Here is a 57,671-nt window from a genome sequence, read left to right on the forward strand (position 1 = left end):
GCCATAATCATGGTAGTGGGTTATGTATATTTGTTTAGAATTAATATAAATAACCATTCAGCTATGAGGCATCATCCAGTTAAAATAGGAATTATTTCATTCTTTATAGTTTTATTTTTTATGCCAATAGGGCATGCTTTAATGGTACTTACCGATGTATTGTTACAAGAGCAAAAGTTATCTGGAGCATTCTTTATTGGATTTTTGGGTTGTTTGTTACTTTTTATAAGCATTAATAGAGAGTTAAAATCTGCAACAGCTACGTTGTTAGGATTGCTGGCAGGAGTGTTGGTGTGGACTGGTTGGATAGAGTTTTCGTTCGTTTGGATTGCTGAAAAATTAAGTACACCTGCCTTAGTACAAAATGGCGTAGTGGTTACAAAACCAGAATATTTGCTAATGCCTTCTTCTTTAGGTTTACTAGGAGCCTTTAGCTTGTTTTATTTATTTACATCCAGTAAGTGTCAGTTTTTTAATTGGTTTCAGAAGCGTTTACATATCAAAAAACATATTAAACAGAAAGAAAAGGGAAAACCAGTAGCAGTAATTACCTTCATAGAAACCATTATGATTCTTTGGGTGTTTTATATGGTATTGTTATTTGTTTATGATGATGGAATTTTTGGTGATCAGCATCCGGTTACATATCTGGTAGCATTTGGTTCGCTGGTGTGGTCTGGGTATTTGCTGCCGAAGTTACTTCGTATTCAAAAGTTTGATTATGCGATTCGATATGCTATTCCTACTGTGATTATTTTCTGGAACTTTGTAGAAATTCTAGGACGTTGGAATTTGTTTAAGGAAGTTTGGATTCATCCTTTGGAGTATTGGAAAGAGTTACTAGGTATTGCAATTGTATTGCTGGGTTTTGTTGCGTATTATCTTCGGAAAACGCAATTTACTAAACGTGATAAATTATTGATATAGTTATTTTTAAGATAGGATGCACATTGAAGAGACCTAAAAATTATCAAGAGGTAGTGCAATGAGTATTCAATTAAAAAGCCGTTAGATAGCATTATCTAACGGCTTTTTATTTATTAAAGGAATCTCTCTTCTCTTAGAAAGACAAGCTATATCCTAAGTTAAATGTTGTACCTGGTGAACGGAACGAGAAGTTTTGGTTTTCTGCTCTGTAAGATTCGTATTCACTTTCTCTATCATCACCTAAGATGTTTTCAATCTTTAAAGTGATTTTTGATTTTTGCTCTTTATCAAGTGTTTTAGAGAAGTTAAAGTTTAAGCTATTAAAAGGAACAGAGTAAACATCAGGAATTAAACCTGCACTACCTACAACTTCCAAAGTTTTTCCTTGAACATTGTAGAAAACACCTGTTACAAGACCAAGATCGCTATTGTTATAGTTTAATCCTGTATTGATCAAGTATGGAGATTGCCCTTGTAAGCTTCTGTTTCTATCTACACTTTCTCCATCTTTTAAGAAAGATGTTCTAGCACTGTATTCCTGATCTGCCATTTTAAGTTTAGAGTCCATCACAGAAACGTTTACGTTTAAGCTTAAGTTCTCCAATCCTTTTGTAATGAAACCAAGATTTTTACGAGCTTCTAATTCTATACCTACAACACTAGCAGACTCAGAGTTACGAGGTGTAATTTGGTCTGGAACTGTTTGATCGTAAGCAACAATTTCGATAGGGTTTTTAAAATCTTTATAGAAACCACTAATAGCAAACATTTGAGCGTTGTTTCCAAAAAATTCGTATCGTAAATCGAAGTTATTCATGTAAGAAGGATCTAAATCTAAGTTACCTAAGAACATTAAACCAGTTAAAAGATCTCTAATCTGTACAGACGATTTTTCTTTAAAACTTGGTCTTGCTGTAGTTCTGTAGTAAGATGCTCTTACGTTTGACTTGTCATTTACACTATAAATTAAGTTAGCAGAAGGGAAAAGATCTAGTACATCAATTACTTTTTCGTTATTGAAGTAAGTATCATTTGTTCCTGTTCCTGTAAAGAAGGTAGTGTAATATTCAGCTCTTAAACCAATAACTGCTTTTAGCGATTCTGAAAAGCTAAATTCATCAGAAATATAAGCTGCTGCTGTATTTTGATTTGCTTCAAAATCATTTACATCTTGGTAGCTAGCTCTAAAATAAGATCCTGATTGATTTTCTGGAGTCCAAATGTTTTCATCTGCTAAAATAGCATCTGGGTTACCATTAAAAATTTCAGTATTAAAGTTCGCTGTGAAGTTGGTATAGAAAGTACTAATTAAGTAATCTCTCTTCTTATAACTATACAATCCACCAAATTTAAGATTTGATTTTCTATCAAATAAAGTATGGCTTTTAGTAAAATCTAATTTACCTATTAAATCTGTCTCTGTTAAATCTCTCCAGATTCTGGCTGGGTAACCTGCATCAGAACTAATTTGGTAAGTTCCGTCTCCGTTATCAATAAATGTTGTTTGTCTTGCATCTTTATCTTGTACGCTTGTAAAAGTTGGAGAAATATTCCATTCTGTTGTGAAAGATGTATCCTCCGAAACATGCTTACCAGAAAGTAACAAGTTTGTAATAGATCTTTGGTTGTATTCCAAATAGTTTTTAATGGCATCAACTCGGTTAGAAACGTTGGTTGTTTGGGTATAAACTGCTGCGTTATCTTCTCCGTTTTGAATATGTAAAACGTTGAATTTGTATTTTGATTTTTCAGTTTTATACGACAATCCTGCTAAACCAGATAAAAGCACTGTGTTTTGAGCAGAAGCACCAGTTCTTAAACGATCTGATCGTAAATCATACAAATCAGATTCTGACCATTTTAGATAGATTCCGTTTTCGAAATTATCATAAAAAGTAGTTTTGTTTTTGTAATCGATAGAAGCAATTAATCCTAATTTATTTTCACCAACATTAAATTGGTTACCATAGCTATATCCTATTCCAAAATTTGGTAAAGAGGTTGTTTTTTTAGCTGCCAAGTTAGAGTTGAAAGCACGTGTTAAAATAACAACATCCTGAGGATTGTTATAGCTTGTAGGTCTTGGTAAGTTTGTATTTGGTGTTAGACTGATAGGAATATCTCTTGTTCCGTCATCAAAACCTAAAAAGTCTGTTGCACCTCCATCATAACTCAAATAATCACTATTTAAATGCATATCTGGGTTATACCCTAAAGACATTGAAATAGATTGATGCTTTTGAGAAGGGAAGTCTTTTGTGATAATGTTTACAACACCACCTGTAAAATCTGCAGGTAGATCTGCAGAGGCAGATTTTGTAACAATAATGTTTTCTAAAATACTCGTTGGAAAAATATCCATCTGAACGGTATTCTTGTCTGGGTCTAAACCAGGAATATCCATTCCATTTAAGATAGATTTTGTATAACGGTCACCTAAACCTCTTACATATACATATTTTCCTCCTTGAACAGAAACTCCGGGAACTGTTTTAATAGCAGATGCAATACTTGATGCACCAGTTTTTTTAATACCTTCCAAAGAAAGTCCGTCCATTAAGGTTACAGATTTTTTCTGAATATTTAATACAGAAGCCTCTGTGTTTTTACGAACACTTGTTGTAATCACTACTTCATCTAACATAGCAGATGCAGGATTAAGTGTTACGTTGATTTCGGTAGCTTTATTAGCTTCCACAACTACACCGGTAATTTCTTTTGTTTCATAACCTACAAAAGAGAACACCAAAGTATAGGTTCCAGGTTCTACATCTAAAGAATACACACCATCAAAATCCGATGTGGCTCCGTTAGCATCTCCTTTGATAACAACATTTGCATAAGGCAAAATATCGTTGAACTCACCATCCATAATTTTACCTGTTACTTTTCCTAGTTGGGCCGACATGAACTGAGGAAGAGCGATGATAGCTAATAAAAATAAATACTTCTTAAACATAAAGCAGTTGTAATGAAATTTGTTATTTTATAAAGTAATATCCAAAGACCGTAAACAGTCTTTGGATATTTGTGTATTATAGGTTTATACTTTTAATACGTGTTATATTTAGAATGCACCTTGAGCGCTAGCGTAGGTCCATCCAAAAACTGATGTAGAAGCTCCTACAGTTGCGTTTGAAGCAGCGTCAATAGCAGTTACATTAGCTCCGAAGTAATCAACAGCTTCTGTAGATAATTCTACTGATGCTTCGTCATCGTTGTAAGCAGATAATAAATCTGCTGCAGTTTCGTATCCATCAGGAAGAACAACCTCTACATTAGCGAAAGTGATGTTTCCATTTTCGAATTCTGAAACAGCATCATTACCGTTGAAACGAACTCCACGACCAAAGTCATATACCAAAACATTTGATAATGCTACCATGTTACCATCTCTGAAATCAGCGATTCTACTTGATGTGTTACCAGCATATCCAATTAGTGTAAGGTTTTCCATAGTATGCATCATTCCAGAGTAATCTGTAGTTCCTTCAGGACCATCTAATTCTAAACCAGTTCCTGAGTTTTCTCCCATGATTACAACTCCGTTAGATAAAGTTCCAGACCATCCTTGATCAGTATCAAAACCATCATCTCCTTGAGAGTAAACAATAGCGTTGCTAACGTTTACTGTACCACCAAACCATTCGATACCGTCATCTTGGTTTGCAACGATTTCAATGTTAGAAATAGTAGTTCCAGAACCAACTCCACCAAGTGTTAATCCGTTGATTTCATTATCTTCACCAATAGTTACACCACCGTGTCTGATAGAGATGTAGTTAAGAATTCCAGAGTTGTCACCTGGTTCTGTTCCACCGTATTGACCGTAAGATTCTGTTGCAGCAATACCTTCAATTTGTGCAGTTTCTGAATCACCAGAAGCAGAGATAGGAGCTTTTCCTAAGATGATAACTCCACCCCATAATCCGTTATTAGCAGTTGTTAAGTTAGTTCCCCATTGTTCACCTACTGCAATATTATCATCAACAGACGTGAAAATAATTGGGTTACTAGAAGTACCTTCAGCCATTAATTTACCACCTTGGTCAACAACCAATGCAGAAGCGTCAGCTTCAAGACCATCTTCACCTTTAATAATTGTACCTGGCTCAATTGTTAATGTGATACCATCGGCAACAATTACTTTACCATCCATAATATAAATATGATCAGCAGTCCAAGTAGTATTTTCTGTTAATTCTCCACTAACAGTTATTTCTACTTCTGTTGAAGTTCCGTCGTCATCTGAAAAAGTAAGTTCATCATCGTCACCACAGCCAACGAATAATGTTGCTAGAAGAGATAGAAATACTAAATTTCTGAATTTTAAATTTTTCATCATTGAATTAATTAAATTGTGTTTTTGTTTTGAGTTAATTATTCAATTCCTCCTATTTGAAGAAATCCCTGCAAAGAAACATGATAAGGGTAAGGAGGTAGTTAATCGATTTTTATCAAAATATTAAATTAACACTAAGCGTTTTTCAGAATTCATTGGAATCAATAACATTAATTTAACATTGTCGTTTTTCGGCATGATTCCCATGGCAAGACTATTATTTTGTTACTTTGCAGCAAATTGAAGCATATGCACTGGGAACAATTACTTTCACTAAAAAAATACGGCGACGCTCATAAAAGATTAAGACTAGAACAAGATGAAACTAGGCTAGGGTTTGAAGTAGATTATGATCGAATTATTTTTTCTTCAGCATTTAGAAGTTTACAAGATAAAACCCAAGTGGTTCCTTTAAGCAAGACAGATTTTGTTCATACAAGACTTACACATAGCTTAGAAGTTTCTGTTGTGGGTAGAAGTTTAGGACGCGTTGTAGGGAAAGCTATTTTAGAAAAACACCCTTATTTGAAAGAGATTCATGGGTATCAAGCAAATGATTTTGGAGCTATAGTAGCTGCCGCTTGTTTGGCTCATGATATTGGAAACCCTCCATTTGGTCATAGCGGAGAAAAAGCTATAGGTGAATTTTTTAGTAAAGGACCGGGATCTATATATAAGGAAGAATTAACGGATAAAGAATTTCAAGATTTAATAGATTTTGAAGGGAATGCAAATGGATTCTCGGTGCTTACAAATTCTATGCATAAAGTAGGAGGAGAACTTAGAATATCCTATGCAACTTTAGGAGCATTTATGAAATACCCTAAAGAATCGCTTCCTAAAAAACCTTCTAAACAAATAGAAGATAAGAAGTATGGTTTCTTTCAGCATGATAAGTTTTTGTTTGAAGATGTAGCAAAAGACCTTGGGCTTATCAAAAAAGAGGGAAATCAAATTGCATATTTTCGTCATCCATTAGCTTTTTTAGTGGAGGCGGCAGATGATATTTGCTACACGATTATAGATTTTGAAGACGGAATTAATAAAGGTCTTATTGACGAAGATTACGCTTTGGAATATTTGAGCGCGATTATCCGTGAAACGGTGAACAGAGATAAATATTCTAAACTAACCTCAAAAGAAGAACGCATAAGCTATTTGCGAGCATTGGCTATTGGAAAATTAATTCAGGATGCTGTAGATGTTTTTCTAAAAAATGAAGAAGCCATTTTACAAGGTAACTTTCATTATGCATTAACAGAGAAAGGAAAGTTCACTGCACAGATGAATGACATTATAAAACTGAGCATTCAAAAAATATATAATAGCACAGAAGTTATTGAAAAAGAAATCATGGGGTATCAAGTATTGCAAACACTTTTAGAAAAGTTTACCACAGCATATACCAATGATATAAAAGGAGAAGCTTCTAATTACGATAAACTGGTACTGAGCTTACTTCCAGAAAAATTCCGAAGAGAGAAAGACACTACTTATGATCGTCTTTTATTTATCTGCCAATATGTTTCGTTGCTCACAGATGGTAGGGCAATGGAAATTTTCAATATTCTAAAAGGAAATCAATCTTAAATAGAAAAACCCTCTAACAATTTGCTAGAGGGTTTTTCCATTATTGTATCTTAAACTGAACGATAAAATTAAGGATTCGTTGCCATAGTTCCGTTAGAAACCCAATTGTTTACACTTACAATTGCGTTATCATCATAAGTAACTTCACTTAGCTTATCATTATTCCAAAAAAGCCAAGTACCTACTTTTTTACCATCTTCATACGTTGCCACTGCTGTGCGATTTCCTTTGTTGTCATAAGCAACCCATTCTCCGTGCAACTTACCATCTTTAAAATAGCCTTGTTGAGTAACTACTCCTTCTGCATTTTTATATGTTGCCTTTACTAGGTCACCTGATTTCTCTAAAATAGGTTTTTCTTGTTGAGCAAATCCGCTTAACGTAAAAACCATAGCCAAAGTAAATAATATTCTTTTCATAACTTCTATCTTAAAAGTTTCACTTCCTTTACATTTCTGTAACAAATATAAGTAATTTTTACATTCAAATTACATTCACGTAACATTAAATTAACATTGAGATCGATTTTGGTAACATTTGTCAGTAAATTACCGCTAATTATCAAGGGTTCAAAAGGTTAAAAATCAATGCACTTTTTATTTACTTACATCAACTAACTTCTTACATTTGCACTTTCAAAACAGAATTCAAGAAAATGTATAGAAGTCATACTTGTGGTGAATTGCGTTCGTCACATATAAATCAAGAAGTTACACTTGCCGGCTGGGTTCAAAAAGTGCGTGATAAAGGTTTTATGATCTGGGTAGATGTTAGAGATCGTTATGGTATTACTCAGTTAATTTTTGATGAAGAAAGAACACCTGCTGATGTTTTTGAAAAAGCAAAAAGCCTAGGACGCGAATTTGTAATTCAAGTAAAAGGCGATGTTATTGAGCGTGAATCTAAGAATGCCAACATTGCTACTGGTGATATAGAAATTCTTGTAAAAGACTTAACTATACTAAATGGTGCAAAATTACCACCATTTACTATAGAAGATGAAACAGACGGGGGTGAAGACCTTCGTATGAAATATAGATATTTAGATATTCGTCGTAATCCTGTTAAAAATAGTTTGCTGTTTCGTCACAGTGTAGCTATGCAGGTGCGTAACTATCTATCTCAAGAGGGTTTCATAGAAGTAGAAACACCTTATTTAATTAAATCTACTCCAGAAGGAGCTCGTGATTTTGTAGTGCCTTCTCGCATGAATGAAGGACAATTTTACGCTTTGCCACAATCGCCACAAACTTTTAAGCAGTTATTAATGGTAGGCGGTATGGATAAATATTTCCAAATAGTGAAATGTTTCCGTGACGAAGATTTACGTGCAGACCGTCAACCAGAGTTCACGCAAATAGACTGTGAACTTGCGTTTGTAGAACAAGAAGACATTCTAAATATTTTTGAAGGATTAACTAGAAATCTTTTAAAAGAAATTAGAGGAGTAGAAATAGAAAAATTCCCAAGAATGACGTTTGCCGATGCTATGCGTAAGTATGGTAACGACAAACCGGATATTCGTTTTGGGATGGAGTTTGGTGAACTGAATGAAGTTGCTCAACACAAAGATTTCAAGGTATTTAACGATGCTGAACTCGTAGTAGGTATTGCAGTTCCTGGAGCGGCTTCTTACACTAGAAAAGAGATTGATAAATTAATCGATTGGGTAAAGCGTCCACAAGTTGGAGCGCTTGGAATGGTGTATGTAAAGTGTAATGAAGATGGAAGCTTCAAATCTTCCGTAGATAAATTCTACGATGAGGCAGATTTAGCAAAATGGGCAGAAGCAACAGGCGCAAAAGCAGGTGATTTAATCTGTATTTTATCTGGAAACACCAATAAAGTAAGAGCTCAATTGAGTGCCTTACGTATGGAAATGGCAACACGTTTAGGGTTACGTAAATCAGATGAGTTTGCTCCACTTTGGGTTGTAGATTTTCCACTATTGGAATGGGACGAGGAAACTGAACGTTACCATGCAATGCACCACCCATTTACATCACCAAAACCAGAGGATTTTGATAAATTAGAAACCGCTCCGGGAGAAGTAAGAGCCAATGCTTACGATTTGGTATTGAACGGAAACGAAATTGGTGGTGGTTCTATCAGAATACATGACAAAGAATTACAAAGTCGTATGTTCTCTTTATTAGGATTTACTCCTGAAGAAGCAGAAGCACAGTTTGGATTCTTAATGAATGCTTTTCAATACGGTGCACCGCCACACGGTGGTCTTGCTTTTGGTTTTGACCGTTTGGTAGCTATTTTAGGAGGACAAGAAACCATTCGTGATTTCATTGCATTCCCTAAAAATAATTCTGGTAGAGATGTGATGATCGATGCTCCTGCGAACATTGATGACGAACAGTTGAAAGAATTACACATTAAGCTGAATTTATAAAAGTGAACCCAATCCCGCATGCAGCGGGATTTTTTTACCATTTTTCGTATGCCACTTACTCAAAAAAAATCGGTATTGACAAGATTCTTGCTATGGAAAACAAAACACATAGCGCCACAGAATTTTGTATATATCCTGAGTGTTTTGGTCGGTTTAATTGCCGGATTGGGTGCTGTAATTCTTAAGAATACAACACACTTTATTCAACATTTAATGGAAGGAAAAGTAGTGGGTGAATACCATCATGCATTCTACTTTTTGTTTCCTATTATTGGTTTAAGTATCACGTTTCTTATTAAGAAATATGTGATACGCCGTGATTTTGGCCATGGTATTCCAACAACGTTAAGAGCTATCGCCAAGAAGAAAGGAATTATGAAGCGCTATTCTATGTTTAGTGCATTGTTAACCGCCCCTTTCACTGTTGGTTTTGGTGGTTCTGTAGGTTTGGAAGGACCAACGGTTTCCACGGCAGCAGCTATTAGTTCTAATATTTCAAGATTGTTTCATACCAATCAATCCACTAGAACTTTATTGATAAGTTGTGCTTCCACAGGTGCTATTGCTTGTATTTTCAAAGCTCCTATTGCTGCTATCATTTTTGCTATTGAAGTTTTCAGTTTAGACCTTACCTTGTCTTCTTTACTTCCTTTGCTATTATCATCTATTTCGGGAGTTTTACTTTCTTATTTCTTTTATGGAGCCGATACTATTTTACCTTTTGAATTGGTAGGGAGATTTGCTTTGTACCAAGTTCCATTCTTTATTGTATTCGGAATTTTAACCGCATTGACATCTATCTATTTTACAAAGGTATATGCATTTTTTCATGACTTTTTTGATAGTATTCAATCTCCCATTAAACGATTATTACTTGGTGGCCTCGGCCTTGGGGTTATTGTATTCTTTGTGCCTCCGCTCTACGGGGAAGGCTTTGATGTGATCAATAATATGGTTACCGGAAATTATATGGATACAGTTTCTAACAACTTCCTGCATTTAGAAATTTCAAATGAGTGGGTTGTTGTTGGGTTACTTTTTGGATTGGTACTTTTCAAAATCATAGCCAGTGCACTTACTTTTGGTGCCGGTGGTATTGGAGGTATTTTTTCACCAAGTTTGTATATGGGGTCTGTTTTAGGATTTGGTTTTGCTAGATTGGTAAATACATTTCATGTGATAAGATATGAGCTTTCCGAAAGTAATTTTGCACTTATTGGAATGGCTGGGGTTTTAGGAGGCGTTTTGCAAGCTCCTTTAACAGCTATCTTCTTAATTGCAGAATTAACAGGAGGATACAAACTTTTCATTCCATTGATGATTACGGTGGCTATTTGCTTTGCAATAACCAAATACTTTTTACCATATTCTGTGTATAGCATGGAGTTGGCAAGGAAAGGAGATTTGATCACACATGATAAAGATCAGGCAGTTTTAACGCTAATGAACATGGAAAGTTTGATAGAAACTAAATTTGTTCCTGTAAATCCTGAAATGAATTTGGGAGAAATAGTTCACAAAGCGGTGGTAAAATCAAACCGAAATATTTTCCCTGTTATAGACAAGAGCGATAATTCACTTCAAGGAGTTATTCTGCTCGATGACATTCGTCCGGTAATGTTTAATCAAGATTTGTATGAAGAAATGACGGCTGCTGATGTAATGCAAAATGCACCGGCGGTAATTGATTTAGACGAAGACCGAATGTCTGATGTAATGCAGAAGTTCCAAGACAGTAGTGCATGGAATCTACCGGTAATCAGTGAAAATAAATATGTTGGGTTCATTTCAAAATCCAAGCTTTTAACGGCGTATCGACGTAAATTGATCACGTTTACCCAACAATAAATTGGATTTCATCTTATGAAAAAAGTAATTGTAATACTATTTATACTCATTCTTGGAGCCATCATTTATGGTTTTTATACTAAAAACTATATTGATGTTGCTCAGGGAGAACGCATTATTGGAATTAGTATTTTAGCAACTTCATTTATTCTTATGCCACTGTTTATTTACCATAGATGGAAAGGTAAGGATATTAGAAATTACATGCTTACCAAGGAAAATCTGGATAAGATGAATCAAAAAGATGATCAGAAAAAATCTAAAAAACACTGATTATCAATAATTTTTCAAAAAAATAATCCTAAGTATACGTACAGTCTCATTATTAAACTGTACTTTTAGACCTTTAAATTTTTTATTACATTTTTATAATGACAGGTACAGTTAAATTTTTCAATGAATCAAAGGGATTCGGATTCATTACTAACGACGAAACAGGTAAAGACATTTTTGTTCACGTAACAGCTTTAAATGGAGTTATCTTAACAGACGGAACCAAAGTAGAATATTCAGAAGAAGAAGGAAGAAAAGGATTAGTTGCAACTAACGTACAAGTTATCGGCTAATTTTTCAACGATATATATTTTATTTTGAATAAAGCGCGACCCTTGGGTTGCGCTTTATTATTTTAATTCAAGTTTCGTTTTTCAATAAAAAAACGTTTCATAAGTGAGGCAGCTTCTTCATGAAGTACTCCACCTTTTATTTCAGTTTTTGGATGCATTTGTGTACCCATAACGCCACATCCTCTTTGGGTATCGGTAGCGCCATAAATCACTTTACTTATTTGACTCCAATACAATGCACCAGCGCACATTTGGCATGGCTCTAGCGTAACATAAAGTGTGCAATTTTTCAAATACTTACCACCTAAAAAATTAGCAGCAGCAGTAATTGCTTGCATTTCGGCATGTGCAGTAACATCGTTCAATGTTTCCGTTAGATTGTGTGCTCTTGCTATTATTCGATTATCTACTACAATGACTGCTCCTACAGGAATTTCGCCTTTTTCAAAAGCAATTTCAGCTTCCTGTAATGCTTTCTTCATAAAATAACTATCGTCAAAAATGTTTTCCATTTTACAAAAGTAATTGAAAAAGATTTGGCAGGATGTTTGATACCCTAACTTTAATCTAACTAATTGCTTATGAAATCTTTCAGCGGAATAGCTATTCCAAATCCTTGTCACGAAAACTGGGAAGAAATGTCTAAAGTTGATAAAGGTAAATTTTGTAGCAAGTGTGCTAAAACGGTTATAGATTTTACCAAAATGCCCCAGCAAGAAATTTCAAACTACTTATCTAACAAAAGAGGTGAGAAAATATGTGGGAGGTTTACAAATGATCAACTAGATCAAATAACTATCGAAATCCCTACAGAAGTTTTTTATAAAACATATAGCTTCAGAAAAAGTTTTATGCTGCTTTTACTCATTGTAATGGGAGGTACATTCTTTAGTTGCGAAACAGTTACCAACAACAACTCAATGTTAGGAAAGGTAATTGTAACCGATACTATCACCAAAACAGATTCCACAACGGTAAACCCTATTCAAATTGACACTACTTCTACAGTAAAAATAGGAGAATCTATTATAAACGATTCGGTAAAATGTACTACCGAATCAGCAAAGAAAACTTTAGAAATTCCAGAAATAGTTACAACAGGTGAAGTTGTTGAGGTTGCTTTGATGGGAGATGTTGAATATGTAGACCCAACTCTAACTGAATTCAATATTACATCTGTTGATAAAGTACCAGAATTTATGGATACGAATACCTCTCAAAACGCGAATACAACTGCAACAAAACTGTTTATAGAAAATATACAGCAAGTTTACGATAAGCACTTAAATAAAGAACTATTACAACGCATCTTTAAAGATTCTAATACTACTCATCAACGGGTGTATGCCGAGTTTATAGTAGATACTTTAGGTTACATAAGCCTAAAACAAGTGAGAACAAACAATCCTCTTTTACAGGATTATACCAACAAGTTTTGTGAATTCTTACCACGAGTTGTTCCTGGTGAGCATAATCACAAAAAAGTAGCAGTAAATTTTGCATGTCCTTTTATATTAACAAGGGAAAAATTATAAATAATTGTAATTTTGCCGCCTGAATGGCCTCCGACTTATTAAAAAATATCACTTATCCTGCAGATTTACGTCAATTGAGTATCTCTGATCTTCCGCAATTGGCAAAAGAATTACGGGAGTTTATCATTGATATTGTAGCCACAAAAGAAGGTCACTTGGGAGCTAGTTTGGGAGTTGTAGAACTTACCATTGCTATTCATTATGTGTTTGATACACCAACCGATCAACTTGTTTGGGATGTAGGTCATCAAGCTTATGGTCACAAGATATTAACAGGACGAAAGGAAATATTTCATACCAACAGACAGTTTGGAGGAATCAGTGGTTTTCCAAAACGCTCTGAAAGCGTGTACGATACTTTTGGGACTGGGCATTCCTCTACCAGTATTTCTGCTGCTTTGGGGATGGCTATCGCCTCTCAACTCAAAGGAGAAACCAACAAGCATCATATTGCAGTTATTGGAGATGCCTCTATTGCTAGTGGCATGGCCTTTGAAGGTCTCAATCATGGTGGGGTAACTGATAGTAATTTATTGGTGATTCTCAATGATAATGCAATAGGAATAGACCCTAGTGTTGGTGCTTTAAAAGAATATTTAACTAACGTAAAAGTTAACAAGCGTTTAGCGCATAACAATATTATCAAAGCCTTAAACTTTGATTACACAGGCCCAGTTGATGGTCATGATTTTGAAGCCCTTATTACTGAATTGCGTAGACTGAAAGCTATTAAAGGTCCTAAATTTCTTCATGTGATCACTACAAAAGGAAAAGGATTAAAACAGGCTGAAGAAGATCAAGTTACGTATCATGCTCCAGGAAAGTTTGATAAGCTTACAGGGGAGCGAATCATTAAAAAAGATACAGAACCACAACCACCAAAATACCAAGATGTATTTGGCCATACGCTGGTAACGTTAGCCCAACAAAACCCAAAGATTGTGGGTATTACTCCCGCTATGCCTACAGGAAGCTCTATGAAATATATGATTTCGGCTTTTCCTGAACGAGCTTTTGACGTTGGTATTGCCGAGCAACATGCGGTAACACTAGCAGCGGGTATGGCTACACAAGGAATGATACCTTTCTGTAATATTTATTCCACATTTTTGCAAAGAGCTTACGACCAAGTGATACATGATGTAGCCATCCAAGATCTTCCGGTAATTTTCTGTTTGGATAGAGCCGGACTTGTAGGGGCAGATGGCGCTACGCATCATGGAGTTTATGATCTTGCTTATTTGAATTGTATTCCAAATTTAATTATAGCTGCACCCCGCAATGAGGTAGCGCTACGAAATATGATGTACTCAGCTCAAGAAGGGCTGGAACATCCTATTGCTATACGCTACCCTAGGGGGAAAGGAGTATTAGTTGATTGGGAGCAACCTTTTGAATCTATACCAATTGGTACAGGGGAATGTTTGCAAGAAGGAACCAAAGTGGCTGTCCTTTCATTGGGCACTATTGCTAACAATGTTACGGAAGCTATTTATGAACTGAAGGATTCGTCCAATTTAATAGGGCATTATGATCTTCGTTTCTTAAAACCATTGGATGAGCAGCTTTTGCATACCATTTTCTCTAGTTATAGCCATATTGTTACCGTGGAAGATGGCTGTTTAACCGGAGGGTTTGGACAAACCATCGTTACTTTTGCTAATGACAATGGCTACTCACAAAAAATCATACAATTGGGAGTTCCCGACCAGTTTATTGAACACGGCAGTACAGATTTATTACAAGAAATTTGTAAGATTGACGTTTCATCTATTAAAACCACTATACAAAGCATTATAAATTAACGTTTTTGCTATGAGATTTTACCACATACTACTATTGCTATTGTTATTCTCCAGCATTGGAGTGAAGGCACAAGACTCTATAACCGTAAAACAAGTGCCTATAAAAGAACTTTTATCTTTAGAGTTTGACTATGGAAATAACAATGTAGATGCCGGAAAGGATAAGAAGAAAGAAAAGAAAAAGGAAATTCCAAAACCAACCTGGACCAAAACTAATAATTTAGGATTAAACTTAAGTGAGGTTGCCTTTATGAATTGGCAAGCCGGTGGTGAAAATGCTATTACTACTATTGGTAAGGGGAATTTTGTTAGAAAATATGTAGACCGCTATTTGCAATGGAACAATGAGTTGATTGTTCGTTATGGACTTAACATTCAAGAAGGTCAAAAGATCCGAAAGTCAGATGATGCGTTTCAATTCAACTCTACATTTGGTTACCGAAAAGATTCTATTTCTAATTGGTTTTATTCTGCTAAATTCAACTTTAATACACAAATGACCAACGGTTATAATTACCCTGACCGAGACAACCCTATATCGCGTTTGATGGCTCCAGGATATGTATTTACGGGTATTGGTATGGAGTATTCCAATGATGAGGATCAACTAACTGTATATCTTTCTCCTATGACATACAAAGCAACCTTTGTATTGGATCAAGATTTAGCAAACGATGGTGCATTCGGGGTACAAGGTGCTCGTTATGATGGTGATGGTAATGTGATAGAAGCCGGTGAAAAGTACTTTGGTGAGTTTGGTATTTTAGTAACTAATACCTGGGAAGAAAAGCTGGGTGAAAATATGGTGTTTAATAACCGATTAAGTTTGTATACCGATTATATCAATAGCTTTGGAAACATAGATATTGATTGGGAAATGACATTGGATCTTATTGTAAACAAATTTGTAAAGGCAAATATAGGCGTTCATACAAAGTATGATAACGATGTAAAGTTTAAAGAATCTGAAGATGAATACGGAAATGCCTATACATACGGACCTAAAATGCAGTTGAAACAGATACTGGGTGTAGGTGTTGTCTACGCATTCTAAACTCCAATTGTTATGATTATAAAAGCCGGAAAAATATGTTTTTCCGGCTTTGTTTTTTACTGAAAAAGTTCAGCAAATAAGCGGTATGATTTAATGCGTTCCTGATGATCAAATATGTGGGAAACTGCCATGATCTCATTGACACCAGTTTTTTCTATAAAGTCTTTTGCCTTTTCGCCAACGGTCTCTTTACTTCCTATAAAAGAATACGTAAGCATGCTCTCTGCTGCTTCTTTGTGATATGGACTCCAAATGGCATCCATATTGTCTACTGGCGGAGGCATTTTGCGGAGGTTACCAGTTACGATGCCTAAGAACATTTGCTTTAGCGTAGACGATAAATATTCAGCATGATTATCCGTATCGGCAGTAATGACATTTACACAGGCTATTACGTATGGCTCTTTTAGCTCTGCTGAGGGCTGAAAATTCTTTCTATAAATATCCAACGCTTCTAGGAACTGTTTGGGCGCAAAATGGCTTGCAAATACATACGGCACTCCCATACTAGCTGCTAAATAAGCACTATCTGTACTGGAACCTAAAATATATATGGGAACTTCAGCACCTTCGGCAATGAATGCACGCACTTTTTGCCCTTGATTGTTGCTGGCCATATACCTTTGAATCTTTTCAATCTCATATGGAAAGTGATGTGCAGCCGTCATACGGTCACTACGAATAGCAGCAGCGGTATCAGGATCGGTGCCTGGGGCTCTTCCTAATCCAAGGTCAATCCTTCCGGGGAATAATGCTTCCAGTGTACCTATCTGTTCTGCTACGATCAAAGGAGAATGGTTGGGCAACATAATTCCGCCAGAACCTACCCTGATCTTTTCAGTATGATTGGCAATGTGATTCATCAACAGTGTAGTGGCAGCACTTGCTATATTGGGCATACTGTGATGCTCTGCTAACCAAAATCTGTTATAGCCAAGTGCTTCTGTTTGTTGCGCTAGCTCAACACTGTTTTGGAATGCCTGCGTAACGGAGTTCCCTTCGGCAATAGGAATTAAGTCTAAAACCGAGATGGGAATATCATATAAAGGTGTATTGTTCATATACAATGCTTCTGATTAAGACACCAAAGTTATGAAACGATGTTTTGAGTTTCCTTAAAAGGATGTGAAAGTGCTATTCTCTTTCGTCGAATGGTGGCTGAGAGTTCTATTAGATGTTCATTTTGTATTCGCTTATTGTATATTTATTTTTATTGGAGCTCATGATGTGTGTTCCACAGTTCATGACGCAAAACGAACCAAAAAGTCAAGGCTTATTATTAAAACTAAGGAAATGCTACGGTACTCTCCACCACAGATAAAACACAACTCCATTTGGGTGTTTATATCAGTGGTTAATACATCTTATACCTGCTATTTGTACATGGGAATGTGAGGAGTACTATTCTCTTTCGTTGAATGGTATGATGATTTCTTTTTCGAGATAGTTTTTGAGTCCGTTTAGGAGCATTGCCCAACAAAAGGAGGATCTGCGGAAGTGATGATTACATTCCGGCCAATTGATATGATAAAACTGGAGGAGTGTTCTGTCTTCTACCTCTTGTAAGCGAAAGCCAAATGTGGTGGGATTCCAGTCTTCATCTGCTTTGGTCATCTTTAATTCAAAATGGTAAGGTTTATCAGCAATTGTAACCTCAGCGAACCAATTGTAGTCTTCGGAGAAAAACAGGTTGTAAGTAGCTCCTGTTGTGGGCTCTCCAGTGCACTGAAGTGTCCACCAATTGTTTAGATGTTCCGGTAGGGTAATAGCGTTGTACACTTTTTCTACCGGAACTACTATCATTAGATCGTGATGTATGCTAAAGCTGTTGCTCATAGACTTCTATTTTAGCCACTGTTTTTTCAATGCATAGAATGTGTAGGCTAATAAAAAGATGCCAATTCCAATAATGATGATCGGGAAGATAAGGGAGGTTGGCCCCATGACATCTGCTACTTTCACAACAAAGATGGTATAGTACATTTGGACTAATACCGCCAATAGCGATATTAAGAATACATAATGCGATAATTTTTTTCTTAAGGACATAAGCAGGGCTGCGATAGCACCACTGATGGTTGCTATACCGTAAACAGTAGTAGACCATTCGGGAAATTGTGCTCGAAGGTTGCGTTCGGTTTCGGGCATTTGCGCTAGGAGTTCATCGGTTATCATAAGATCGCCAATGAAGGCCAATACGCCCATAACATTCCAAATAATGGCCAATGCCGAGATGATCCAAAAAGAGATAGGAGGTTTTACGCTGGTTGTTGTCATAAGATTTAGGTGCTTTGGTTTCTTAAATTTAATTAAAAAACTGAAGTAATCTCTCTTACTTTGGAAAAAAATATCATGGCAAAGTATGTTTATTTGTGACTATTCAAATGATATATACTCCCGTATTAAGTTCTTTACCAAGTATATCGAGGAGTGGTTGTAGTTTGTACGTAATTACTATGTAGTATGTATGTAGTTAGTACGTGATTGGGTTACTATAACGTTACTACGAAGTTACTATAGCCTTACTATAAGGTTACTATACGCCGGGTGTTTTTTGAAGCAATTTTTGTAGTTGTTGGGGTGTGGAGTTACTTCTTTAGAAAGGTAGTGATTTTGGGTTAGATACTGGTAATGAGTAATTACTAATTCGTTATTTTGAATGTTAAATTATAAATGTTGAATGGTTTTTTGTTATTGTTTTGGAAGTACTAGCTAGAGGGTTGCACTAGTGGGTGGGGTAACCATGGAGATTTGCTTAAAGAGAAATGTAGGGTAAAAGACTACTTGCTTGTTGGAGTACTTTGTAAAACTATGAGCGAGACGCTGGAACTAGCTAGGAAATAAGTTAGATTTTAGAGGTACGAAGGGAGAAGTGTTATTTTGAATGTTGAATTATATATGGTGAATGGTTTTTTGTTATTGCCTTGGAAGTACGAGCGAGACGCTCGCACTAGCGGGGGCTAATGGGGTCAGCATACTCCTATTCTTCTTTTTGATGTCTAAATTGCCTGTAAACAATCATAAGTACCGTAAGAACAGCTACTATAAAAAAGCTATGTAGCACACTTTTCCATACCCCAAATCCGGATAGTAGTCCCACAATAAAAAACGGTACGAACAATGCAAGAAGTCGATATGTAAGAACTAAATACTTGTTCATATTAGAAATTTTTTTTCAACCAATTCAACGCCTTCTCAAAGTTTTCAGGTTTTTAAATTGAAATAACAAATATTCTTTTCAGTATGCTATAACTCATATTATGAAGGATTTATATTTTCTAAAAGTTCTGTTTTTATGTATTCTGTTTTCTGAAATTACTAAAACTCTTCACTCCTCAGTATTGCTACTGCCTAAAGATTTTTCTATGATATTACCGTTATGATTAATTATTATATAATATCCCCAATCAATAATTCTATCTGTACGTGGATACCCAATTAGATGAATATTTTTACTTCTGAACTCTAAAGAGGGGATATCCTCTTTTCTTTCCATTTCAGTTTTTTCATCAATCATTATTATTTGTGGTTTATTGTCAATTACCTCTGTTGAAAATTTATAATCATAATCAAAAACTATAGGGATGTATTCCCCATCAACATAGACATACCTATTTCCTTGTGCACATCTATTTAAAACGTCGTCGTCTTCATCTAGCTCTAGAAAATACAAAGTGCTAGATACACCGTCAGAATTTGTTAGAAGATACATTACATAATCTACAGTTTTGTTTTTTTCCAAAAAATCGTTTATTACATCTTCGGTTTGAATAGGAAATAAATAAGCAATCTTATTTGGGCCCATTTTTGAACTAGAACAACTCATCATAAAAAATGATGCTAAAAGAATGAATATGTACTTCATTTTATTTTCAATATTCAAAATATACTATTCGGTTTAAAAATATAGTCTATGAAAGTACGAGCGAGATATACACTACTCTTTCACGCGTACTCTATCAGTAGCGCGACCATGAAATTGTTTACCGTATTTATTTTCTATATTTATCTCTGCTGAAATAGTATTCACTTTATGATCTAAAGTAGTCCTGTATGTGAAATTACCTTTACTGTTTGTTAAGGCATCTGGGTTTACTTTTTTACCATTAACAATACTATCAAACTTTATAAAGTATTTTGCATTGCTGCTATAGGCTATCACAGAAAAAGTTTGTTCATAAACGGAACCTTTTTTGTAAGTATTATTCAAGCTTCTAGTATCTTTAAAATAAATGCTGTCAAAAACATATTTGCTGTTAATATCTGCCAATACGTTTCTTAGACTATCATTTTCCTTTTTTAAAAGTACCTTTTCTGTATCAATTTTCTCAGAGCAACTTACAAAAGCCAATGCAATGGCTGCTACAATCAAATGTTTATAGTTCATGCGTATCATTTTATCTGCTCAACTCACTTTTACCATCAAGAATTATTAACATGGTATCCATTTCTTTAAGGGCGTGCTGATACCCAATATCAAAAGCTTTGTCCATCATTTTGGTATCTAGAATACCTACGGAATAGATTTCCGGTGGTAAAAATACATAGTGACATTTTTCAAACTTTTGATAATAGTTAGAATCCATAGTAATGGAAATCACGCGTTGCAATAATTTGAAGGTACTATTGATGTCTTTATTCGTAACATCCGAAACCGGATTTACAAAACTCCCCATAGTTACATCGCAGGTATCGCAAACAGGTTCGTATGGAAAGTTATTTAATAAGCCGCCATCGGAATATAATTGTCCGTTTATGTCTACCGGAGAAAAATAGGGCGGAAGCGCACACGAAGCCAATAGTGGCTTGATAAGATCTCCCGAATCAAAAAACTCCAGTTTCCCGGTGTTGAGGTTGGTGGCAGTAACCGTAATAGGAACTTGAAGTTCTTCAAAAGTGGTTACTTTAAAAAACTTATGAAATAAAGCTACGTACTTTTCGCTATCAATAATACCGGGTTTGTTCATAGCAAAAAGGTTGAGTGCAAACACGGGTGTTTCTTTAAAAAATGCCATCATATCATCGGGGTGATGTCCTGTGGCATACAAAGCCGCAATGAGCGAACCTCCACTAGTGCCGGCCAGGCAATTGGGCTGTCGGCCGTGTTCTAACAATGCTTTGAGTAAGCCGGCATGTGCCAAGGCTCTAATACCACCGCCAGATAATACCATGCCAAAAGTAGGTTGCGGAGTTGTGTTGTCTTGCTTCTTAAATAGCTGTAATAAACCCATGGTTTAAAGATACAATTTGTTGTGGGAAACAAATGTGAAATGATTGTTTAGATAAGTTTTATTTTCAAGACAGGTTTGACATTCTGCCTTCAAGAAGACTTACGATGGTATTCATTTCTTGGAGTGCATGTTGATATCCGGTGCTAAAGGCAAGATCTAGCATTTTTACATCTAGCATGCCTATTTTTTGAATGTTGGGAGCCAAAAATACGTAGTCACACTTTTTAAATTTTTCGTAATAGTTGGCATCCATGCTAATGTGATATACACGTTGTAATAACCTAAATGTAGTGCTAATATCCGCCTTTTCAATTGGTGTCACTGGGTTTACAAAACTTCCCAGAATAATATCACAACTATCTTGTAGAGGTTCTACCGGAAAGTTGTTCATCACACCACCATCAGAATACAGTTCGCCATTCATCTCAACCGGAGAAAAATAGGGTGGTACGGCACTACTGGCTACTAAGGGTTTGATGAGTTCTCCTGAATTAAAATATTCCAAAGTACCGCTGGTAATGTTGGTCGCAGCAATGGTAGTAGGTATGTGTAAAGCTTCGAAAGTATCTTTGGTGAAAAATTTTCTAAAGAGTTGATCGTATTTCTCGCTGTCAATGAGTCCGGGTTTTTTAAGGGCAACCAACGAAAAACTAAACAAAGGCGTTTCCTTGAAGAAGGCCAACATTTCATCGGGATGATAACCACTGGCATATAGGGTCGCTACCAAAGCGCCACCACTAGTTCCTGATAGTTGATCCGGGTAAATGCCCACTTCTAAAAGAGCTTTTATAAAACCTGCGTGGGCCAAAGCACGCACACCTCCGCCGGATAGTACCAATCCTAGTTTTGCTGTATTTGTTGAGGTCAATTTCATGATTTCATAGCATGATTATACACAAATATAATCATTGTTATTGTGTTTTTTATAGTTAGAAGTGATTTGTAACTGCTGCTTGTTTTTTGCGTTAAACTTATGATAAAAAGAAACGCTCCTTGGTAGAACGGTTGTACTAGATTATGGATTGCCGTACATTTATTCTTTCAAAATAAAATAACAAACACATGCATATAGTTATTTACGGCCTCGGTGGCGTGGGCGGTTATTTCGGAGGAAAACTTGCCAAAGCAGGAAATAATGTTACTTTCATTGCCCGTGGCGCTCATCTAAAAGCAGTTCAGGAATACGGACTCCAAGTAAAAAGTATCGATGGTGATTTTACCATACAACCAACCTTAGCTACCGATACTATAAGCGATGTGCCGAAGGCAGATCTTGTAATTCTATCGGTGAAGTCATGGCAAATACCAGAAATAGCGGAACAACTAAAGCCTATTTTGCACTCAGATAGTGCGGTATTACCGCTACAGAATGGAGCCGATAATGTAGAAAAATTAGTAGAAGTATTGCCGGAGCACCAAGTCTTGGGTGGCTTTTGTAAAATATACAGCAAGAAAGAAACCGATGGAGTGATTGATCATTTTGGAGTTTCTCCGGCTGAAGTAGTGTTGGGAGAATTAAATAATAAAAAGACTGAAAGAGTAGCGGCAATCGCTCGGTTATTCAATGAAGCCGGCTGTTTGGGAACTGTGGCAGAAGATATTCAAAAACGCATATGGAGTAAGTTTATCTTTATTACCACAGTGAGTGCCATTGGCGGACTTACAAGAGTGAGTATAGGAGCTATGCGAGATGTGCCTTATTTATATGATGTATTGAAAAATACAGCGTTGGAAATTAAAGCCATAGCCAATGCCAAAGGCATAAACCTTACTGATGATGATATGGGAGCGCTTTTCAATTTTATTGATAAACAACCGTATGAGGCTACTGCTTCTACCCAGAGAGATATTATGGCTGGGCATCCTTCAGAATTGGAAAATTTTAATGGGTACATTGTCAAAGAAGGAAAACGTTTAGGAATTCCAACTCCGGTCAATGAATTTATTTATTACTGCTTAGTTCCTCAGGAAAAAATAGCCAGAACTTCATAACTCATTCAATTTCCGAACCCATGTGTCTGCTTCTGTTGCGGTGCTTACAAAGTTGCAGGGAATGGTAGTAAATTGCTGCACGTATTGTAAATCCTTTAGGTCTGAAAGTTCTTTGGATATCACTACAACCCATCGAGCATTTTCCTCTAAAACTTTCTTGTAGGTAACTAGAATCATGGGGTCAAAAGAGTGAGTGGCCGCTATATCGGTACGTAAAACCCAAATGCCCACGGCTTTTTCTCCATAGTGTTCATATTTTAGTTGTAGCGCTTGTAAAAAACTGGCCTCATCAAAATGCGAGGCGTTATGGAAATTCACCTCTATATATTCTTGGTGCAGCGTAAGGCGAAAACCATCTAAGTTATGAATGATCATTTCAGTGAGTTATTTCGTCAAAAATATATTCTTTTATTCTTTCAATGTGTGAAAGCTTTTATAAAAAAGCTACCCTACCAAAATAAAGTAGGGCAGCTTTCTCCAAACAATGTTGGAGGTTACAAAAAACGATGAATCTTTATAACGTAGCTGATATCTAATACCGGCTTACATTTCTTTTCTTATTGCGGTTTGTGTTAATGTAGTTTTATGTATAGCAACTCTGTAAAAATACAAAAGCATTCAGCGTTTTTTTGTAACCTTTATTACACGAAACCCTGACAAATGTTGGTTCGGGTTTTCTCCCAGTTTCCTCCCAGTCACCTCTTACGAAAATTAATTTTCGTTGGAGCATTGTAAACCTACTTTAGCGGGAAGCTACACGGAGCTATAGTAAATGAGCAAGGGAGTGTAGAAAAATCTATGAACGCAAGCCAACAATCCACCTTGCTAACTAAACAAATATGGTTAACTTTGGCAACGATTTTAGAAACAGCAAAATAGATCACAGATCATGAAATATACTCCAAACGAGATTGAAGCCAAATGGCAACAGTATTGGGCAACAAACCAAACGTTTAAAGCTACTAACCAAAGCGATAAGCCAAAATATTATGTGTTAGACATGTTTCCTTATCCTTCTGGGGCGGGCTTACACGTGGGGCACCCGCTTGGGTACATTGCTTCAGATATTGTAGCGCGTTACAAGCGTCATCAAGGTTTTAATGTGTTGCATCCGCAAGGATATGATTCGTTTGGGTTACCAGCAGAACAGTATGCCATTCAAACTGGGCAACACCCTGCTATTACTACCGAAACCAATATCAAAAGATACCGCCAGCAGTTAGATAAAATTGGTTTTTCTTTTGATTGGAGTAGAGAAGTACGTACCTCAAATCCTGAATATTACAAATGGACACAATGGATTTTCATTCAGTTGTTCAACTCTTGGTATAACAATGAAAGTGATAAGGCGGAAGACATCAGTACGTTGGTAGCTATTTTCGAAAAAGAAGGAAACGCTACTGTAAATGCTGTTTGTGATGATAACATCGCTGTTTTTACTGCGGAAGAATGGAACGGATTTTCTTCGGAAGCACAACAGCAAATCTTGTTGCAATACCGTTTAACCTATTTGGCAGAAACCGAAGTAAACTGGTGTCCGGCTTTAGGAACGGTTTTAGCGAACGATGAGATTGTCAACGGTGTTTCAGAACGTGGTGGACATCCGGTAGTTCGTAAAAAAATGACACAATGGAGCATGCGTATTTCTGCCTATGCAGAGCGTTTGCTTGAAGGTTTGAATAGAATCGACTGGACAGAATCGTTGAAAGAAAGTCAACGTAACTGGATTGGTAAATCGGTAGGAGCGTCTGTGAAGTTCCCCATCCTATCCTTCCCCAAGGGGGAAGAGAAAGCAACGCCGGGTTACATGACTGGTGGTAATAATGCTCATTTATTAATAGAAAAAGCCAAGGAAAATAGAAACAATCCTACTGAAGCTGAAGCAATTTTATGGAATGCGCTTAGAGGAAAACAAGTAGGATACAAGTTTAGACAACAACATTTAATTTCAAATTTTATTGTAGATTTTGTGTGTTTGTCTAAAGGATTGGTCATTGAAGTTGATGGTGGAATTCATGATCAACAACAAGAAAAAGATGCAGAGCGTACAGCTATTTTAAATGAGCTTGGTTATAAAGTAATTCGTTTTAAAAACGAAGAAGTTATAGGAGATTTGGATGGTGTTTTAGAAACAATTGTCAATGTTTTGAAAACACAACCAGAAACTCCCCTTTCCTTTGGAGAGGGGCAGGGGGAGAGGAAATATATCGAGGTTTTCACAACCCGTCCTGATACTATTTTTGGAGTAACGTTTATGACACTTGCTCCAGAGCACGATTTAGTAGCGCAAATTACTACCGACGCACAAAAAGCAGCGGTAGAAGCCTATATAGAAGCCACTGCCAAGCGTAGTGAGCGCGAGCGTATGGCCGATGTAAAAACCATTTCTGGGGTATTTACTGGGGCGTATGCAGAGCATCCGTTTACCAAAGAACCTATTCCAATTTGGATTGGCGATTATGTACTAGCGGGTTATGGAACCGGAGCTGTAATGGCCGTGCCTTGTGGTGACGAGCGTGATTATGCGTTTGCCAATTTCTTCAAAGGAACCGAAGGCATGCCAGAAATCAAAAATATTTTCAATCAAGATATTTCAGAGGAAGCGTTTGCAGCCAAAGAAGGTTTTGAGTTGGTAGCATCTGATTTCTTAAACGGATTGGGCTACAAAGCCGGATTGCAAAAAGCTATTGAGCAATTAGAAGCTATTGGTGCCGGACAAGCAAAAGTAAACTACCGTTTGCGAGATGCAGTGTTTAGTCGTCAACGTTATTGGGGAGAACCGTTCCCGGTGTATTATGTGAACGGAATGCCACAAATGATTGCCGACGAATATTTGCCAATTCGCCTTCCGGAAGTAGAAAAATATTTACCAACCGAAACTGGCGAGCCGCCATTAGGCAACGCTACCGTTTGGGCTTGGGATACTACCAAAAATGAGGTAGTAAGCAATGACTTGATCGATAACGAAACGGTTTTTCCATTAGAGTTAAACACCATGCCGGGTTGGGCAGGAAGTAGCTGGTATTTTAACCGCTATATGGATGCTAACAATACCGAAGCTTTTGCATCGCAAGAGGCGTTGAATTATTGGAGAGAGATTGATTTATACATTGGTGGTAGCGAGCACGCAACAGGCCACTTGTTGTATTCTCGTTTCTGGCAAAAATTCTTGTTCGATAAAGGCGTAGTTCCTGTAGATGAATATGCAAAAAAGTTGATCAACCAAGGAATGATTTTGGGGAATTCTGCTTTTGTGTACAGAACTGAAGATGGTAAGTTAATTTCTAAAGGATTGGTAGGCGATCAAACAGTTTATCCTATCCACGCTGATTTAGCAGTGATCAACGATGTGACCAATGAATTAGATATTGAAGCATTCAAAGCACATCCATTATACACTGAATATAAAGATGCAGAATTCATACTAGAAGATGGAAAATACATTGTAGGCCGTGAGGTTGAAAAAATGTCAAAATCGAAATACAATGTGGTCAATCCTGATATTATTTGTGCAGAATACGGAGCAGATACTTTACGTATGTACGAAATGTTTTTAGGCCCATTAGAGCAAGCAAAACCATGGAATACTGCGGGTATGACAGGAGTTTCTGGTTTCTTGAAAAAACTTTGGCGTTTGTATACCAATGATGAAGGTTTCAATATTACCGATGCAGAGCCAAGCAAAGAAATGTACAAAGTGTTACATCAAACCATTAAAAAAGCAACAGAAGATATCGAGAATTTCTCATTCAATACTTCTGTTTCACAATTCATGATTTGTGTAAACGAGTTAGGAAAACTTAAATGTAACCACCGCGCTATTTTAGAGCCATTGGCAGTATTGGTTTCGCCATACGCTCCGCACATTGCAGAAGAATTGTGGAGTGGTTTAGGTCACGAAGAATCAATTTCGTGTGTAGCCTATCCTAAGTTCGAAGAGAAATACTTGGTAGAAAGCAGTAAAGAATATCCGGTTTCTTTCAACGGTAAAATGCGTTTCAAACTAGAATTGCCATTAGACATGTCTAAAGAAGATATCGAAAAAACAGTAATGGAAGATGAACGTACCCAAAACCAATTACAAGGAAGAACCCCTAAAAAGGTGATCATTGTTCCGGGGAAAATCATCAACATTGTTGGCTAAACAAGGATAACCAACGCTATTTATATGTCAATGCCGCTGTAGCACTTCCGTAGATGGAATGCTGTAGCGGCATTTTTTTGTGGCTAATTCTATTTTGTTAACTTCTGTAGGCTTCCCCTGATTAGAACTGCTTATTTGTCAAAAATATTCATTTAATTCCTTAGAGGGTACCCTCGAAGGAATTAAATTTTGCGTACGGCACTGGTGCCATATTACCTAATGATTTATGAGGTCTTATGTTATTATAATCCTCTAACCATATCATAGTTTGTTCTCTTACTTGATTAATGTCTTCAAAAATATATTTATCCAAGACACCTCTTCGGTAGGAACCATTAAAACGCTCAATAAATGCATTTTGTGTTGGTTTTCCAGGTTGTGTGTATTGGAACTTTATCTGATGCATTTCACTCCATTGCTGTGTAATCTTAGCAATAAACTCAGGACCGTTATCCATTCTTATTTTTAAAGGTTTACTTCTTCGATTAATTAAATGATTTAATACCCATACTATTCGATTGGCAGGAAGTGAAAAATCCACTTCTACATGAAGTGCTTCTCGATTATAATCATCAATAACAGTAAAAGCTCTAAAGCGTTTTTTGTTATCTAATACATCCGTTACAAAATCAATACTCCATGATTGATTTTGTTGTTCTGGAACTTCTAAAGGTTCTTTAATCCTAGCTGGTAAACGCTTCTTTACTTTACGCCGTAGACTTAACCCGAGCTTCTGGTAAATACGAAAAACTCGTTTGTGATTCCAAGTATATCCATCAGCACGTAGACGCTCAAAGGCTTTCCAAAATCCCTCTTCACTATGTGCTGCTACTTTTTCTTTAAGTGCTTGTTCTATAACGGAATCATCTTTCTCTTGTAAGCTATAGTAAAATACACTTTTACTAAGTAATAATACACGGCAAGCCCTGCTGATACCGTAATGTGAAAATTCAGTAGCTATGGCACGCTTCTGGCAAGGCTTTAGAGCTTTTTTTCAATAATCTCTTTAGCTAATTGGTGATCTAGTGCTAAACTGGCATACATCTGTTTTAAACGACGGTTTTCTTCTTCGAGTTCCTTAAGCCGTTTTAGCTCACTAGAATTCATGCCTGCATAGCGTTCACGCCACTTGTAGAAAGCTGCGGTGCTTACTCCGTATTCACGAGAGATCTCTGCCGCACTTTTGCCGTTATCAAACTCTTTTAAAATCTTAGCGATTTGTTCTGGTGAAAATTTACTCTTCTTCATACTGTTTAAAGTTAATAAAATTTATACTTTTAAACAGTCCTATTTTAAGGGAAGCTTACACTTCCAAATGAGATAGAAATTCTTTCGGTATTTCCTTTACGGTTAGAGCCGCCGGAATGTTGTTCTATAAACTGTTTCATTTTCTTTTCTTCAATTTCTTCAAACTTTGCTTGACTCACTTTTTTTCCGCCGGTTGGTGGTTCAATTGTTATGGTTTCTGTATTTAGAGAGATTTCGCTACACACCAACGTAAGGTCGCCCCTGTGCAATTCTAAGACCAATCCGGGTAACCCCTGGTATTCTTCCGGACCGTTGCTTACCGGGATTTCGGGCGTGTACCAAGCAATAACGGTGCGCTCTTCTTCTTTTTCTTCTTTGGGAGTATCGGTGCCAAAGCTGGTAATTTTAGAAGTATAAGTGTGAGTAGCTTTGTAGCAAGTGTATTGTCCTATTTTTTTGGTTTCTGAAGTAAGTTGCCAATCTTGTTTTGGCAAACTGTCTTGCACAGAAAATATCTTGCCCATCATATCGGTTTTGTTTACAAAGGTGCCGGTAGCAATGTTTTTATAATAGGTGTCCACGGCACCGCTACTTGCAATTTGTATTTGTATGCCATTGTTTAGTTGTGGTTGCGGACTGTTGAGGTGTGGCACTTCCTTGTAAATAGATTCCGATTGATTAAAAGTTAATGTAAACTCCTTTTGCATGGCAGCTGCCAATTGTTTTTGAATGGCCTCTTTTTGTTGGTCCGACATGCCTTGGTCTGAACTCATTGTGAATTTCGTTTTGTAATGCTGAAAATACGTAGCTTTTCCTTGTTGCGAAAAACTGCATTGCGAAACCATGATGAAAAGTAAAAATGCAAGATATTTCATAACTGTTCGATTTTTTGATGATTGTTTTAATGTTGAGATTTGATAAATGTTGTTGTGAATTTCTTAAGACCAGCAATAGTTTCGTTGATGTGAGCTGCTGTATTTTCTGATTTTAATTTAAATTCTGAATTGTTTTCTTGAGTGATACCGTTGTGTTTGTCAGTTATATGTTCGTTTACATAAGAAATTATAATGGTGATTTTCTCGTCTGGTTCGCTGTCAGAAAACATTGCTTTAAGGTCGTCCCAATCTATTTCTTCCAAATCTTCAAGGCTGGTTATTTTCATAGAGAATGATGAAGAAACTGTTTTAGAAGTTGTTTCCTGACTAAACACAGTACTACTATATACTAATAAGAAAACTAGGAGTAATTTTTTCATAACTGTTCGATTTTTTGATGATTGCTTTACAAAGATGCACTTCCTTTTTTACTCCAACAGTTAAGTAGTGTTAACGAGTGTTAACCGGCAGGTTTTCAGAATGAAAAGACCTATTTTTGAAACATGAACAATCGCAAATACCAATTCATATTATACGCCATCATTGCAACTATTGTACTTACCTTAGGTGTGCAAGTCTATTGGAATTACAGAAATTATGAAAATAATAAACAGCATTTTCAGAGTGAAGTGATTGCAAGTTTAGACACAGCTCTGGAAAAGTATTACAATCAAAAGTCTAAAGTTAACAGTTTGTCTATTATCAAAGTAGATTCGTTGGATAGTCCAGATGTTTCTAGAGTACTTGATTCGTTTTTTAAAAAGAAAATAAAACCACTGAAGCAGCATAGGGAATTGCATAACTTCTTTATAGATTCCACAAAAAAAGACACAGCAACGTCTGGTTTTAAGTCGCTTCATAAATATAAAAATGCTGGAGATACGTTGGTACAAATGTCTGTAAACTCTTTAACGTTTAATTCTAGTGAAACCAGCCCAGAAGGAATGCAGATATATTCCGGAAAATCTATGTACGATTCCTTAAAAACAGATCTTAATTTTACTTCCATTTTTATTTCGTTTACTATAGATTCCTTGGAATATGGCCAACTAGATAGTTTGATGAAATCAGAATTGCAACGGAAAGATATGGAGATTCCGTACAGCCTTACTTTTAAGAAAAAAGACACCATATTTTCTCAATTTCAACCAGATATTGTTCAACCTAACTTTTTAAAAGGCGAAGCGTCTACAGAGAATTTGTCAGATGGAGAGCAGTTGCTTATTCATTATCCAAACGCTACAGCTATTATTCTTCGGTTTGGGTTGTGGGGTATTTTGGTCTCGGCGATGTTGGCTTTGGTAATCATCAGTTGTTTGGTGTATCTAATGCAGGTGATTCGTAAGCAAAAACAACTGTCGGAGATCAAAGATGATTTTATCAGCAATATTACACACGAGTTCAAAACGCCCATTGCAGCCATTAGTGCGGCTTTAGAAGGTATGCAAAACTTCAATGTGCTCGATGATAAACAGAAAGCAACGCAGTACGTAGCCATGTCGCAGCAACAATTGCAAAAATTGAATGTGATGGTTGAAAAGATTTTAGAAACCTCTACTATGGAAACTTCAGAAATTGCCTTAGCAAGTCAATCGATTTCAATGAATACGTTATTGACGGATTTGGTCGATTTCTATCAATCTCAACATCCGGAAAAGCAATTTGAATTGACAGCTACAGAAAATTGTAGTTTGAAAGGCGATGCGTTTCATTTAGAAAATGCTATTAGTAATGTAGTAGATAATGCCGTGAAATACGGTGGAGATCATATAAAAGTAGACTTACAAAAAGCAGATAACATACTGATTAAGATAACCGATAACGGAGGCAACTTGTCTAAAGAACAGCAACAGAAGATTTTTGAAAAGTTCTACCGCGTTCCCAAAGGAAATGTACACAATGTAAAAGGTTTTGGGATTGGTTTGTACTACACCAAAACCATTGTTGAGAAGCACGGGGGAAGCATTTCGGTGAGTGTGGGAAAAATGAAAACTACTTTTAAAATTGAATTGCCGTATGTCTAAAACTACCACCATATTATTAGCCGAAGACGAAGCCGTATTGGCGCACATTGTAAAAGAAAGTTTGGAAACCCGTGGTTTCAAAGTAATTCATTGTGCCGATGGAGAAGCTGTGATGTCAACTTATCAAGAGCATCATCCAGATTTATTGGTGCTTGATGTAATGATGCCTAAAAAAGATGGTTTTACGGTGGCCAAAGAAATCAGAAACATCAATGCGCAATTGCCTATCATTTTCTTAACGGCCAAGTCACAAACCAAAGATGTGGTAGAAGGTTTTACCGTTGGAGGAAATGATTACCTGAAAAAGCCTTTCAGTATGGAAGAACTCATTGTGCGCATGCAAAATTTGTTACGAAGCACGACTGTAAAAGAAGCTGACTCGGAAGTGATTACTGTTGGGAATTATACATTTGATGTTGCCAAACAACAGTTGCAGTTTCAGCAAGGAGAGAGTGTGGAGTTGACACACAAGGAGTCGCAACTCTTGTTTTATTTGTTGCAGTATAAGAATGAAATTCTGGAGCGTTCCTTTATTCTCAACACACTTTGGGATACTGATGATTTTTTTACGGCCAGAAGTATGGATGTGTACATTACCAAGCTTCGAAAAAAGCTGAGTAAAGACGAAACCATCAAAATTATCAATGTTCGGGGCATTGGTTATAAGTTGTTGGTCTAATCGGTTACAATCATCTTGTTTTTTCGTGATTTGTTAAATGTGTAAAACTTATTCACAATCGTGTTATATTTTGTCAACTTTTCTTGGATTGTATCGCAGGATTTGTAGAATTTTGCATCTTAACAACACAACATTATGAAAATAGGAATTCCAAAGGAAATTAAAAACAACGAGAACCGTGTAGGGATGACGCCTGCCGGTGTTTTTGAACTCATTAAACACAAACATACCGTTTATGTACAGTCAACCGCGGGCGAAGGCAGCGGTTTTTTTGATGCTGATTACGAAGCAGTAGGAGCTACTATTTTACCAACCATTGAGGATGTTTACGATGCAGCAGAAATGATTGTAAAGGTAAAAGAACCTATCGCAGAAGAATATCCGTTGGTAAAACCAAATCAGTTATTATTTACGTATTTCCACTTTGCTTCTAGTGAAGAATTAACCTTGGCTATGCTGAAAAGCGAATCGGTTTGTATTGCGTATGAAACTGTAGAAGACCCAGATGGTAGCTTGCCATTGTTAACTCCAATGTCGGAAGTTGCAGGAAGAATGGCGATTCAACAAGGAGCGAAGTATTTAGAAAAACCAATCAAAGGAAAAGGAATTTTACTAGGGGGCGTTCCGGGAGTTTCTCCAGGAAAAGTATTGATCTTAGGTGCAGGTGTAGTAGGAATCCAAGCCGCTAAAATGGCAGCCGGATTAGGAGCACACGTGACTATCTTAGATGTAAACATGAAGCGTTTGCGTTATGTAAACGATATTATGCCACCACACGTAATAACCGGATTCTCTAATGAATACAACATTCGTAAGCACATTCAAACACACGATCTTATTGTTGGTGGTGTATTGATCAAAGGAGCGAAAGCTCCAAAATTAATCACCAGAGATATGTTGAAAGACATGCATCCAGGAGCTGTGATTGTAGATGTAGCGGTAGATCAAGGTGGTTGTATAGAAACTACGCATGCTACAACTCACGAAGATCCAACGTTCATTATTGACGATGTGGTACATTATTGTGTAGCCAACATGCCAGGAGCGGTTCCTTATACGTCAACGGTTGCATTAACCAACGTTACCTTGCCATATATTTTGAAATTGGCTAACAAAGGATGGGAACAGGCTTGTGAAGAAGATCCGGGCTTAGCAAAAGGGTTGAATATTGTACACGGAAAATGTGTGTATGAAGAAATTAACGAAGCTTTTGGCTGGGAAGTATCTTGCTAAGACTGTCAAAATTTCGGTTTTTTGAAATGGCTCACTTTTTGTAATTCATACATTCGTAACGAAAAAAGAAAAAGAAAATGTTAGGATATTATTTATTGATAGGAATTATCGCTTTGGTAAGTATGGCGGTGAGTTCCAAATTGAAAAGTAAGTTTAAGCACTATTCACAGGTTCATTTACAAAATGGCATGAGTGGTGCCGAGATAGCCGAAAAAATGTTAGCCGATCACGGAATTTATGATGTAAAAGTTATTTCAACTCCGGGAATGTTAACAGACCATTACAATCCAGCAAAGAAAACCGTAAACCTGTCAGAAGCTGTATATAGTCAGCGTAATGCAGCTGCGGCGGCAGTAGCAGCTCACGAATGTGGACATGCCGTGCAGCATGCCAAAGCCTATAGTTGGTTAACCATGCGTTCTAAACTAGTGCCTGTGGTGAGTGCAACATCCGGAATGTCGCAATGGTTGGTATTCGGTGGTTTAATTTTAGGAGCCGGGGTAGGACTCGGTTTTGGATTTTACATTGCCGTAGCAGGATTGATTTTTATGGCGTTGGCAACTATCTTTAGTTTTATAACACTACCTGTAGAGTACGATGCAAGTAACAGAGCCTTGGCTTGGTTAAAGAATAAACACATGCTCAATCAGCAGGAATATGAAGGAGCAGAAGATGCTTTGAAATGGGCAGCAAGAACGTACTTAGTCGCAGCTTTAGGGGCATTAGCTTCTTTGTTATACTGGGCTTTACAAGTTTTTGGCGGAAGAGATTAAGCAAGTTATATAGATATTTTGAAAAGCGATTGTCAGTTGGCAATCGCTTTTTTTATGATAGAAGCTTTTAAGAAGCATTAGTTTGATTATTTTTACTGCATGATTTTAGTAACCGGAGCAACAGGAATGGTTGGTGCACATGTATTGGTGCGCTTGTTAGAAAAGCAACAACAGGTACGTGCTTTGTACCGATCGGAAGCTAAAATTCAGCAATTGGCAAAATCTTCATTATTTAATGGGAAAGAGCATCTTTTTGAAACTATTGAATGGGTAAAAGCAGATATCAGAGATGTTCCTGCGTTGGAATTTGCTTTTATAGATGTAGATGAAGTATATCATTGTGCCGGGTTTATCTCTTTCAATCCTAAAGATTATCGTAATTTAAGAACTATCAATATTGATGGAACAGCTAATGTGGTGAACTTCTGTATTGCAAAACAGGTGAAAAAACTTTGCTATGTAAGTTCTATAGCAACACTTGGTAATCCTGATAAAGATGGGGTAGTTACTGAAAAATGTTTTTGGAACCCTGATGAAGATCATCATGTATACGGAATCACCAAATACGGTGCGGAAATGGAAGTTTGGCGTGCTTCTCAAGAAGGTGTTCCAGTCGTAATTGTTAATCCGGGAGTGATTTTTGGTGCTGATATGAGTAGCAAAAGTATGGATGTCTTCAAACAGGTAAAAAAGGGATTGTCATTCTACACAGAAGGCGGCAGCGGATTTGTATCTGTAGATGATGTAGTTACTATTATGTTGCGTTTAATGGAAAGTACCATAAAAAATGAACGTTTTATTGTAGTTTCTGAAAACCTATCTTATCAAACCTTGGTAACCGAAGTGGCCAAAGCTGTCAACGCAAAGATACCTTCGAAAAAAGCAACCAAATCTTTGTTGAGAACCGTTCAGTTTTTAGATTGGATACGAGGTATTTTTACTGGAGGAAGTAGATCTTTTACAAAGTATACCGTTCAGTCGTTACATACACAAACCAGCTATAGTACCGATAAAATTAAGGAAGCCATAGATTTTGAGTTTGAACCTATGGACAAAGTTATTCAGCGTTACGGTACATCTTTTTGATTTTCTTTCCGAAGTGTGAGTTGTTCTAATCTTAAATTGTAAAAAATAGGTTCTACAATCATGATTAGCATATACCAGTCCATCCCGGAAAATAATTCCGTAGCAAAAACTACCACCCAAATAATAGCCGGCAGATGGAAGGCTATAAAACTGTTTTTCAGTTTATCAAAGCTGAAATTGAGTGAGTTGATCACCGCGTTCAAAATCACAAATAAAATTCCAAAAACCAGCGCAAGGAAAATAATTTGGGGGTTGTCATTAGTCAATGTTCCTTTCAAATAGGAGAGTACCAATACCAGCGCAAATGAAAAAATGAAACTAAATATAAGTTGTATGATAAATAGTTTTTTAATCATTTTTTATTATCATTCACATTAGAGGTAGACTTTAGAATAGGTTTCTTTGGAGTTGAACTTTTTTTACTCTTTTTTGATAAACTATCTGTTTTCGCTTGATTTTTTTGTCGTTCTATATTGATGGAATCCTGGATTCTTTTTTGTTCTTTTTGAAGTTTATCTTTTATTTTATCAAAAATCTTGGCATATTCTTCCGGGTTTTTGGCAGCATAGTAAACGCTACTGTTGGAAAATTGTGCACTATCTATTTGATATTTTTTTAGAAGATATTCCTGCGGATTGATGTTGTTTTTCTGCAACGCATCAATATCAACTCCTTTTATTGCCGTAATAAGACTCAAATCATAAAGCACCTTTTCCATCTTATCAGGTGGAATCAAATCATCGGGTTTTTCTATGATGGTTTGTTTACAGCTTATAAAAACTAAACTGAAAACTAATAAGACGAAAATCTGCTTCATATTATCTGTTAAACGTTAATCGTTTTGCATTTCTTTTTTCTGAAATAATTCCTTTTTCGTAAGCCAAATGCCCGTTTACAAAAGTATGCGTTACGCTAGATGAAAACTGGGTGCCTTCAAAAGGAGACCATTTACAATCGTATTCAATATTTTCTTTGTTTACAATCCAAGGGCTATTCATATCTACCAAAACCAAATCGGCATAATAGCCTTCTCTAATATAACCTCTATCTTTAATATTGAAAAGGATTGCCGGATTATGACACATTTTTTGTGCCAGTTTTTCAATACTGATACGACCTGTTTTTACAGATTCTAGCCAAGCCACCAAAGCATGTTGCACTAGTGGACCTCCAGAAGGTGCACTGGTATACACATTTTGTTTTTCCTCTAGCGTGTGAGGTGCGTGGTCTGTAGCTATTACATCAATACGGTCATCCAATAAAGCTTCCCATAAACCATCTTTATCTTTTTGGGTTTTTACTGCCGGATTCCATTTTATAAAGGTTCCTTTCTTTTCATAATCGGCGTCTGTAAACCAAAGGTGGTGTGTACATACTTCGGCAGTAATTTTCTTTTCGGAAAGCGGAATGTCGTTACGGAAAAGATGTGTTTCTTTTTCGGTAGATACATGGAAAACATGCAATCTGGCTCCGGTTTTCTTAGCAAGTTCTATTGCTTTGCTCGAAGATAAATAGCAAGCTTCTTCACTACGAATGATTGGGTGGTATTTTATAGGAATATCATCACCATAAATACTTTTGTAGTGTTCCATATTTCTGCGAATGGTGCCTTCATCTTCGCAATGTGCTGCGATGACCATTTCTGTATTCGAAAAAATAGATTCAATTACTTTTTCATTATCAACTAGCATATTTCCGGTAGAAGATCCCAGAAAAAGTTTTACTCCGGCACATGAAAGCGGATCTAGCTTTTTCAGTTCCTCCAAGTTGTCGTTGGTTCCTCCAAAGAAAAAAGAGTAGTTGGCGTACGCACTATTGGCAGCGATATTGAACTTGTCTTCCAGCTTTTCTATAGTAGTAGTCTGTGGATTGGTGTTGGGCTGTTCCATAAAAGTGGTGATTCCGCCCGCAACGGCAGCTCTACTTTCGGTGGCAATGTTTCCTTTGTGCGTGAGTCCTGGTTCTCTAAAATGTACCTGATCATCAATGATTCCCGGCATCAAATATTTTCCTTCGGCATCAATGATGACATCAGCGCCGGCATCTTTAATGCTGGAAGCTATTTTTTCAATTCTTTCGTTCACAATTAATACATCGGAAGAAAAAACAGTTCCTTCGTTTACTACTTGTGCATTTTTGATGAGGTATTTCATTTTTGAAAAAGACTTTTAAGTTTCATGGAGACCACTCCGAAAATTGCTTCATATATGATAGATCCACTCATTTTTGAGATTCCCTTTACACGATCTTTAAAGATAACAGGAATTTCCAGTATGGTGAATTTTTTTAAATAGGCTTTGAACTTCATTTCTATTTGAAATGCATAGCCTACAAAGTGAATTTTATCAAGATTGATGGTTTCTAGAACGTGGCGTTTGTAACAAATAAAACCAGCGGTGGAATCATTTACGTCCATGCCCGTGATAAGTTTTACATATTTTGAAGCGCCATAGGAAAGTAAAATACGGTTCAACGGCCAGTTGACCACCGTAATTCCTTTTACATAGCGCGATCCAATGGCTAAATCTGCTCCTTTGTGGTAACAAGCTTCTAAGAGAAACTCTAGATCTTTTGGGTTGTGAGAGAAGTCAGCATCCATTTCAAAAATAAATTCATAATCTCTTGCCAGGGCCCATTTAAAACCGTGAATATATGCAGTACCCAAACCAGATTTTTCGGTTCGTTGTTCTAGAAATATGCGGTTTGGAAATTCGTTTTTTAAATTTAATACAGCTTCAGCCGTGCCGTCTGGCGAATTATCATCTACCACCAAAATGTTGAATAAAGAGGGTTGTGCTAGCACCGCTTGGATGATGGCCTCTATGTTTTCAATTTCGTTGTATGTGGGTATAATTACGAGGCTTTTTGGCATTTGCGTAAAAATTTTAGGCAAAAATATAATTTTCTAAAAACTTGTTTGTTGATAAAGTGAGTTTATCTGTTATTTAACAGAAAACCTTACTTTTGAAACCTAAAAGAATTGCATGAACGCCATAACTCGCATCACTTCAAATTATGATTGGATAACCTTACTATTTTTTGGGGTTATTTGTGTAGTTTGGATTGCAAAATCCTTGTATTACCATAGGTTTATGGAGTTTTTGCAACTACCTTTTAATAACAAGTATTTTTCAGCTATTTTAAAGGAAAAGAATTTAGAGAGTTCGTTTACTTTGTTAATGCTTGTTGTTCAAATTGTAAGCTTTTCACTCTTTCTTTGGGCTTGTTTACAAACTTCCATAGTGCTTCCGGTAAATGAAGTTTCCAGCATTCCTTTTTGGATCATATTACTTGGAGTTTTCTTGTTCATCAGTTGTAAAATTGTTTTACAGGTTTTAATTTCTTCAGTTTTTGATATTCAAAATTATACCAATGAATTTCTGTATAGAAAATTAAGTTACCTCAATTACAGCGCTTTATTAATTTTGGTAGGAGGAGCCTTTAGTATCTACAATAAAAACCTGTCAATTTCGGCGCTTTATATTACTTTTTTTATTGGTTTTTTAGTAAATCTTGTAGGTTGGTTGGGCATCTTAAAAAATTATCAAAAATTCATCCTCAGATACTTATTCTATTTTATTTTGTATCTTTGCGCTTTCGAAATAGCACCCTTGCTAATTGTAGGGGGTTATTTAACAACTAAATAGCGTCATTAAACTAAAAGGTTATACATGAAAGTGAAAACAATTCTGGTTTCGCAACCGGAACCTAAAGTAGAGCACTCCCCGTATTCACAGCTTGTAGAGAAGCAAAAAGTAAAAGTTGATTTCAGACCTTTTATACATGTAGAAGGAGTAGATGCAAAGGACGTTAGACATCAGAAAATAGATCTTTCTAAATTCACTGCGATTATTCTAACGAGTAGAAATGCTGTAGATCATTTTTTTAGAGTAGCGGAAGAAATGCGATTTAAAGTACCAGACAGTATGAAGTACTTTTGTCAATCGGAAGCTGTAGCTTATTATCTTCAAAAGTATGTGGTGTACAGAAAACGTAAAATCTATGTGGGTAAAAGAACATTTGCAGAGTTAGCTCCAAGTATTAAAAAATACAAGGATGAAAAATTCTTATTGCCATCTTCTGATGTTTTAAAAGATGATGTTCCTGCTACATTAGACAAGTTGAAAGTAAACTGGACAAGAGGAGTTTTCTACAAAACCGTAATAAGTGATCTTTCTGATTTGAAAGATGTTTATTATGATATTTTAGTATTCTTTAGCCCGTCTGGCATAGAGTCTCTATTTCATAATTTTTCGGATTTCAAGCAAAACGATACCCGAATTGCAGTATTTGGAAACACGACTCAAAAAGCAGCGGAAGAAGCTGGTTTGAGAATTGATATCAAAGCACCAGCTCCTGATACACCATCGATGACCATGGCTTTGGAAAAATATATTGTTGAAGTAAATAAAACGAAATAACGTTTTAAATAGATAAGAAAAGGTTGCCACTTGGCAACCTTTTCTACATCCTCTATTAACTAAATTCAACTAATAAGGGCCGCCGGCCATTATTTCTTTACTTGCATACGATTCAAATTTTTTAAAGTTGGCTTTAAAAGCCTCAACTAATTGAGTAGCCTTTTTTTGATATGCATTTTTATCTTCCCATGTTTCTTGTGGATCTAAAATATAGGAAGGTACTCCCTCACATTTTTTAGGAACAGAAAGGTGAAAGAAAGGATCTTTCATATAGTCTTCATTCCCTAAATTATTTAAAGAGCCGTTTAATGCAGCGTTGATCATTGCTCTGGTATACGTTAGCTTCATTCGATGACCAGTTCCGTATGGTCCTGCAGTCCATCCAGTGTTCACAAGCCAAACATTTACATTGTTTATCTTTATTTTTTCACTGAGCATCTCTGCATATTCCGTTGGGTGTAGCGGCATAAACGGTGCTCCAAAGCAAGCAGAAAAACTAGGTGTAGGTTCGTTGATTCCTTCCTCGGTTCCAGCAACTTTTGCGGTATAGCCAGATATAAAATGATACGCAGCTTGCTCTGGTGTAAGTTTTGAAATGGGAGGAAGCACACCAAACGCATCAGCTGTTAAAAAGAATATATTCTTTGGATTCTCTCCTATCGAAGGTTTTTGAAAGTTTTTTATAAAATTGATTGGGTAGCTAACTCTTGTATTCTGCGTAATGCTGTCATTAGTAAAATCAACTGAACCATCTTTCTGAAGTATTACATTTTCTAAAAGTGCCCCTTCTTTTATGGCTTCAAATATTTCAGGTTCTTTTTCTTTAGAAAGGTTGAGCACTTTTGCATAACAACCTCCTTCAAAATTGAAAATGGTGTTTTCAGGAGTCCAGCCGTGTTCGTCATCACCTATCAATCTGCGGTTTGGATCTGCAGATAAAGTTGTTTTACCAGTTCCGGAAAGGCCAAAGAAAATAGCGGTATCGTCATCTTTTCCTACGTTTGCACTACAATGCATTGGCATTACATGATGATTTTTTGGAAGTAGAAAGTTAAGTGCAGAAAAAATTCCTTTTTTTATTTCTCCAGTGTATCCAGAACCCCCTATGAGAACTACTTTACGAGTAAAGTTAATAATTGAGAAATTGTGTTGTCTTGTACCGTCTTTTTCCGGACTAGCCATGAATTCTGGTGCATTGATTACCGTCCATTCAGGATCAAATACTTCTAGCTCATTTTCGGTAGGTTCAATAAACATGTTGTACACAAAAAGATTGCTCCAAGGATAATCTGTAATAAATCGAATGCTGGTTTGATACTTTTTTTCAGCACATGCAAAAGCATCTCTTACATACAATTCTTTTTGGGAAAGGTAAGAAACCATTTTACCGTAAAGCTTGTCAAACTGTTTACTGTCAAAAGGAATATTGATATCTCCCCACCAAACGGTATCTTTTGTGATTTCGTCTTTAACAATAAAACGATCTTTAGGAGAACGACCGGTAAATGCACCTGTGTTAATGGCAAGTGTTCCATTGCGGGTAACGACCCCGAGGTCTTTTTTCAAAGTAATTTCCTGTAGTTTTTCAGGAGTTAATTGATAATGTTGTAAACCACCAATGATTCCTAAATACTCCAGAGAAATTTCGTGTTTGGTAATTGCTGACGTTGGCATATACATTTGTTTGTTGTGTTTGTACTAGCAAATGTATAGAAATATTAGAACTACAACGTTTGAAATATGTTTTTAATTGCTATTTTGCTATCTATTTCTTCCAGTAGCTGTATGCCAATGCAGCCCATCCGGCAATTAAAAAGAGTCCGCCAACTGGAGTAATTGGTCCAAGAAATGAAATGTCTACAGAAAATTTACTTTTAAAAGTAAGTAGGTAAATGGAACCTGAAAAGAACAAAATTCCAATTAAAAATAGCACACTTATAATTTTTTGCTGCCTAGGTTTGATTTTTGAAAGACCTAAGAAAAGGAGTGCAAATACATGGTACATTTGATAGCGTATTCCGGTTTCATAAGTTGCCACGGCATCTGCATCTACAATTTTTTTTAAACCATGAGCTCCAAAGGCGCCTAGAATAACGGTAAGCATTCCTAGAAAAGCAGCGGTAGTAAGAATATATTTTTGAGTTTTCATGAAATCATTTTTTATAAATATAACAATTCATTAAATTGAAGTTATATTTAGAACAATTAGTTGCAACAAAGTTACATAAGAAATAAGATACAAACATGAGAAATATTGTGATATTCGGAGCTGGAAAATCAACTGCATACCTTTTAAACTATTTTGTGGTTCATGCGGTTGATCAATTACTTCACATACAGGTTATTGATAGAGATTTTAGATCGATTCCAGAAACCATTAAAGAGAGCAAGCATGTCACACTTATAAAGTTAGATATTTTTCAAATAGAAGATGTCCAAAAATATATTTCCAATTCAGCCATTGTAGTTTCTATGTTACCAGCACGTTTGCATATTCATATTGCAAAACTTTGTGTTACTCACAAAAGACACTTGGTTACGGCTTCTTACATCAGTGATGAAATGATGGCTTTGGATGCTGCTGTTAAAGAAAATGGACTTGTTTTTATGAATGAAATAGGACTCGACCCCGGTTTAGACCATATGAGTGCTATGAGAGAAATCGATTCCATAAGAGACAACGGTGGGAAAATGTTGTTGTTTGAGTCTTTCTGTGGTGGACTTGTAGCTCCGGAATCCGATACTAATTTATGGAATTACAAGTTTACCTGGAATCCAAGAAATGTAGTTTTAGCTGGGCAAGGTGGCGCTGCAAAATTCATTCAAGAAGGTACTTATAAATACATTCCATATCACAAATTATTTAGAAGAACTGAATTTCTTCAAATTAAAGACTATGGGAGTTTTGAAGCGTATGCGAATAGAGATTCTCTAAAATATAGGTCCGTTTATGGGTTAGATGATGTACTTACGTTGTATCGTGGTACTATGAGAAGAGTTGGTTTTTCAAGGGCTTGGAATTTGTTTGTGCAATTGGGATTAACCGATGATTCTTTTCAAATTGAAAACTCCGAAGGTATGAGTTATCGCAATTTTCTTAATTTATTCTTGGCCTATTCACCAACTGATTCTGTAGAATTGAAGTTGCGACACTACCTTAAAATAGATCAAGATGATATTGTATGGCAAAAGCTGGTAGAACTTGGTTTGTTTGATGATTTCAGGAAAATAAAGACACAAAGTGGAACACCCGCGCAAATACTTCAAGAGATATTGGAAGCAAGTTGGAGTTTGGCTTCCCACGATAAAGATATGATTGTGATGTATCACAAATTTGGATATGAAAAAGATGGCGAAAAAGCACAATTGGATACCAGTATGGTGGTGATTGGTGAAAATCAAACATACACAGCTATGGCCAAGACCGTTGGTTTGCCTGTGGCTATTGCTACACTGTTGATTTTGAATAAAAAAATTACCACTCCGGGCGTTCAATTGCCTATTCATAAGGAGGTTTATAGCAAAGTTTTAGAAGAATTAGAAGACCATAATATTTTATTCACAACCCAAAAGACGGCTTACATGGGCTATAACCCCGATAACGTATTTGGATAATAGCAATCAATTTTAATAAAATTTTACCTTTTTGTATAAAATCAGATGTTTTAATGATGATTTTACAAAAATTTAATATATCCATGCGCTTCTCTTTCATTTTTGAATTAAATGTGTACTTTTAGCTCTAAATTTAAATAAATAATGAAGTCTGAAAGTAATATTGTAACTATTGATGGAATTGATAAAGAAATTCTACGCTATCTCATGGAAGATGCTAGAAAACCAATTCTTGAGATAGCCAGAAATATTGGAATTTCTGGAGCTGCAATACATCAGCGACTGCGAAAACTGGAACAAAGCGGGCTACTTGCAGGTTCAAAATTTGTTGTAAATCCAAAAGTTTTAGGATATTCTACCATGGCATTCGTTGGTATTTATCTTGACAAAGCAATGCGAAATCCAGAAGCTGTTAAAGTTTTAGAAGAAATTCCGGAAGTTTTGGAATGCCATTACACTACAGGAAATTGGAGTATTTTGGTGAAAATTCTTTGTAAAGATAATGAGCATTTAATGAATGTTCTAAATCATAAAATACAATCTATTGAAGGGGTTTCACGTACTGAAACCTTCATCTCTCTTGATCAACAAATAGACCGACAAATAGGTATTTAAATTCTTGAAAGAACTAGGCAAATCCATTATATTTGCTGCTTATCAAAAAAGAATACAATGTCTAAAAATTTTGTTGAAGAACTTACCTGGAGGGGCATGATTCACGATGTGATGCCCGGAGCTGAAGAACATTTAATGGAAGGTATGCGTGCTGCTTATGTGGGGATAGATCCTACAGCAGATTCATTACACATTGGTCACTTAGTGGGTGTAATGATGTTGAAGCATTTCCAGGAATGCGGCCATAAACCATATGCGTTGGTAGGTGGTGCAACAGGAATGATCGGAGATCCATCAGGAAAATCAAACGAAAGGAATTTATTAGACGAAGCTACGTTACGTCACAATCAAAATGCTATTAGAGAGCAATTATCGCGCTTTTTAGATTTTGATTCAGATGCTCCAAACGCTGCAAAATTGGTTAATAATTACGATTGGATGAAGAACTTTTCGTTCTTAGAATTCATTCGTGACGTCGGGAAACACATTACCGTAAACTACATGATGGCCAAAGATTCTGTAAAGAAACGTTTGTCTTCAGAGTCTGCAGAAGGTATGAGTTTTACTGAGTTTACTTATCAATTGGTACAAGGGTATGATTTCCTCCATTTATACAGAGATGCAGATTGTACACTACAAATGGGTGGTAGCGATCAGTGGGGAAATATTACTACGGGAACTGAGTTGATTAGAAGAATCGGCGGCGGAAAAGCGTATGCAATGACGTGTCCATTGATTACCAAAGCAGACGGAACCAAGTTTGGAAAAACTGCAGGTGGAAATATTTGGTTAGATGCTGAAAGAACTTCGCCATATAAATTCTACCAATACTGGTTGAATACCTCTGATGAAGATGCTGAAAAATACATTAAGATTTTCACATTCTTGTCTAAGGAAGAAATTGAAGCTTTAATTGCAGAACATAGAGAAGCGCCACATGCAAGAGCACTTCAGAAAAAATTAGCAGAAGAAGTAACCATTATGGTGCATTCTGAAGCGGAATTGGTAAAAGCTCAAAAAGCGTCTGATATTTTATTCGGAAAATCAACTTCTGAAGATTTGAAAGAATTGGATGAAAAAACGTTTTTAGATGTTTTTGAAGGTGTCCCGCAAGCAGAAGTAACCATGGCTGATGTAGAAGAAGGATTGGATATGATTGGCGCTTTGGCGGCTAAAACCAACTTTTTAGATTCTAATGGAGCTGCGCGTCGTGAGTTAAAGCAAAATGCAATTTCGGTAAATAAAGAAAAAGTAAAAGAAGATTTTACCATTACTAAAGAAGATTTGATCAACAACAAATTTGTGTTATTGCAAAAAGGAAAGAAAAACTATTACGTTTTGGTAGTGAAGTAATTTCTGAAGAAATATAATATCAATAATCCCGTCGTTTGGCGGGATTTTTTTATGACTAAAATTTTACAAAACCATCAAATTACAACCGCGAATATCCGAATTATCAAATCGGCCAATCACTTCAAAACTACCGTCTTCATACACTTTTCCTAAGTCTTGCGTAGCGATAAAAGAACACGAATTTACATTGGCTAAATCAATAACATTGATACCTCCAGTTTTTCCTATAGGTTGCAAAGTAAGGGCATCTTCAGTATCTCTCGTTAAAATTTTCATCCAGGGCGATGGCTCAAAAATACCTTTTCCTTTAGAATATCCTTGCGCTAATAATTCGGTCATTCCGTATTCTGAATGAATGTGCTCAACTCCAAAACCTTCGGCGAGAACTTGATGCAATTCGGCACGAATCATTTCTTTTCGTTTACCTTTCATACCGCCAGTTTCCATAACAATGGTGTTTTTAAGGCTGAATTGATGCGCTTCAATCAAATCTAACAACGCAAAAGAAACACCGATCAACAATACTTTTTGTCCGCTTTCATCTAAAGCAATTAATTTATCTTTCAACTCTTCTAAATTGTGAAGGTAAAAACCGCTTTCAGGATTATTGGATTGTTTGATGAGATCATCTACCATGTAAATTAAAGAAGAACCTGTTCGTTCTAAATAAGAAGGTAAAAGCGCTAGAATGGCATAGTCTTCAACATCGCCATAGAAATGTTTGAATCCTTTTCTAAAACTTTCTTCGTATACCGAAATATCGGTGACCATGTGTTTACTGGTAACGCTTCCGGTAGTGCCGCTACTGCTAAAGGTTTCTTCAACAGGAGCAATCCCTGAAAGCACCGCATGACTTTTAAAAAATTGAATGGGTAGAAACGGAATTTTCTCAATAGCATCAACCTTGTCTATATCCGTTTTCAGCAAATCGCAAAACAGTTTGTAGACTTTATTATTTTGATATTGATGCTGAAATATATTTAAAGAAGCTTGGGTAAAATCAGCTTCCGTTTTAATATCAAAAATAAAGTTGGTGTTCATTGCAATTTCTTTGAAAGGCAAAATTACTGAAAATAAAAAAGCTTCCCGTTTCTAGGAAGCTTTTTGTATGTTGAAATCAACTTATTTCTTATTTAATAACTAACTTCTGAGTAGAAGAAACTCCATTTTGAGTCACTTTTGCTAAATAAACACCTCTTTTAAGAGCGCTTACATTTATAGTTTCAGTTGTCATTGTATTCAATACTTGTTTTCCAAGTAAGTTGAAAATTTGAACATTCATTTCACCATCTTGGTTGCTAACAATGTTCAAAGTACCATTTGTTACAGGGTTTGGATACATACTGAAAGAAGCATTTGCAAACTTATCTGTAGACATAGTATTATCATTTTCAAGTCCTGGAGTACCTAGATCTCCATCGCCGTAAGTAGAAGTAGCTTCAGCCCAGTTAGCTCCATCGTCGTTTGAAGTTGCATCGTAAGCATTAGTTGCTAGTTCCATACTTGCACCGTTTGGATCTGGGAATGTATCACCATTATCCCAAGTTACTTGATCAATAACGGTTTCAGTACATTCAATAATAATTCCATCTGTTCCATTACCTAGAGAAATAGCAGAACCGTATTCGTAATCAACTGTTACATTACCATTTGTAGTAACATCAGCATTTGTTCCTAACACAACATAACCGTTTGCTGGAATAGTAAGCGCAGAAATGGTAAATTCTTCGCCTTCACTAGCCTCATCTTTAATTACCCAACCTTGCATGTTGATATCACTTGAGGTAGTATTGTATAATTCAAACCACTCACCTTCATTATCATAAACGGCAGATGGGTTTTGCATAATTTCGGTAATAATAACGTCACCTGCGTTTGCACAAGTTACATCTCCTAAGCAAACAGGGCTTTCTATATATGTTGAAAAGTCACAACTACTATCAGATGAGTCTCCTAAAATAGAAACGGTTAAGTTTGTTCCTTCAGCAATATCTGTAATGATAATAGTACCATCTGCATTGGTTGAAGGATCATCACCACCAACAATACCATCGTTTACAGTAATAGTGTACGTAGAACTTCCACCTCCTGTAAAATCAATGGTAGCAGTATACGTGTCAATTTCTGATGTAGATGCATCACAAGTAGCTGTTTCAGTTCCTAATGAAAGGTCACATGGATTAGCTACGGAAAATGTGATTGTTTGGTTTACTGCAGGTGATATTGCTGTATGGCTATCATCAACAAGCTCCATGTAAACCGTATAAGATTCACCATCAACGGTAGAAATGGTTTCATCGTTAAGATCGTATTTCATTGGTTGCGCAACCCCGTTAACCATCCAATGGATGTGTCCGTCTCCAGCGCCAACAGCTGCTACATCAAAGTTTTGAGTAGAAACTGAAACTGTAACCAAAGCTGTACCTGATTCAAATTCTTCACCATCTAATGGAGCAGTAATAGTTAATACCGGACTAGTAGAACATCCAGTGTATGAACCTAGGTTCGCCCATTCTGTGTCAATATCTGTTACAATCCACTCAGAGGTTTCAGCATCTGTACCAAAAGAACCAAGTTCTGTTGCATTTGGACCACAAACCGATGTTTTTCTGGTAAGGGTATGATTTTGAGTTGCTGCAGAAATTCCCGCTACATCCCAACCACTACCAACATCTCCGCCAAGATCACCAATAATATCTACAATAGTATAGGTGTCAGCAGTAGCTCCCGAAATAGTTAAGGCAATTGTATCGTCTCCGTTACTTAAGTGCGTAAAAGTTTCATCAGCAACCGCTAAGATGGATGCATCTGCGCTTGGATGAGCAATTACATAAACATCTCCAGCGGCTAGAATAGTTCCGGCGTCAAAAGAAACGTTGTTTGGGTAATCAAACTGAGAGATTTCATCACAACCATTACTACAGGTAGAAATTGAATAACCACTTAGGTCAACATCAGCTCCTGTACCGTTGTAAATTTCCAAAAACTTATTGTTTGAGGATCCTTCAGCATACATGCTAAAATATAGGTCAGATGCATTTTGACCTAAAGCAATGCCGCTCATAAGGAGTGAGAAAATAAGAAAGTAGATTTTTTTCATAACTTATGCGTTTAAATTTGTTGCAAAAATAGCAAAAATTGTGAGTGGTTAGCTTTTTATGCTTTGCGTTTAACAATTTGGTAACGACCCGTAATACGGATTTAAAGATTCTTAGAATTTTGTAAGTAACTCTGTTATTTGTTAAATTAAGATTATCTAAAAATCATGATAGCTTTATGATTTTAAGCTTTAGATTAAAAGAAAGTTAATAGCATTCAAATTTTAATATTATATTTACTTTTGACGGCATTAACACAACCAAACGTTATGAAGAAAAAGGATATTAAGATTTTATTGGTAGATGATGAGCCGGATATTTTAGAGATAGTTGGTTACAATTTATCATCAGAAGGATATCAAATTTCAACTGCAGAAAATGGACTGGAAGCTGTTGCCAAAGCCAAAAAAGAAAAGCCACATTTAATTATTATGGATGTTATGATGCCAGAAATGGATGGTATCGAAGCATGTGAGCAAATTAGAAAAATATCCGATCTTTCTGAAACCATAATTACCTTTCTAACTGCCAGAGGTGAAGATTATTCTCAAATGGCTGGGTTTGATGCTGGTGCAGATGATTATATAACTAAGCCTATCAAACCAAAAGTCTTAGTAAGTAAAGTAAAAGCTCTGCTTAGAAGATTAAAAGAAGATAAGGAAGAAGTTACCGATGATATTGTAACCGTTGGTGATATTGTGATTAACCGTGTGGAATATAAAATCATTCAAAAAGGAAATGAAATTATTTTACCACGTAAGGAATTTGAATTACTTTCTTTACTAGCTTCTCGTCCAGGGAAGGTGTTTAAGAGAGAAGAAATTTTGGATCGTGTATGGGGTAATGAAGTTATTGTTGGCGGAAGAACCATTGATGTACATATCCGAAAATTAAGAGAGAAAATTGGCGACGATCACTTTAAAACTATCAAAGGTGTAGGCTATAAATTTGTTTTATAATTAATGGCGAGAAAGCTTAGGAAATCTTACAGGTTCGCTTTAAGATCAGCACTATATACAACTATTACTTCATCGTTGTTAGTAGTGCTTATTTTGTTTTATGTGGAAAGATTAGAGTGGTGGTTAGTTGCATTATTCACCCTTACAATTTTTCCATTTACCTTTTTATTTCTTCAATATAGAGTAGAGAAATTCATCTATAAAAGAGTCAAGAAAATCTATGATGATGTGTCGTTGTTGGAGTCTACAACTTTTAATAGTCAACCGGTAACCACTGATATGGAAACCTTGACCAAGGAGATCGAAAAATTTGCCCGAAACAAAAAAGTTCAGATCGAAACTTTAAAAGGTCGTGAAGAGTACCGTAAAGAATTTATGGGAAATGTTTCGCACGAACTGAAAACACCATTGTTTACCGTTCAGGGATATTTGGAAACCTTGCTTGATGGCGCGATGGAAGACAAAAATATTCGCAAAAAATATTTGACCAGAGCTACCAAGGGCGTTGATAGATTGATTTATATAGTGAATGATCTTGATATGATTTCCAAATTGGAGGTTGGAAATTTAGTATTGCATAGAGAAGTTTTTGACATTGTTGAAGTGGTGCAAAGTGTTTTTGATATGGTAGAAATGAAAGCTGCCAAAAAGAATATTGTATTAACGTTTGACACCAAATATGAACCTGTTTATGTGAATGCCGATAAAGAACGAATTCAACAATGCATCGTTAACTTGGTCGTAAATTCCATCAAATACGGGAAAGAAGACGGTACCACAGAAGTGAGTATAGAAAATCTTGTAAAAAATAAGGTAATCGTAAGAGTTACCGATAATGGTGAAGGTATTGAAAACAAAAATATAGCTCGACTTTTTGAGCGTTTCTATAGAGTTGACAAAAGTGGAAACCGTAAAGAAGGCGGTTCTGGTCTAGGCCTTTCTATAGTAAAACACATTGTGGAAGCTCATGATGAAAAAATTTATGTAGAAAGTGTATTTGGAGTAGGTTCAGAGTTTTCATTCACTCTTGAAAAGGCCGAAGAGACTATCAAAGTCAATACTAAAGCTTAAATTTTCGAAACCTGCATATAACTGAATTTCCAATAGTTTATTCAGGTTAAAATCTTCCTGTTTACAGTAAGGCGCCATTCCTTTTTTGTGCAATCTTTTAGCCAAATATTCTTGTTCGTATTGCCCGGGTGTAGGTATGAAAAAGGCTCGTTTTCCAAGCTTGGCTAAATCCATAATGGTAGTATATCCACTTCTACTTACAATCATATTACTCTGATTAAAAGCTTCTTCCAGTTGTTCTTTCGTCATGTAATTCCAAACAGTAAGATTCCCTTTTTTCTCAGTAATTTGCTCCTCTTGAATTTTTCCTTTCACAAGCAAAACATCCCCGCCAAAGTTCGCAAGTTCTTCCATAAGTAATTCTTCAAGAAAGGTGCGTTGTGGTTCAGGACCAGAAATAATAGCCATTACATCATAAATAATTGGGGTTTCTTTTTTTTGTAACCTACTTAACGGACCTATATATCTTATATTGAATTTTTCTTTTTTCAGGTGTCCCAATTTTCCGGAAAGATTTGGTTTATGTTTCAAATCGGGAACCCAGCATTCATCATATTTTTTGATGATATTTTGATGAATTTTTGAACTGAGCCAAGTGGTATTTCCAGTAAGTACATTTAATTGATGTGTAATGAAAACACAAGGCACTTTCTTTGTTTGAATACCTAACCGATTGTCAGAAATAATTCCGTCTATACGTAAAGTATCCACTAGTGTATCAACAACTTTTCTTTCCTTATTAATAGCATTGAGCATTTTGGGTGAATCCCAAATCATTTTCAGCTTAAAATTCTTGCCATTTTTAGCATATTCTATATCGTATGACGGTAGTTCGTGATGCTCCAACTCTGGAAACTCTTTTTTCAAAAGTTGTAAGGCAATACCATCGGAAGCCAATACAGGTTCAAAATTCTCATCAATTAATCCGTGGATTATTGGTATACAACGTGTAGCGTGTCCAAGTCCCCAATTTAGTGGCGCTACCAAAATACGTTTCTTACTGCTCATAAAAACAAATATAATAAGATTTTGACCTGATAAACTTTTCCTTAATTTTGCCAAAATTTTAAATTATTGTTGTGGGTAGCAAAAACAAACTGAAACGTTTTAGAGAGAATGAAACTTTTGCAAACGTAATTCAACCAACAAGAGAAGAAGTTACAGAAGCTACTTTTCCCTTAAAAGGAAAATGGAATGATGACTTTTTTAAGAATACTAATCCAATAGTGCTTGAACTTGGTTGTGGAAAAGGAGAATATTCTGTGAACTTGGGGAAGATGTATCCCGAGAAAAATTTCATAGGTATAGATATAAAAGGAGCACGTTTTTGGAGAGGCGCAAAAACGGCTATTGAAGAAGGAATTTCAAATGTTGGTTTTTTGCGTACGCAAATTGAATTGGTAGACCAACTTTTTGCTGAAAATGAAGTGAGCGAAATTTGGATTACTTTCCCAGACCCACAAATAAAATACAAGCGTACCAAGCATAGAATGACGAATACTCAATTTTTGCAACGCTACAAGAAAATTCTAAAACCAGACGGAATCATGCATTTAAAAACCGATAGCGAGTTTATGCATGGCTACACTTTAGGTTTGTTACATGGTGAAGGCCATGAAGTTTTGTATGCCAATCATAACGTTTACAGAAACGAAGGTGCACCTGCCGAAGTTACAAGTATTCAAACTTTCTATGAAAATCAGTATCTTGAGCAAGGAAAACCAATTACCTACATCAAATTTAAAATAGCTTAGTATTGTGCATTTAATTATACTTTTTTTTGCAACTTTTGCCTCTTCTTTTGGCGCATCCTTGTTACCCGGTTTGCTAAACATGAATGCGGCAAAAATTAGTGCAGAAAAAGGAAAACGAAACGCGGTTTTTTTCAGTTTTGGAGTATGTGTTATTGTAGGTATTCAAGCTTTAATAGCTGTTTTTATCTCCAAATTTTTATCTAAAAACCCGCAGGTAGTGAATGTTTTAATGAAAATAGCTTTAGGTATTTTCGCTATTTGTGCGGTTTATTTTTTCTTTCATGCTAAAAAGGGGATTAAGAATAAAAAGCAAATTAAGTATGTAGAAGTGAGTCGCAGAAACAGTTTCTTCAAAGGAATGTTTATGGGAGCGCTTAACTTAATGTTACTACCTTTTTATTGTGGTTTAAATACTGCTTGGCGCGTAAGTGGCTGGATAAAATTTCAATGGGAAGACACAGTTCTCTTCGTTGTTGGCGCTATGCTAGGAACTTTCAGTATTCTGTATGTTTATATATTTTACTTCCATAAGTTAGAAAATAAAAGCAATAAATTTTCACAGTATTCAGATTACATTATGAGCGGATTAATGTTGGGTTTAACCATCTTAACATTTGTAAAAATCTTATACCAATAATGGCCCTACCTCCTAATTTTTTTGAAAATGTCTATGACGTGGCGCGCGAAATTCCTTTTGGAAGAGTCACTTCTTACGGTGCTATCGCAAAATGTTTAGGAGCTGCAAGATCTGCGCGAATGGTTGGGTATGCAATGAATAATTGTAAAGGAAGAGAAGATATTCCTGCTCATAGAGTGGTAAATAGAAATGGAATGTTAACAGGTAAATTTCATTTTGAAGGAACCAATCTCATGCAACAATTGCTAGAATCTGAAGGTATTGAAGTAAAGGATAATCAAGTACAGCGTTTTAAGGATGTTTTTTGGGATCCGGCTGTAGAACTGAGTCTTTAAAAACATACACTTTAACTTTTCTTATTTTCTAATGACGTTACCAATCTCACTTCGGTTCCGTTTTCAATATTGGTTCCATCAACTTGGTTTGTTGTTTGAGTGTGATTATTAAAAATTAAAGTTATAAGATGGTCTTTAAGCAGAAATAAGTGTTCATTTCAAAAGGAAAATATTATGTAACCTTAGTTACAAACTGATAATTGTCATTGAACAAGCTGCTTTTAATCAACTAAATTGCGTCCTAAACTAGAAGAGGTTTCTCTTTTTTCAAACCAAATTTAAGCCGTATCTTTGTTTATTAGAATCAGTATAAATTAATGCATTAGCATGAAATTAGATAGAAAAGAAATAATCGAAGCGTTGGAAAGTATAACAGTTCCTGGTGAAGGAAAGAACATGGTAGAAAGCGGTGCTGTACAGAATGTGATGACGTTTGGTGATGAAGTGGTTGTAGATTTGGTGATTGGAAATCCTAGTTTACAAGCTAAGAAAAAAGCAGAAGTGGAAATCATGAAAGTGATCCACGATAAAGTATACGAAAAGGCTAAAATTAAGGTGAATATTAAAGTAGAAACACCTGAAAAGCCTGAAATTAAAGGAAAGTCAATTCCTGGAATCAAAAACATTGTAGCAGTAGCTTCTGGTAAAGGTGGAGTAGGAAAATCTACGATCACAGCAAACATAGCAGCTACTTTAGCTAAAATGGGCTTTAAAGTAGGAGTTTTAGATGCTGATATTTACGGACCTTCAGCTCCTATTATGTTTGATGTAGCAGATCAAAAGCCACTGGCTGTAGACATTGATGGTAAATCTAAAATGAAGCCAATTGAAAATTATGGAGTTAAAATTCTTTCAATAGGTTTCTTTACACAACCAAACCAAGCAGTAATTTGGAGAGGACCTATGGCGGCAAAAGCATTAAATCAAATGATTTTTGATGCGGCTTGGGGCGAGTTAGATTTCTTATTATTAGATCTTCCTCCAGGGACAGGAGATATTCACCTTTCCATCATGCAATCCTTGCCGATTACAGGTGCAGTTGTGGTAAGTACACCACAAAATGTGGCTTTAGCCGATGCGCGTAAAGGAGTAGCAATGTTTCAGCAAGAGTCTATCAACGTTCCTGTATTGGGAATCGTAGAGAACATGGCTTATTTTACTCCGGAAGAATTACCAGATAATAAATATTATATTTTTGGAAAAGAAGGAGCCAAGAACTTATCAGAAGATTTACAAGTTCCTTTCTTAGGAGAAATTCCGTTGGTTCAAAGTATTCGAGAAGCTGGTGATGTAGGTCGTCCTGCAGCATTGCAAGAAAACACTCCGCTTGCAGATGCGTTTGACCAACTTACCAAAAATGTTGTTCAAGAAGTGGTTAGCCGAAACCAAAGTTTACCACCAACCGAGGCCATTGCAATTACAACTATGGCAGGTTGTTCGGCAGTTAAAAAATAAATTATGACATCAGAAGAGATTAGATTAAACGTTGAGAAAGCACTAGATGAAATTCGTCCTTTTTTAGAAAGTGATGGAGGTAACATTTCACTAGTGTCTATAGATGAAGATAAGTTGGTGAAGGTACGTTTAGAAGGTGCTTGCGTAGGTTGTTCTGTAAACCAGATGACGCTGAAAAGTGGTGTGGAAATGACGATTAAAAAGTACGTTCCACAAATTGAACAGGTAGTAGACGTAAGCAATATAGCTTAAAATACATTACATATTATTTAGATTCAACTCAGGAATAGCAATGCTTTCATGAGTTGAATTTTTATTATACATTTTATAAATCAAGGGTGTTTTGCGAACGCCACAAATATGAAATTATGATAGAAACAGATATTCTTATCATTGGAGCCGGCCCAACCGGACTTTTTGCTGTTTTTGAAGCTGGATTATTAAAAATGAAATGCCACATTATTGATGCGTTACCACAACCAGGTGGGCAGTTGGCAGAATTATATCCTAAGAAACCTATTTTTGACATTCCTGGTTATCCAGAAGTTTTAGCAGGTGATTTGGTTACCAATCTAATGGAACAAATCAAACAATTTCAACCAGGTTTTACCTTGGGTGAAACCGCTAAAACTATAGACAAGCAAGAAGACGGTACATTTATAGTTACCACAAATAAAGGAACACAACATCATGCAAAAGCAGTAGCCATTGCGGGTGGTTTAGGAACTTTTGAACCAAGAAAACCTCAGATTCCAAATATTGATGTTTTCGAAGAGAAAGGTGTAGAGTATTTTGTGAAAGATCCAGAGCAGTTCCGTCATAAAGATATTGTCATCGCTGGTGGAGGAGATTCAGCTTTAGATTGGAGTATCTTTTTATCAGACGTGGCGAAATCTGTTACATTAGTTCATAGAAGAAATGAGTTTCGTGGTGCTTTAGATTCGGTTGAGAAAGTAAGAGATCTAAAAGCAGCTGGGAAAATTAATTTGGTTACGCCTGCTGAGATTACTGAAATTCATGGTGATGAAACAGTAACTGCCGTGACAATTGAGAAAGAAGGAGAAGCTTTTAAGTTAGAAACGGATTATTTTATCCCATTATTTGGATTGACTCCAAAACTTGGTCCAATAGCCAACTGGGGATTAGAGATTGAAAAGAATGCTATCAAAGTAAATAATGCGTTGGATTATCAAACCAACATCGATGGTATTTATGCCATTGGTGATGTAAATACGTATCCAGGAAAATTGAAATTAATTCTTTGTGGTTTCCATGAAGCTACATTGATGTGTCAAAGTGTTTATAACAGAATTAACCCAGGAAAGCGCTTTGTGCTAAAATACACTACAGTTTCTGGCGTTGACGGTTTTGATGGAAGTAGAAAAGAAGCCGAAAAAGCAGTTGTAAAAGCGATTGATTGATAATAGAGGAAGTTTAGAATTGAAGCCTAAGAACTAGAAATATGAGCGATATTACCATTAAAATTACAGACAGAGAAGGTGTGGAGCATGCTGTGGAAGCACCTACAGATATGAACATGAATATCATGGAATTGGTTCGTGCATACGAGCTAGCACCAGAAGGAACTATTGGTATTTGTGGTGGTATGGCTATGTGTGCATCATGTCAATGTTATATAACATCAGAGCATGATTTACCCGAAAAAACTCCCGATGAAGATGCAATGCTTTGGGAAGCTTTCAACGTGAAAGACAATAGTCGCTTGGGGTGTCAAATTCAATTAACCGACGATCTAGATGGGTTGTCATTAGAATTAGCGCCAGAAGCTTAACATACAATAATTTTATTCAGAAAAGCCATCCTAAAACGGGATGGCTTTTTTTGTTAATTAGACGGCCTATCTATTAATTATTACGTTGTACCGTGAGTATATTTCTTAATTAATTCTTAAATTTTATTTTTACTAAATCTAAATAAAATATATATTTGCTCGGATTTTGAAATTAAGACATGAGAAATTTTTGGGTTATCGTATTATTTTTGGTTAATCTAGTCAGCTTTGGACAAGAGCTGAATCAAGCTACACTTCAAGATTTGAAAGAGCAAATCAAAGAAGAATTGAAAGCTGAAATGAAGCAAGAGAAAGATTCGCTTCAGAAAAAGTCAACTTTCAACCTAAGTAATTTTGATTTGAAAGGATACGGAGTTGTAAATTACTATAACTACAATTATGACACAGATCCTACTTTAAAAGATAAATTTGATCCAGAGCGATTAAACTTGTATTTGTTCTATCATTTTTCTGATAAAATCAGTTTTAAATCGGAGATAGAATTTGAACATGGAGGTACAGCTTCTACATTGAGCTACGATACGCAAGAAGAGTTTGGAGAGTTTGAAGATGAAATAGAAAAAGGAGGCGGTGTAAAGCTTGAGCAAGCACATATCAATTTTCAAATGCTTCCTTGGCTAAATGCTCGTGTTGGTCGTTTAAAAGTATATTTTGGTTTGCACCAAACGCTAGATGACCCTACAGAATATTTCACAACTCACAGACAAGAAATGGAAAACGAAATTCTTCCACTTGGGTGGTATGAGAATGGAGTTGAAATTTATGGAACTTTCGCTAAAAAATTCAATTATCGAGCATATGTGGTAAGCGGTTTGGACGCTAGCGGATTCTCCTCTAGAGGTTGGATCAAAGAAGGATATCAGTCTCGTTTTGAAATGGCAACTGCCGAATCTGTTGCGCTTGCTGCTCGTTTAGATTATCAATTCGGTACACATAAAAACACTTTTGTTGGTCTAGCGGGTTACATAAATAATGCTGCTGCAAACCGTCCGAAGGATGATATGGAAGAGTCTGCTTACGTTACCATGGTTGAAGGTCATATTTCCTATAACGAGAAAAACTTACGCTTTAATGCAATTGGTTTGTACGGAAATTTAGAGAACTCAAATATTGTTTCCAACAAGAATGCAAATTTGTCGAATAACTTAGGCGTGAAAAGAACTCCGGTAGGTAAAAATGCCTTGGGAGT

Annotated in this window: 55 protein-coding genes (1 of these 55 only partly in view); 31 read left to right on the top strand and 24 right to left on the bottom strand. The window is 36.1% G+C overall.

Annotated elements, in window-relative coordinates; translation table 11 throughout:
* Positions 1–63 precede the first annotated feature (63 nt).
* Positions 64–927 carry a hypothetical protein gene (locus BM383_RS01865; RefSeq protein WP_177229052.1) on the top strand — a complete coding sequence of 288 codons (864 nt, stop codon included), beginning with the start codon at positions 64–66 and terminating at the stop codon, positions 925–927.
* Positions 928–1,060: 133 nt separating this feature from the next.
* On the opposite strand, the gene BM383_RS01870 is transcribed toward BM383_RS01865, so the two are convergent.
* Entirely contained in the window at positions 1,061–3,886 is a 2,826-nt protein-coding gene (locus tag BM383_RS01870; protein WP_093022201.1) for a TonB-dependent receptor, read from the bottom strand.
* 108 nt (positions 3,887–3,994) lie between these two features.
* Positions 3,995–5,269 carry a hypothetical protein gene (locus BM383_RS01875; protein WP_093022204.1) on the bottom strand — a complete coding sequence of 425 codons (1,275 nt, stop codon included), beginning with the start codon at positions 5,267–5,269 and terminating at the stop codon, positions 3,995–3,997.
* Between the two features lie 249 nt (positions 5,270–5,518).
* Between BM383_RS01875 and BM383_RS01880 the strand changes: the two genes are divergently transcribed.
* A complete protein-coding gene (locus BM383_RS01880) occupies positions 5,519–6,859 on the top strand; it encodes a deoxyguanosinetriphosphate triphosphohydrolase (protein ID WP_093022207.1) in 1,341 nt (446 codons plus the stop codon).
* Between the two features lie 68 nt (positions 6,860–6,927).
* Here BM383_RS01880 and BM383_RS01885 read toward each other — a convergent pair whose 3' ends face one another.
* The gene (locus BM383_RS01885) at positions 6,928–7,278 is read right to left on the bottom strand and encodes a toxin-antitoxin system YwqK family antitoxin (RefSeq protein WP_093023412.1); all 351 of its coding nucleotides are present in this window, start codon (positions 7,276–7,278) and stop codon (positions 6,928–6,930) included.
* A 236-nt stretch (positions 7,279–7,514) separates the two neighbouring features.
* Between BM383_RS01885 and aspS the strand changes: the two genes are divergently transcribed.
* The 4 genes from aspS (at position 7,515) to BM383_RS01905 (ending at position 11,677) form a co-directional block, all read left to right on the top strand.
* Positions 7,515–9,263: an aspartate--tRNA ligase gene (aspS, locus tag BM383_RS01890; RefSeq protein ID WP_093022210.1), complete on the top strand. Its 1,749-nt coding sequence runs from the start codon at positions 7,515–7,517 to the stop codon at positions 9,261–9,263.
* A 48-nt stretch (positions 9,264–9,311) separates the two neighbouring features.
* Positions 9,312–11,111: a chloride channel protein gene (locus tag BM383_RS01895; protein WP_093023414.1), complete on the top strand. Its 1,800-nt coding sequence runs from the start codon at positions 9,312–9,314 to the stop codon at positions 11,109–11,111.
* A gap of 15 nt (positions 11,112–11,126) precedes the next feature.
* Positions 11,127–11,384 carry a hypothetical protein gene (locus BM383_RS01900; RefSeq protein ID WP_093022213.1) on the top strand — a complete coding sequence of 86 codons (258 nt, stop codon included), beginning with the start codon at positions 11,127–11,129 and terminating at the stop codon, positions 11,382–11,384.
* A gap of 98 nt (positions 11,385–11,482) precedes the next feature.
* Positions 11,483–11,677 carry a cold-shock protein gene (locus tag BM383_RS01905; protein ID WP_093022216.1) on the top strand — a complete coding sequence of 65 codons (195 nt, stop codon included), beginning with the start codon at positions 11,483–11,485 and terminating at the stop codon, positions 11,675–11,677.
* A gap of 62 nt (positions 11,678–11,739) precedes the next feature.
* Here the strand turns inward: BM383_RS01905 and BM383_RS01910 are convergent, their stop codons facing one another.
* The gene (locus BM383_RS01910; protein WP_093022219.1) at positions 11,740–12,189 is read right to left on the bottom strand and encodes a nucleoside deaminase; all 450 of its coding nucleotides are present in this window, start codon (positions 12,187–12,189) and stop codon (positions 11,740–11,742) included.
* 69 nt (positions 12,190–12,258) lie between these two features.
* Between BM383_RS01910 and BM383_RS01915 the strand changes: the two genes are divergently transcribed.
* Genes BM383_RS01915 through BM383_RS01925 form a run of 3 tightly spaced genes read left to right on the top strand, consistent with a single transcriptional unit; the run spans position 12,259 to position 16,071 of the window.
* Positions 12,259–13,212 carry a hypothetical protein gene (locus tag BM383_RS01915; RefSeq protein WP_093022222.1) on the top strand — a complete coding sequence of 318 codons (954 nt, stop codon included), beginning with the start codon at positions 12,259–12,261 and terminating at the stop codon, positions 13,210–13,212.
* A gap of 23 nt (positions 13,213–13,235) precedes the next feature.
* The gene (gene dxs / locus BM383_RS01920) at positions 13,236–15,017 is read left to right on the top strand and encodes a 1-deoxy-D-xylulose-5-phosphate synthase (protein ID WP_093022225.1); all 1,782 of its coding nucleotides are present in this window, start codon (positions 13,236–13,238) and stop codon (positions 15,015–15,017) included.
* Positions 15,018–15,027: 10 nt separating this feature from the next.
* Positions 15,028–16,071, top strand: coding sequence for a DUF3078 domain-containing protein (locus BM383_RS01925; RefSeq protein WP_093022228.1), 1,044 nt, complete (start codon positions 15,028–15,030; stop codon positions 16,069–16,071).
* A gap of 56 nt (positions 16,072–16,127) precedes the next feature.
* Here BM383_RS01925 and BM383_RS01930 read toward each other — a convergent pair whose 3' ends face one another.
* From BM383_RS01930 to BM383_RS01965, 7 genes are all read right to left on the bottom strand, one after another.
* Positions 16,128–17,132, bottom strand: a complete 1,005-nt coding sequence (locus BM383_RS01930; RefSeq protein ID WP_093022231.1) for an LLM class flavin-dependent oxidoreductase — start codon at positions 17,130–17,132, stop codon at positions 16,128–16,130.
* Positions 17,133–17,472: 340 nt separating this feature from the next.
* Positions 17,473–17,907 carry an SRPBCC family protein gene (locus BM383_RS01935; protein WP_093022234.1) on the bottom strand — a complete coding sequence of 145 codons (435 nt, stop codon included), beginning with the start codon at positions 17,905–17,907 and terminating at the stop codon, positions 17,473–17,475.
* 6 nt (positions 17,908–17,913) lie between these two features.
* Positions 17,914–18,348, bottom strand: coding sequence for a hypothetical protein (locus BM383_RS01940; RefSeq protein WP_093022237.1), 435 nt, complete (start codon positions 18,346–18,348; stop codon positions 17,914–17,916).
* 1,051 nt (positions 18,349–19,399) lie between these two features.
* A complete protein-coding gene (locus tag BM383_RS01950; RefSeq protein ID WP_143106326.1) occupies positions 19,400–19,936 on the bottom strand; it encodes a hypothetical protein in 537 nt (178 codons plus the stop codon).
* Between the two features lie 72 nt (positions 19,937–20,008).
* Entirely contained in the window at positions 20,009–20,458 is a 450-nt protein-coding gene (locus BM383_RS01955; RefSeq protein ID WP_143106327.1) for a hypothetical protein, read from the bottom strand.
* A 10-nt stretch (positions 20,459–20,468) separates the two neighbouring features.
* Positions 20,469–21,302: a patatin-like phospholipase family protein gene (locus BM383_RS01960; RefSeq protein ID WP_093022249.1), complete on the bottom strand. Its 834-nt coding sequence runs from the start codon at positions 21,300–21,302 to the stop codon at positions 20,469–20,471.
* A gap of 64 nt (positions 21,303–21,366) precedes the next feature.
* Positions 21,367–22,176, bottom strand: coding sequence for a patatin-like phospholipase family protein (locus BM383_RS01965; RefSeq protein ID WP_093022251.1), 810 nt, complete (start codon positions 22,174–22,176; stop codon positions 21,367–21,369).
* Positions 22,177–22,364: 188 nt separating this feature from the next.
* Between BM383_RS01965 and BM383_RS01970 the strand changes: the two genes are divergently transcribed.
* Positions 22,365–23,294: a ketopantoate reductase family protein gene (locus tag BM383_RS01970; RefSeq protein WP_093022254.1), complete on the top strand. Its 930-nt coding sequence runs from the start codon at positions 22,365–22,367 to the stop codon at positions 23,292–23,294.
* Here the strand turns inward: BM383_RS01970 and BM383_RS01975 are convergent.
* On the bottom strand, positions 23,289–23,669 hold the full coding sequence (locus BM383_RS01975; protein WP_093022257.1) for a hypothetical protein: 381 nt from the start codon (positions 23,667–23,669) through the stop codon (positions 23,289–23,291). The genes BM383_RS01970 and BM383_RS01975 overlap by 6 nt on opposite strands.
* A 514-nt stretch (positions 23,670–24,183) precedes the next feature.
* Between BM383_RS01975 and BM383_RS01980 the strand changes: the two genes are divergently transcribed.
* On the top strand, positions 24,184–27,438 hold the full coding sequence (locus BM383_RS01980) for a leucine--tRNA ligase (protein WP_093022260.1): 3,255 nt from the start codon (positions 24,184–24,186) through the stop codon (positions 27,436–27,438).
* 160 nt (positions 27,439–27,598) lie between these two features.
* On the opposite strand, the gene BM383_RS01985 is transcribed toward BM383_RS01980, so the two are convergent.
* The 3 genes from BM383_RS01985 to BM383_RS01995 all read right to left on the bottom strand — a co-directional run bounded on the left by BM383_RS01985 (position 27,599) and on the right by BM383_RS01995 (position 29,941).
* A protein-coding gene (locus tag BM383_RS01985; protein WP_093022263.1) for an IS3 family transposase occupies positions 27,599–28,686 on the bottom strand; the annotation gives its coding sequence in 2 pieces (ribosomal slippage) (positions 27,599–28,425 and positions 28,425–28,686; 1,089 coding nt in all).
* A 44-nt stretch (positions 28,687–28,730) separates the two neighbouring features.
* The gene (locus BM383_RS01990; protein ID WP_093022266.1) at positions 28,731–29,561 is read right to left on the bottom strand and encodes a GLPGLI family protein; all 831 of its coding nucleotides are present in this window, start codon (positions 29,559–29,561) and stop codon (positions 28,731–28,733) included.
* Positions 29,562–29,587: 26 nt separating this feature from the next.
* The gene (locus BM383_RS01995) at positions 29,588–29,941 is read right to left on the bottom strand and encodes a hypothetical protein (RefSeq protein WP_093022269.1); all 354 of its coding nucleotides are present in this window, start codon (positions 29,939–29,941) and stop codon (positions 29,588–29,590) included.
* A 123-nt stretch (positions 29,942–30,064) separates the two neighbouring features.
* On the opposite strand from BM383_RS01995, the gene BM383_RS02000 reads away from it, so the two are divergent.
* The 5 genes from BM383_RS02000 to BM383_RS02020 all read left to right on the top strand — a co-directional run bounded on the left by BM383_RS02000 (position 30,065) and on the right by BM383_RS02020 (position 35,356).
* Positions 30,065–31,585 carry a sensor histidine kinase gene (locus BM383_RS02000; RefSeq protein ID WP_093022272.1) on the top strand — a complete coding sequence of 507 codons (1,521 nt, stop codon included), beginning with the start codon at positions 30,065–30,067 and terminating at the stop codon, positions 31,583–31,585.
* Positions 31,578–32,264, top strand: coding sequence for a response regulator transcription factor (locus BM383_RS02005; RefSeq protein WP_093022275.1), 687 nt, complete (start codon positions 31,578–31,580; stop codon positions 32,262–32,264). Before BM383_RS02000 ends, BM383_RS02005 begins: the two co-directional genes overlap by 8 nt.
* A 135-nt stretch (positions 32,265–32,399) precedes the next feature.
* Positions 32,400–33,497, top strand: a complete 1,098-nt coding sequence (gene ald / locus BM383_RS02010; RefSeq protein ID WP_093022278.1) for an alanine dehydrogenase — start codon at positions 32,400–32,402, stop codon at positions 33,495–33,497.
* A 77-nt stretch (positions 33,498–33,574) separates the two neighbouring features.
* The gene (locus BM383_RS02015; protein WP_093022281.1) at positions 33,575–34,270 is read left to right on the top strand and encodes a zinc metallopeptidase; all 696 of its coding nucleotides are present in this window, start codon (positions 33,575–33,577) and stop codon (positions 34,268–34,270) included.
* A 99-nt stretch (positions 34,271–34,369) separates the two neighbouring features.
* Positions 34,370–35,356 carry an NAD-dependent epimerase/dehydratase family protein gene (locus BM383_RS02020; RefSeq protein ID WP_093022283.1) on the top strand — a complete coding sequence of 329 codons (987 nt, stop codon included), beginning with the start codon at positions 34,370–34,372 and terminating at the stop codon, positions 35,354–35,356.
* Here BM383_RS02020 and BM383_RS02025 read toward each other — a convergent pair.
* From BM383_RS02025 to BM383_RS02040, 4 genes are read right to left on the bottom strand one after another with little or no spacing between them, the layout of a single operon-like run.
* Positions 35,338–35,712, bottom strand: a complete 375-nt coding sequence (locus BM383_RS02025) for a hypothetical protein (protein ID WP_143106328.1) — start codon at positions 35,710–35,712, stop codon at positions 35,338–35,340. The genes BM383_RS02020 and BM383_RS02025 overlap by 19 nt on opposite strands.
* Entirely contained in the window at positions 35,709–36,173 is a 465-nt protein-coding gene (locus BM383_RS02030) for a DUF4296 domain-containing protein (RefSeq protein WP_093022289.1), read from the bottom strand. Before BM383_RS02030 ends, BM383_RS02025 begins: the two co-directional genes overlap by 4 nt.
* Before the next feature lies 1 nt (position 36,174).
* On the bottom strand, positions 36,175–37,509 hold the full coding sequence (locus BM383_RS02035) for a dihydroorotase (protein WP_093022292.1): 1,335 nt from the start codon (positions 37,507–37,509) through the stop codon (positions 36,175–36,177).
* Entirely contained in the window at positions 37,506–38,228 is a 723-nt protein-coding gene (locus BM383_RS02040) for a polyprenol monophosphomannose synthase (protein WP_093022296.1), read from the bottom strand. The genes BM383_RS02035 and BM383_RS02040 overlap by 4 nt, the downstream gene beginning before the upstream one ends.
* A gap of 112 nt (positions 38,229–38,340) precedes the next feature.
* Here BM383_RS02040 and BM383_RS02045 point away from each other — a divergent pair, with 112 nt between their 5' ends.
* On the top strand, positions 38,341–39,003 hold the full coding sequence (locus BM383_RS02045) for a DUF4271 domain-containing protein (RefSeq protein WP_093022300.1): 663 nt from the start codon (positions 38,341–38,343) through the stop codon (positions 39,001–39,003).
* A 24-nt stretch (positions 39,004–39,027) separates the two neighbouring features.
* Entirely contained in the window at positions 39,028–39,777 is a 750-nt protein-coding gene (locus tag BM383_RS02050; protein ID WP_093022303.1) for a uroporphyrinogen-III synthase, read from the top strand.
* A gap of 69 nt (positions 39,778–39,846) precedes the next feature.
* On the opposite strand, the gene pckA is transcribed toward BM383_RS02050, so the two are convergent.
* A complete protein-coding gene (gene pckA, locus BM383_RS02055) occupies positions 39,847–41,451 on the bottom strand; it encodes a phosphoenolpyruvate carboxykinase (ATP) (protein WP_093022306.1) in 1,605 nt (534 codons plus the stop codon).
* 91 nt (positions 41,452–41,542) lie between these two features.
* Complete coding sequence (locus tag BM383_RS02060) at positions 41,543–41,926, bottom strand: DUF423 domain-containing protein (RefSeq protein WP_093022309.1); 384 nt, start codon at positions 41,924–41,926, stop codon at positions 41,543–41,545.
* 95 nt (positions 41,927–42,021) lie between these two features.
* On the opposite strand from BM383_RS02060, the gene BM383_RS02065 reads away from it, so the two are divergent.
* The 3 genes from BM383_RS02065 to tyrS all read left to right on the top strand — a co-directional run bounded on the left by BM383_RS02065 (position 42,022) and on the right by tyrS (position 45,360).
* Complete coding sequence (locus BM383_RS02065; protein ID WP_093022311.1) at positions 42,022–43,392, top strand: saccharopine dehydrogenase family protein; 1,371 nt, start codon at positions 42,022–42,024, stop codon at positions 43,390–43,392.
* A 144-nt stretch (positions 43,393–43,536) separates the two neighbouring features.
* Positions 43,537–44,007, top strand: a complete 471-nt coding sequence (locus tag BM383_RS02070; protein ID WP_093022314.1) for an Lrp/AsnC ligand binding domain-containing protein — start codon at positions 43,537–43,539, stop codon at positions 44,005–44,007.
* A 57-nt stretch (positions 44,008–44,064) separates the two neighbouring features.
* Positions 44,065–45,360, top strand: a complete 1,296-nt coding sequence (gene tyrS, locus BM383_RS02075) for a tyrosine--tRNA ligase (RefSeq protein WP_093022317.1) — start codon at positions 44,065–44,067, stop codon at positions 45,358–45,360.
* 63 nt (positions 45,361–45,423) lie between these two features.
* On the opposite strand, the gene BM383_RS02080 is transcribed toward tyrS, so the two are convergent.
* Complete coding sequence (locus tag BM383_RS02080) at positions 45,424–46,401, bottom strand: LuxE/PaaK family acyltransferase (RefSeq protein ID WP_093022320.1); 978 nt, start codon at positions 46,399–46,401, stop codon at positions 45,424–45,426.
* 88 nt (positions 46,402–46,489) lie between these two features.
* On the bottom strand, positions 46,490–48,460 hold the full coding sequence (locus BM383_RS02085; RefSeq protein ID WP_093022323.1) for a lamin tail domain-containing protein: 1,971 nt from the start codon (positions 48,458–48,460) through the stop codon (positions 46,490–46,492).
* Positions 48,461–48,727: 267 nt separating this feature from the next.
* Between BM383_RS02085 and BM383_RS02090 the strand changes: the two genes are divergently transcribed.
* Both BM383_RS02090 and BM383_RS02095 read left to right on the top strand, forming a co-directional pair.
* Positions 48,728–49,417: a response regulator transcription factor gene (locus BM383_RS02090; RefSeq protein ID WP_093022326.1), complete on the top strand. Its 690-nt coding sequence runs from the start codon at positions 48,728–48,730 to the stop codon at positions 49,415–49,417.
* Positions 49,418–49,519: 102 nt separating this feature from the next.
* The gene (locus tag BM383_RS02095; protein WP_394331566.1) at positions 49,520–50,488 is read left to right on the top strand and encodes a sensor histidine kinase; all 969 of its coding nucleotides are present in this window, start codon (positions 49,520–49,522) and stop codon (positions 50,486–50,488) included.
* On the opposite strand, the gene BM383_RS02100 is transcribed toward BM383_RS02095, so the two are convergent.
* Positions 50,435–51,496 (bottom strand): glycosyltransferase, encoded by a 1,062-nt coding sequence (locus BM383_RS02100; protein ID WP_093022332.1) that lies wholly within the window; start codon positions 51,494–51,496, stop codon positions 50,435–50,437. The two genes, BM383_RS02095 and BM383_RS02100, sit on opposite strands and share 54 nt — an antisense overlap.
* Before the next feature lie 71 nt (positions 51,497–51,567).
* Between BM383_RS02100 and trmB the strand changes: the two genes are divergently transcribed.
* The 8 genes from trmB to BM383_RS02140 form a co-directional block, all read left to right on the top strand.
* Positions 51,568–52,242, top strand: a complete 675-nt coding sequence (gene trmB, locus BM383_RS02105; protein WP_093022335.1) for a tRNA (guanosine(46)-N7)-methyltransferase TrmB — start codon at positions 51,568–51,570, stop codon at positions 52,240–52,242.
* 4 nt (positions 52,243–52,246) lie between these two features.
* A complete protein-coding gene (locus tag BM383_RS02110; protein WP_317040050.1) occupies positions 52,247–52,879 on the top strand; it encodes a LysE family translocator in 633 nt (210 codons plus the stop codon).
* Entirely contained in the window at positions 52,879–53,214 is a 336-nt protein-coding gene (locus BM383_RS02115; RefSeq protein ID WP_093022341.1) for an MGMT family protein, read from the top strand. The genes BM383_RS02110 and BM383_RS02115 overlap by 1 nt, the downstream gene beginning before the upstream one ends.
* A 327-nt stretch (positions 53,215–53,541) precedes the next feature.
* Positions 53,542–54,669, top strand: a complete 1,128-nt coding sequence (locus tag BM383_RS02120) for an Mrp/NBP35 family ATP-binding protein (RefSeq protein ID WP_093022346.1) — start codon at positions 53,542–53,544, stop codon at positions 54,667–54,669.
* A 3-nt stretch (positions 54,670–54,672) separates the two neighbouring features.
* A complete protein-coding gene (locus BM383_RS02125; RefSeq protein WP_093022349.1) occupies positions 54,673–54,921 on the top strand; it encodes a NifU family protein in 249 nt (82 codons plus the stop codon).
* 116 nt (positions 54,922–55,037) lie between these two features.
* Positions 55,038–56,090, top strand: a complete 1,053-nt coding sequence (locus tag BM383_RS02130) for an NAD(P)/FAD-dependent oxidoreductase (protein ID WP_093022352.1) — start codon at positions 55,038–55,040, stop codon at positions 56,088–56,090.
* 41 nt (positions 56,091–56,131) lie between these two features.
* Positions 56,132–56,461: a 2Fe-2S iron-sulfur cluster-binding family protein gene (locus BM383_RS02135; RefSeq protein ID WP_093022355.1), complete on the top strand. Its 330-nt coding sequence runs from the start codon at positions 56,132–56,134 to the stop codon at positions 56,459–56,461.
* A gap of 179 nt (positions 56,462–56,640) precedes the next feature.
* Positions 56,641–57,671: the 5' portion of a hypothetical protein gene (locus BM383_RS02140; protein WP_093022358.1), read on the top strand. 313 nt of this gene lie beyond the right edge of the window; the window shows 1,031 of its 1,344 coding nt (coding positions 1–1,031); its start codon is at positions 56,641–56,643; its stop codon lies off the right edge, out of view.

Origin of the sequence: Pustulibacterium marinum, from assembly GCF_900116665.1 — a bacterium.
In the GTDB taxonomy this organism is placed as follows: domain Bacteria; phylum Bacteroidota; class Bacteroidia; order Flavobacteriales; family Flavobacteriaceae; genus Pustulibacterium; species Pustulibacterium marinum.

What these genes read in the sequence shown, in the direction of transcription:
- BM383_RS02135 (WP_093022355.1), top strand. Translation starts at nt 56,132, where the DNA reads ATGAGCGATATTACCATTAAAATTACAGACAGAGAAGGTGTGGAGCAT.
- BM383_RS01885 (WP_093023412.1), bottom strand. Translation starts at nt 7,278, where the DNA reads ATGAAAAGAATATTATTTACTTTGGCTATGGTTTTTACGTTAAGCGGA.
- BM383_RS02000 (WP_093022272.1), top strand. Translation starts at nt 30,065, where the DNA reads ATGAACAATCGCAAATACCAATTCATATTATACGCCATCATTGCAACT.
- BM383_RS02045 (WP_093022300.1), top strand. Translation starts at nt 38,341, where the DNA reads ATGAACGCCATAACTCGCATCACTTCAAATTATGATTGGATAACCTTA.
- BM383_RS01950 (WP_143106326.1), bottom strand. Translation starts at nt 19,936, where the DNA reads ATGAAGTACATATTCATTCTTTTAGCATCATTTTTTATGATGAGTTGT.
- BM383_RS01895 (WP_093023414.1), top strand. Translation starts at nt 9,312, where the DNA reads ATGCCACTTACTCAAAAAAAATCGGTATTGACAAGATTCTTGCTATGG.
- BM383_RS02130 (WP_093022352.1), top strand. Translation starts at nt 55,038, where the DNA reads ATGATAGAAACAGATATTCTTATCATTGGAGCCGGCCCAACCGGACTT.
- BM383_RS01980 (WP_093022260.1), top strand. Translation starts at nt 24,184, where the DNA reads ATGAAATATACTCCAAACGAGATTGAAGCCAAATGGCAACAGTATTGG.
- BM383_RS02035 (WP_093022292.1), bottom strand. Translation starts at nt 37,509, where the DNA reads ATGAAATACCTCATCAAAAATGCACAAGTAGTAAACGAAGGAACTGTT.
- ald (WP_093022278.1), top strand. Translation starts at nt 32,400, where the DNA reads ATGAAAATAGGAATTCCAAAGGAAATTAAAAACAACGAGAACCGTGTA.
- BM383_RS01960 (WP_093022249.1), bottom strand. Translation starts at nt 21,302, where the DNA reads ATGGGTTTATTACAGCTATTTAAGAAGCAAGACAACACAACTCCGCAA.
- BM383_RS01905 (WP_093022216.1), top strand. Translation starts at nt 11,483, where the DNA reads ATGACAGGTACAGTTAAATTTTTCAATGAATCAAAGGGATTCGGATTC.
- BM383_RS01965 (WP_093022251.1), bottom strand. Translation starts at nt 22,176, where the DNA reads ATGAAATTGACCTCAACAAATACAGCAAAACTAGGATTGGTACTATCC.
- BM383_RS02125 (WP_093022349.1), top strand. Translation starts at nt 54,673, where the DNA reads ATGACATCAGAAGAGATTAGATTAAACGTTGAGAAAGCACTAGATGAA.
- BM383_RS01995 (WP_093022269.1), bottom strand. Translation starts at nt 29,941, where the DNA reads ATGAAAAAATTACTCCTAGTTTTCTTATTAGTATATAGTAGTACTGTG.
- BM383_RS01930 (WP_093022231.1), bottom strand. Translation starts at nt 17,132, where the DNA reads ATGAACAATACACCTTTATATGATATTCCCATCTCGGTTTTAGACTTA.
- BM383_RS01900 (WP_093022213.1), top strand. Translation starts at nt 11,127, where the DNA reads ATGAAAAAAGTAATTGTAATACTATTTATACTCATTCTTGGAGCCATC.
- BM383_RS01935 (WP_093022234.1), bottom strand. Translation starts at nt 17,907, where the DNA reads ATGAGCAACAGCTTTAGCATACATCACGATCTAATGATAGTAGTTCCG.
- BM383_RS02100 (WP_093022332.1), bottom strand. Translation starts at nt 51,496, where the DNA reads ATGAGCAGTAAGAAACGTATTTTGGTAGCGCCACTAAATTGGGGACTT.
- BM383_RS02115 (WP_093022341.1), top strand. Translation starts at nt 52,879, where the DNA reads ATGGCCCTACCTCCTAATTTTTTTGAAAATGTCTATGACGTGGCGCGC.
- BM383_RS02080 (WP_093022320.1), bottom strand. Translation starts at nt 46,401, where the DNA reads ATGAACACCAACTTTATTTTTGATATTAAAACGGAAGCTGATTTTACC.
- BM383_RS01865 (WP_177229052.1), top strand. Translation starts at nt 64, where the DNA reads ATGAGGCATCATCCAGTTAAAATAGGAATTATTTCATTCTTTATAGTT.
- BM383_RS02050 (WP_093022303.1), top strand. Translation starts at nt 39,028, where the DNA reads ATGAAAGTGAAAACAATTCTGGTTTCGCAACCGGAACCTAAAGTAGAG.
- BM383_RS02120 (WP_093022346.1), top strand. Translation starts at nt 53,542, where the DNA reads ATGAAATTAGATAGAAAAGAAATAATCGAAGCGTTGGAAAGTATAACA.
- BM383_RS02005 (WP_093022275.1), top strand. Translation starts at nt 31,578, where the DNA reads ATGTCTAAAACTACCACCATATTATTAGCCGAAGACGAAGCCGTATTG.
- BM383_RS02085 (WP_093022323.1), bottom strand. Translation starts at nt 48,460, where the DNA reads ATGAAAAAAATCTACTTTCTTATTTTCTCACTCCTTATGAGCGGCATT.
- BM383_RS01970 (WP_093022254.1), top strand. Translation starts at nt 22,365, where the DNA reads ATGCATATAGTTATTTACGGCCTCGGTGGCGTGGGCGGTTATTTCGGA.
- BM383_RS02090 (WP_093022326.1), top strand. Translation starts at nt 48,728, where the DNA reads ATGAAGAAAAAGGATATTAAGATTTTATTGGTAGATGATGAGCCGGAT.
- BM383_RS02060 (WP_093022309.1), bottom strand. Translation starts at nt 41,926, where the DNA reads ATGAAAACTCAAAAATATATTCTTACTACCGCTGCTTTTCTAGGAATG.
- BM383_RS01910 (WP_093022219.1), bottom strand. Translation starts at nt 12,189, where the DNA reads ATGGAAAACATTTTTGACGATAGTTATTTTATGAAGAAAGCATTACAG.
- BM383_RS01915 (WP_093022222.1), top strand. Translation starts at nt 12,259, where the DNA reads ATGAAATCTTTCAGCGGAATAGCTATTCCAAATCCTTGTCACGAAAAC.
- BM383_RS01925 (WP_093022228.1), top strand. Translation starts at nt 15,028, where the DNA reads ATGAGATTTTACCACATACTACTATTGCTATTGTTATTCTCCAGCATT.
- aspS (WP_093022210.1), top strand. Translation starts at nt 7,515, where the DNA reads ATGTATAGAAGTCATACTTGTGGTGAATTGCGTTCGTCACATATAAAT.
- tyrS (WP_093022317.1), top strand. Translation starts at nt 44,065, where the DNA reads ATGTCTAAAAATTTTGTTGAAGAACTTACCTGGAGGGGCATGATTCAC.
- BM383_RS02065 (WP_093022311.1), top strand. Translation starts at nt 42,022, where the DNA reads ATGAGAAATATTGTGATATTCGGAGCTGGAAAATCAACTGCATACCTT.
- BM383_RS01940 (WP_093022237.1), bottom strand. Translation starts at nt 18,348, where the DNA reads ATGACAACAACCAGCGTAAAACCTCCTATCTCTTTTTGGATCATCTCG.
- BM383_RS02070 (WP_093022314.1), top strand. Translation starts at nt 43,537, where the DNA reads ATGAAGTCTGAAAGTAATATTGTAACTATTGATGGAATTGATAAAGAA.
- BM383_RS01990 (WP_093022266.1), bottom strand. Translation starts at nt 29,561, where the DNA reads ATGAAATATCTTGCATTTTTACTTTTCATCATGGTTTCGCAATGCAGT.
- BM383_RS01870 (WP_093022201.1), bottom strand. Translation starts at nt 3,886, where the DNA reads ATGTTTAAGAAGTATTTATTTTTATTAGCTATCATCGCTCTTCCTCAG.
- BM383_RS01875 (WP_093022204.1), bottom strand. Translation starts at nt 5,269, where the DNA reads ATGAAAAATTTAAAATTCAGAAATTTAGTATTTCTATCTCTTCTAGCA.
- BM383_RS02020 (WP_093022283.1), top strand. Translation starts at nt 34,370, where the DNA reads ATGATTTTAGTAACCGGAGCAACAGGAATGGTTGGTGCACATGTATTG.
- pckA (WP_093022306.1), bottom strand. Translation starts at nt 41,451, where the DNA reads ATGCCAACGTCAGCAATTACCAAACACGAAATTTCTCTGGAGTATTTA.
- dxs (WP_093022225.1), top strand. Translation starts at nt 13,236, where the DNA reads ATGGCCTCCGACTTATTAAAAAATATCACTTATCCTGCAGATTTACGT.
- BM383_RS02015 (WP_093022281.1), top strand. Translation starts at nt 33,575, where the DNA reads ATGTTAGGATATTATTTATTGATAGGAATTATCGCTTTGGTAAGTATG.
- BM383_RS01955 (WP_143106327.1), bottom strand. Translation starts at nt 20,458, where the DNA reads ATGAACTATAAACATTTGATTGTAGCAGCCATTGCATTGGCTTTTGTA.
- BM383_RS02025 (WP_143106328.1), bottom strand. Translation starts at nt 35,712, where the DNA reads ATGATTAAAAAACTATTTATCATACAACTTATATTTAGTTTCATTTTT.
- BM383_RS01880 (WP_093022207.1), top strand. Translation starts at nt 5,519, where the DNA reads ATGCACTGGGAACAATTACTTTCACTAAAAAAATACGGCGACGCTCAT.
- BM383_RS02030 (WP_093022289.1), bottom strand. Translation starts at nt 36,173, where the DNA reads ATGAAGCAGATTTTCGTCTTATTAGTTTTCAGTTTAGTTTTTATAAGC.
- BM383_RS02040 (WP_093022296.1), bottom strand. Translation starts at nt 38,228, where the DNA reads ATGCCAAAAAGCCTCGTAATTATACCCACATACAACGAAATTGAAAAC.
- BM383_RS01975 (WP_093022257.1), bottom strand. Translation starts at nt 23,669, where the DNA reads ATGATCATTCATAACTTAGATGGTTTTCGCCTTACGCTGCACCAAGAA.